This window comes from Streptomyces sp. NPDC028928 (assembly GCF_055564915.1).
In genome coordinates this window covers 256,522-304,676 of sequence record NZ_JBVHVI010000009.1, presented here as the reverse complement: position 1 = coordinate 304,676, position 48,155 = coordinate 256,522, and the positions used below count along the sequence as shown (strand labels likewise).

The 48,155-nt window shown below is 71.6% G+C and carries 48 protein-coding genes; 18 read left to right on the top strand and 30 right to left on the bottom strand.

The genetic code is table 11. The features are described 5' to 3' along the window. Positions 1–40 precede the first annotated feature (40 nt). The 3 genes from ACZ4U1_RS23275 to ACZ4U1_RS23265 form a co-directional block, all read right to left on the bottom strand. Positions 41–208 carry a hypothetical protein gene (locus ACZ4U1_RS23275; RefSeq protein WP_467905612.1) on the bottom strand — a complete coding sequence of 56 codons (168 nt, stop codon included), beginning with the start codon at positions 206–208 and terminating at the stop codon, positions 41–43. Between the two features lie 8 nt (positions 209–216). Then, entirely contained in the window at positions 217–1,881 is a 1,665-nt protein-coding gene (locus ACZ4U1_RS23270; RefSeq protein ID WP_467905610.1) for a hypothetical protein, read from the bottom strand. A 72-nt stretch (positions 1,882–1,953) separates the two neighbouring features. Beyond that, complete coding sequence (locus ACZ4U1_RS23265) at positions 1,954–2,655, bottom strand: PH domain-containing protein (protein WP_467905608.1); 702 nt, start codon at positions 2,653–2,655, stop codon at positions 1,954–1,956. A 136-nt stretch (positions 2,656–2,791) separates the two neighbouring features. On the opposite strand from ACZ4U1_RS23265, the gene deoC reads away from it, so the two are divergent. From deoC to ACZ4U1_RS23250, 3 genes are read left to right on the top strand one after another with little or no spacing between them, the layout of a single operon-like run. Beyond that, positions 2,792–3,751 carry a deoxyribose-phosphate aldolase gene (gene deoC / locus ACZ4U1_RS23260; RefSeq protein ID WP_467905724.1) on the top strand — a complete coding sequence of 320 codons (960 nt, stop codon included), beginning with the start codon at positions 2,792–2,794 and terminating at the stop codon, positions 3,749–3,751. A 5-nt stretch (positions 3,752–3,756) separates the two neighbouring features. Further along, the gene (locus ACZ4U1_RS23255; RefSeq protein WP_467905606.1) at positions 3,757–5,193 is read left to right on the top strand and encodes an aldehyde dehydrogenase family protein; all 1,437 of its coding nucleotides are present in this window, start codon (positions 3,757–3,759) and stop codon (positions 5,191–5,193) included. Next, positions 5,186–6,070, top strand: a complete 885-nt coding sequence (locus ACZ4U1_RS23250; RefSeq protein ID WP_467905604.1) for an aldehyde dehydrogenase family protein — start codon at positions 5,186–5,188, stop codon at positions 6,068–6,070. Before ACZ4U1_RS23255 ends, ACZ4U1_RS23250 begins: the two co-directional genes overlap by 8 nt. An 88-nt stretch (positions 6,071–6,158) precedes the next feature. Here the strand turns inward: ACZ4U1_RS23250 and ACZ4U1_RS23245 are convergent, their stop codons facing one another. Continuing rightward, a complete protein-coding gene (locus tag ACZ4U1_RS23245) occupies positions 6,159–6,560 on the bottom strand; it encodes a hypothetical protein (protein WP_467905602.1) in 402 nt (133 codons plus the stop codon). A gap of 160 nt (positions 6,561–6,720) precedes the next feature. Here ACZ4U1_RS23245 and ACZ4U1_RS23240 point away from each other — a divergent pair, with 160 nt between their 5' ends. Beyond that, positions 6,721–7,320, top strand: coding sequence for a uridine kinase family protein (locus ACZ4U1_RS23240; protein WP_467905723.1), 600 nt, complete (start codon positions 6,721–6,723; stop codon positions 7,318–7,320). A 188-nt stretch (positions 7,321–7,508) separates the two neighbouring features. On the opposite strand, the gene ACZ4U1_RS23235 is transcribed toward ACZ4U1_RS23240, so the two are convergent. Next, positions 7,509–8,243, bottom strand: a complete 735-nt coding sequence (locus ACZ4U1_RS23235; protein WP_467905601.1) for a SigE family RNA polymerase sigma factor — start codon at positions 8,241–8,243, stop codon at positions 7,509–7,511. Between the two features lie 251 nt (positions 8,244–8,494). Here ACZ4U1_RS23235 and afsQ1 point away from each other — a divergent pair, with 251 nt between their 5' ends. The 5 genes from afsQ1 (at position 8,495) to ACZ4U1_RS23210 (ending at position 12,317) form a co-directional block, all read left to right on the top strand. After that, the gene (gene afsQ1 / locus ACZ4U1_RS23230) at positions 8,495–9,172 is read left to right on the top strand and encodes a two-component system response regulator AfsQ1 (protein WP_031024517.1); all 678 of its coding nucleotides are present in this window, start codon (positions 8,495–8,497) and stop codon (positions 9,170–9,172) included. Beyond that, positions 9,169–10,764, top strand: a complete 1,596-nt coding sequence (locus ACZ4U1_RS23225) for an ATP-binding protein (protein ID WP_467905599.1) — start codon at positions 9,169–9,171, stop codon at positions 10,762–10,764. The genes afsQ1 and ACZ4U1_RS23225 overlap by 4 nt, the downstream gene beginning before the upstream one ends. Continuing rightward, a complete protein-coding gene (locus ACZ4U1_RS23220; protein ID WP_467905597.1) occupies positions 10,761–11,360 on the top strand; it encodes a hypothetical protein in 600 nt (199 codons plus the stop codon). The genes ACZ4U1_RS23225 and ACZ4U1_RS23220 overlap by 4 nt, the downstream gene beginning before the upstream one ends. Positions 11,361–11,440: 80 nt before the next feature. Continuing rightward, positions 11,441–12,004, top strand: coding sequence for a VanZ family protein (locus tag ACZ4U1_RS23215; protein ID WP_467905596.1), 564 nt, complete (start codon positions 11,441–11,443; stop codon positions 12,002–12,004). 112 nt (positions 12,005–12,116) lie between these two features. After that, complete coding sequence (locus tag ACZ4U1_RS23210) at positions 12,117–12,317, top strand: PspC domain-containing protein (RefSeq protein ID WP_356151172.1); 201 nt, start codon at positions 12,117–12,119, stop codon at positions 12,315–12,317. 74 nt (positions 12,318–12,391) lie between these two features. Here ACZ4U1_RS23210 and ACZ4U1_RS23205 read toward each other — a convergent pair whose 3' ends face one another. Continuing rightward, complete coding sequence (locus ACZ4U1_RS23205) at positions 12,392–12,775, bottom strand: ATP-binding protein (protein ID WP_467905594.1); 384 nt, start codon at positions 12,773–12,775, stop codon at positions 12,392–12,394. Between the two features lie 150 nt (positions 12,776–12,925). Then, positions 12,926–14,089, bottom strand: coding sequence for an adenosine deaminase (locus ACZ4U1_RS23200; RefSeq protein WP_467905593.1), 1,164 nt, complete (start codon positions 14,087–14,089; stop codon positions 12,926–12,928). Between the two features lie 134 nt (positions 14,090–14,223). On the opposite strand from ACZ4U1_RS23200, the gene ACZ4U1_RS23195 reads away from it, so the two are divergent. Beyond that, complete coding sequence (locus tag ACZ4U1_RS23195; RefSeq protein WP_467905591.1) at positions 14,224–14,985, top strand: alpha/beta hydrolase; 762 nt, start codon at positions 14,224–14,226, stop codon at positions 14,983–14,985. 84 nt (positions 14,986–15,069) lie between these two features. Here the strand turns inward: ACZ4U1_RS23195 and ACZ4U1_RS23190 are convergent, their stop codons facing one another. After that, complete coding sequence (locus ACZ4U1_RS23190; RefSeq protein ID WP_467905589.1) at positions 15,070–16,032, bottom strand: LysR family transcriptional regulator; 963 nt, start codon at positions 16,030–16,032, stop codon at positions 15,070–15,072. Between the two features lie 63 nt (positions 16,033–16,095). Here ACZ4U1_RS23190 and ACZ4U1_RS23185 point away from each other — a divergent pair, with 63 nt between their 5' ends. After that, on the top strand, positions 16,096–17,385 hold the full coding sequence (locus ACZ4U1_RS23185; protein ID WP_467905588.1) for an MFS transporter: 1,290 nt from the start codon (positions 16,096–16,098) through the stop codon (positions 17,383–17,385). A gap of 150 nt (positions 17,386–17,535) precedes the next feature. Next, on the top strand, positions 17,536–18,549 hold the full coding sequence (locus tag ACZ4U1_RS23180; protein ID WP_467905587.1) for a sigma-70 family RNA polymerase sigma factor: 1,014 nt from the start codon (positions 17,536–17,538) through the stop codon (positions 18,547–18,549). Here the strand turns inward: ACZ4U1_RS23180 and ACZ4U1_RS23175 are convergent. After that, a complete protein-coding gene (locus ACZ4U1_RS23175) occupies positions 18,433–18,819 on the bottom strand; it encodes an STAS domain-containing protein (protein WP_467905586.1) in 387 nt (128 codons plus the stop codon). The genes ACZ4U1_RS23180 and ACZ4U1_RS23175 overlap by 117 nt on opposite strands. 68 nt (positions 18,820–18,887) lie before the next feature. On the opposite strand from ACZ4U1_RS23175, the gene ACZ4U1_RS23170 reads away from it, so the two are divergent. Continuing rightward, on the top strand, positions 18,888–19,808 hold the full coding sequence (locus tag ACZ4U1_RS23170) for an AEC family transporter (RefSeq protein ID WP_467905584.1): 921 nt from the start codon (positions 18,888–18,890) through the stop codon (positions 19,806–19,808). Positions 19,809–19,814: 6 nt separating this feature from the next. On the opposite strand, the gene ACZ4U1_RS23165 is transcribed toward ACZ4U1_RS23170, so the two are convergent. The 16 genes from ACZ4U1_RS23165 to ACZ4U1_RS23090 form a co-directional block, all read right to left on the bottom strand. Next, entirely contained in the window at positions 19,815–20,399 is a 585-nt protein-coding gene (locus ACZ4U1_RS23165; RefSeq protein WP_467905582.1) for a Uma2 family endonuclease, read from the bottom strand. A gap of 95 nt (positions 20,400–20,494) precedes the next feature. Continuing rightward, complete coding sequence (locus ACZ4U1_RS23160; protein ID WP_467905722.1) at positions 20,495–21,772, bottom strand: thymidine phosphorylase; 1,278 nt, start codon at positions 21,770–21,772, stop codon at positions 20,495–20,497. A gap of 80 nt (positions 21,773–21,852) precedes the next feature. Next, a complete protein-coding gene (locus ACZ4U1_RS23155; RefSeq protein ID WP_467905581.1) occupies positions 21,853–22,257 on the bottom strand; it encodes a cytidine deaminase in 405 nt (134 codons plus the stop codon). Then, entirely contained in the window at positions 22,254–23,540 is a 1,287-nt protein-coding gene (locus tag ACZ4U1_RS23150; protein ID WP_467905579.1) for an ABC transporter permease, read from the bottom strand. Before ACZ4U1_RS23150 ends, ACZ4U1_RS23155 begins: the two co-directional genes overlap by 4 nt. Then, a complete protein-coding gene (locus ACZ4U1_RS23145; RefSeq protein WP_467905578.1) occupies positions 23,540–24,667 on the bottom strand; it encodes an ABC transporter permease in 1,128 nt (375 codons plus the stop codon). Before ACZ4U1_RS23145 ends, ACZ4U1_RS23150 begins: the two co-directional genes overlap by 1 nt. Beyond that, the gene (locus ACZ4U1_RS23140; protein ID WP_467905721.1) at positions 24,664–26,190 is read right to left on the bottom strand and encodes an ABC transporter ATP-binding protein; all 1,527 of its coding nucleotides are present in this window, start codon (positions 26,188–26,190) and stop codon (positions 24,664–24,666) included. Before ACZ4U1_RS23140 ends, ACZ4U1_RS23145 begins: the two co-directional genes overlap by 4 nt. A gap of 201 nt (positions 26,191–26,391) precedes the next feature. Then, the gene (locus ACZ4U1_RS23135; protein WP_467905576.1) at positions 26,392–27,447 is read right to left on the bottom strand and encodes a BMP family lipoprotein; all 1,056 of its coding nucleotides are present in this window, start codon (positions 27,445–27,447) and stop codon (positions 26,392–26,394) included. 277 nt (positions 27,448–27,724) lie between these two features. Further along, the gene (locus ACZ4U1_RS23130; RefSeq protein ID WP_467905574.1) at positions 27,725–28,969 is read right to left on the bottom strand and encodes an amidohydrolase; all 1,245 of its coding nucleotides are present in this window, start codon (positions 28,967–28,969) and stop codon (positions 27,725–27,727) included. Between the two features lie 301 nt (positions 28,970–29,270). Further along, on the bottom strand, positions 29,271–29,540 hold the full coding sequence (locus tag ACZ4U1_RS23125; RefSeq protein ID WP_467905572.1) for a hypothetical protein: 270 nt from the start codon (positions 29,538–29,540) through the stop codon (positions 29,271–29,273). A 44-nt stretch (positions 29,541–29,584) separates the two neighbouring features. After that, the gene (locus ACZ4U1_RS23120; RefSeq protein ID WP_467905571.1) at positions 29,585–30,115 is read right to left on the bottom strand and encodes a hypothetical protein; all 531 of its coding nucleotides are present in this window, start codon (positions 30,113–30,115) and stop codon (positions 29,585–29,587) included. A gap of 15 nt (positions 30,116–30,130) precedes the next feature. Then, the gene (locus ACZ4U1_RS23115) at positions 30,131–31,951 is read right to left on the bottom strand and encodes an alpha/beta hydrolase (RefSeq protein ID WP_467905570.1); all 1,821 of its coding nucleotides are present in this window, start codon (positions 31,949–31,951) and stop codon (positions 30,131–30,133) included. Positions 31,952–31,960: 9 nt separating this feature from the next. Beyond that, a complete protein-coding gene (locus ACZ4U1_RS23110) occupies positions 31,961–32,392 on the bottom strand; it encodes a hypothetical protein (RefSeq protein ID WP_467905568.1) in 432 nt (143 codons plus the stop codon). Positions 32,393–32,531: 139 nt separating this feature from the next. Beyond that, positions 32,532–33,911, bottom strand: a complete 1,380-nt coding sequence (locus tag ACZ4U1_RS23105) for a hypothetical protein (RefSeq protein ID WP_467905567.1) — start codon at positions 33,909–33,911, stop codon at positions 32,532–32,534. 35 nt (positions 33,912–33,946) lie between these two features. Continuing rightward, positions 33,947–34,885: an N-acetylneuraminate synthase family protein gene (locus tag ACZ4U1_RS23100; RefSeq protein WP_467905565.1), complete on the bottom strand. Its 939-nt coding sequence runs from the start codon at positions 34,883–34,885 to the stop codon at positions 33,947–33,949. A gap of 12 nt (positions 34,886–34,897) precedes the next feature. Beyond that, a complete protein-coding gene (locus ACZ4U1_RS23095) occupies positions 34,898–36,121 on the bottom strand; it encodes a cytidylyltransferase domain-containing protein (RefSeq protein ID WP_467905563.1) in 1,224 nt (407 codons plus the stop codon). Positions 36,122–36,144: 23 nt separating this feature from the next. Continuing rightward, the gene (locus tag ACZ4U1_RS23090; protein ID WP_467905562.1) at positions 36,145–37,464 is read right to left on the bottom strand and encodes a DUF6716 putative glycosyltransferase; all 1,320 of its coding nucleotides are present in this window, start codon (positions 37,462–37,464) and stop codon (positions 36,145–36,147) included. 198 nt (positions 37,465–37,662) lie between these two features. Here ACZ4U1_RS23090 and ACZ4U1_RS23085 point away from each other — a divergent pair, with 198 nt between their 5' ends. Both ACZ4U1_RS23085 and ACZ4U1_RS23080 read left to right on the top strand, forming a co-directional pair. Then, positions 37,663–38,640, top strand: coding sequence for a glycosyltransferase family 2 protein (locus ACZ4U1_RS23085; RefSeq protein WP_467905560.1), 978 nt, complete (start codon positions 37,663–37,665; stop codon positions 38,638–38,640). After that, positions 38,637–39,971: a polysialyltransferase family glycosyltransferase gene (locus ACZ4U1_RS23080; RefSeq protein WP_467905559.1), complete on the top strand. Its 1,335-nt coding sequence runs from the start codon at positions 38,637–38,639 to the stop codon at positions 39,969–39,971. The genes ACZ4U1_RS23085 and ACZ4U1_RS23080 overlap by 4 nt, the downstream gene beginning before the upstream one ends. A gap of 44 nt (positions 39,972–40,015) precedes the next feature. On the opposite strand, the gene ACZ4U1_RS23075 is transcribed toward ACZ4U1_RS23080, so the two are convergent. Both ACZ4U1_RS23075 and ACZ4U1_RS23070 read right to left on the bottom strand, forming a co-directional pair. Continuing rightward, positions 40,016–40,222, bottom strand: a complete 207-nt coding sequence (locus ACZ4U1_RS23075) for a hypothetical protein (protein ID WP_467905558.1) — start codon at positions 40,220–40,222, stop codon at positions 40,016–40,018. Between the two features lie 14 nt (positions 40,223–40,236). Further along, complete coding sequence (locus ACZ4U1_RS23070; protein ID WP_467905557.1) at positions 40,237–41,298, bottom strand: hypothetical protein; 1,062 nt, start codon at positions 41,296–41,298, stop codon at positions 40,237–40,239. A gap of 264 nt (positions 41,299–41,562) precedes the next feature. On the opposite strand from ACZ4U1_RS23070, the gene ACZ4U1_RS23065 reads away from it, so the two are divergent. After that, entirely contained in the window at positions 41,563–42,705 is a 1,143-nt protein-coding gene (locus ACZ4U1_RS23065; protein ID WP_467905555.1) for an acyltransferase family protein, read from the top strand. Here the strand turns inward: ACZ4U1_RS23065 and ACZ4U1_RS23060 are convergent. Continuing rightward, positions 42,698–43,348 carry a TetR/AcrR family transcriptional regulator C-terminal domain-containing protein gene (locus ACZ4U1_RS23060; RefSeq protein ID WP_467905554.1) on the bottom strand — a complete coding sequence of 217 codons (651 nt, stop codon included), beginning with the start codon at positions 43,346–43,348 and terminating at the stop codon, positions 42,698–42,700. The two genes, ACZ4U1_RS23065 and ACZ4U1_RS23060, sit on opposite strands and share 8 nt — an antisense overlap. Positions 43,349–43,420: 72 nt before the next feature. Between ACZ4U1_RS23060 and ACZ4U1_RS23055 the strand changes: the two genes are divergently transcribed. Next, positions 43,421–44,803: an FAD-dependent oxidoreductase gene (locus tag ACZ4U1_RS23055; RefSeq protein ID WP_467905719.1), complete on the top strand. Its 1,383-nt coding sequence runs from the start codon at positions 43,421–43,423 to the stop codon at positions 44,801–44,803. Here the strand turns inward: ACZ4U1_RS23055 and leuE are convergent. Further along, the gene (leuE, locus tag ACZ4U1_RS23050) at positions 44,800–45,450 is read right to left on the bottom strand and encodes a leucine efflux protein LeuE (RefSeq protein ID WP_467905552.1); all 651 of its coding nucleotides are present in this window, start codon (positions 45,448–45,450) and stop codon (positions 44,800–44,802) included. The genes ACZ4U1_RS23055 and leuE overlap by 4 nt on opposite strands. 41 nt (positions 45,451–45,491) lie before the next feature. Beyond that, positions 45,492–47,072, bottom strand: coding sequence for an acyl-CoA mutase large subunit family protein (locus ACZ4U1_RS23045; RefSeq protein WP_467905550.1), 1,581 nt, complete (start codon positions 47,070–47,072; stop codon positions 45,492–45,494). Positions 47,073–47,151: 79 nt separating this feature from the next. On the opposite strand from ACZ4U1_RS23045, the gene ACZ4U1_RS23040 reads away from it, so the two are divergent. Continuing rightward, positions 47,152–47,979 carry a L,D-transpeptidase family protein gene (locus ACZ4U1_RS23040; RefSeq protein WP_467905549.1) on the top strand — a complete coding sequence of 276 codons (828 nt, stop codon included), beginning with the start codon at positions 47,152–47,154 and terminating at the stop codon, positions 47,977–47,979. Positions 47,980–48,155: the final 176 nt, after the last annotated feature.

Sequence of the window (48,155 nt, the reverse complement as noted above, 5' to 3'; positions counted from 1 at the left end):
CCCCCGGCGGCCCGCTCGTACGCATACGGCACACCCGGCCTCAGGACACGAACAGCAGGACCCCCGCCCAACCGGCCGCCAGCACCAGCCCCAGGGCCCACAGCGACCGGCCCCGCTGCCGGCCGTCGGCCGACACGGACGGCCGCAGGCAGGGATCGCGCCACAGAGCGACGATCCCCCCGGCGGCCCGCTCGTACGCATACGGCACACCCGGCCTCAGGACACGAACAGCAGGACCCCCGCCCAACCGGCCGCCAGCACCAGCCCCAGGGGCCACAGCGACCGGCCCCGCTGCCGGCCGTCGGCCGACACGGACGGGCGCAGGGAGGGGTCACGCCACAGGGCGGTGATCTCGGCGGCGGTCCGCTCGTACGGGTGCACGAGCCCGAACCTGCGCTCCAGCCACGGCCAGCGGGGCGCGTGCGCCGACCAGCTGGTGAAGGAGGCCCGCCGGCTGTCCAGCTTCAGCTCGGTGCCGGTGCACGCGACGGTCCTGATGTCGTCCCAGCGCAGCTGCCGGGGGCCGCGCAGCCCGTTGAGCCACAGCCCCTCCCGGTCCGCGGTGATCCGCCAGGCGAGCCACTGGGGCAGCCACAGCGCCCCGGCGAATCCGGCGAGGGCGCAGAGCGTGTGACGCCAGCCGCCGGTCTCGCCCCAGAGGACGACGCCGGCCCACACCACCAGCAGCAGCGCACGGAGCCGGTCCAGCAGCCCCGCCCGCCACTGCCGTACGCCCGCCGGGGCCGTGCCGCCCGTCTCCGTCTCCCGGGTGACGGCCTCCCCTGCGGCTCGCCGCAGCTCGGCGTACGACGCCTCCCGGGCCGCCCGGCGCTTCTCTCCGGCCGGCAGCCGCCGTACCGACACCTCGGACAGCGGCCGCACGGGTCCCGACGACCGTTCCGCCACCGGCGGCGCGTCCGCCGCCTCGGCGGCCGTGACCAGCAGGATCTCGGCGCCGTCGCAGGGCACGCCGTACAGCAGGGCCTCCCGCAGCGGCCCCGGCCCCTCCCGGTCCATCCGCGCCAGGAACTCGTCCAGCTCCTCCTCGGCGTCCTCCCCGGCGGCGTCCTCGGCCTCCGTGACGGCGACCCGGAACAGGGGGCGCAGCGCGGCCGTGTCGTCGGCGGCGAACACCTCCGTGTCGCCGTCGGCGCCCTCCCGCACGAGCACCCGCAGTACGGGCGCCGGCGCCGCGCGCAGGGCGGTGGCCCGGCGGCGGCTCAGCAGCCCGGAGAGCAGCGTGGTCAGGCCCTGGCCCGCGACCAGCCAGGCGAACGCCGGCAGCGCCGCCTCGGACGGGTCGGACGGGTGACCCGGGGTGACGGCGACGGCACCGAGCCCGAGCGCGAGCAGGACGCCTCCGCACACGATGAGGAACCGGCCGCGGGGCAGGGGCCGGCCGGCGTCCGGCAGCGGCGCGGTCATGCCGCCGGCCGCGTCCAGGGCCCGTTCCCGTTGCCGGCGCCGGGCCAGCAGCCGCGGTACGGCCGCCGCCCACACCGAGGCCAGGACGGTCACGGCGGCCGTGGTCTCCGGCCAGGTCATGCCGGGCCGCAGGAGCAGGAGCAGCACCGCGAGCACGGGCGCGGACACCGGGACGATCTCCGGGCGCGCGGACAGCCACAGCGCGTGCAGCGCGAGCAGCGCGGCGGTCCACGGGTGCCATCCGGCGGGCAGCACCAGCAGCCCGGTGGCCGCCACGGCGGCGGACAGCGCGGTCAGCAGGTGCCGGTTCCGGGAGGGCAGGGGCACCCAGCGGGGCGGCAGCGCGTCGAGCCAGCGGCGGGCGTGCTCACCGCTCCAGGAGGGGCAGCCGTCGGGCAGGGCTGCGGCGGGCAGCGGCAGCGGCGGCCGCGGCAGTGGCCCGGGGGTCGTACTCATCACATTCCAGACACTCGACAGCGGCGAACGACGGCACCGCACGCCGGCCGTCCGCCGCAGGGGCCGCGCCCCTCAGCCCACAGCCAGCAGAATCGCCAGCAGCACGGCCCCCGCGACCGCCGGCGCCACCACCTCGTAGGCCCACCGCACGGTGACCTCGCCCTGTGCCGACTCGGCCTCCCCGCGGTGTTCCAGGAGTTCCCGCAGGTCGTCGACGATCTGGTCGGTCTCCGCGCGGGTCGGCCCGGTGTCGGGGCCGCGCAGGCTGAAGCTACCGAGGCCGAGGACGCCGGGTCCGAGGGCTCCGCCCCGGGTGCCCGGTGTCACGCCCCGGGCCGCGTCCGCCGCCGCCCGCTGCTGCCGGCGGGCCGCCTTCTTGCGGGCGCGCAGCGAGACGGGGACGGCCCACATCTGGTACTTGGTGCCGGACTTGGCGACGACCTCGTTGGAGTAGCCGGAGCGCAGGGAGGCGACCTCGCCCCAGGGCAGGGTGATCACCCGCAGCGGGTTGCGGACGCGCAGCCGGTCCTCGTTCGCGAAGACCGCCGGGCGGAGCGTGAAGGCGATGACCACCGGCACGATCAGGATCAGCCCGGCCAGCGCCAGCCACGGGGTCCGGCCGTGTCCCTTGACCAGTGCGTCGAAGCCCAGCCAGAGGACGACCAGGAGCAGCAGCACGCCGCCCGCGAGGCCCAGGGGCGAGCGGTAGATCCGGTCCTTGGCGGCGGACGCCGGAGGCGGTGACGCGGGTGACGGGTGATCCGGGGTGGTCATGGCCCCGATTCTGCACGACACCGCCGACGGCGCGGCCCCGCGCCCGGGAACCGGCGCTCATCCGTGATCTCCCACCCCGTTGTGAGCAGCGGGGGTGTACAGCCGCTACGCGCGTAGATATGCTCGTCTGGTGACCATGCCCACTACCGCACCCACAGCTCACGCTCTCGGGGACGTCACCGCGTCCGACAGCACGCTGCGCCGCTTCCTCCACGGGCTGCCCGGCGTCGACGCGGTCGGCCTGGAGGCGCGCGCCGCGTCTCTCGGCACCCGTTCCATCAAGACCACCGCGAAGGCGTACGCCATCGACCTCGCCATCTCGATGGTCGACCTGACGACGCTGGAAGGCGCGGACACCCCGGGCAAGGTCCGGGCGCTCGGCGCCAAGGCGGTCCATCCCGACCCCACGGACCGTACGACCCCCACGACGGCCGCGGTCTGCGTCTACCCCGACATGGTGGCCGTCGCCAAGGAGGCCGTCGCCGGTTCCGGCGTGAAGGTCGCCTCGGTGGCCACCGCCTTCCCGGCCGGCCGTGCCGCCCTCGATGTGAAGCTGGCCGACGTCCGTGACGCCGTCGCCGCCGGCGCCGACGAGATCGACATGGTCATCGACCGGGGCGCGTTCCTCGCCGGCAAGTACCTGAAGGTGTACGACGAGATCGTCGCCGTGAAGCAGGCCTGCGGGGACAGCGCCCGTCTGAAGGTCATCTTCGAGACCGGCGAGCTGTCGACGTACGACAACATCCGCCGTGCCTCCTGGCTCGGCATGCTGGCCGGCGCCGACTTCATCAAGACCTCGACGGGCAAGGTGGCGGTGAACGCCACGCCCGCCAACACCCTGCTGATGCTGGAGGCGGTCCGCGACTTCCGCGCGCAGACCGGTGTCCAGGTCGGTGTGAAGCCGGCCGGCGGCATCCGCACCAGCAAGGACGCCATCAAGTTCCTGGTCCTGGTCAACGAGACCGCGGGCGAGGACTGGCTGGACAACCACTGGTTCCGCTTCGGCGCCTCCTCGCTCCTGAACGACCTGCTGATGCAGCGTCAGAAGCTGGCCACCGGCCGCTACTCCGGCCCCGACTACGTGACGGTGGACTGATCCCCATGGCATCCGCATTCGAGTACGCACCCGCGCCCGAGTCCCGCTCGGTCGTCGACATCGCCCCCTCGTACGGCCTGTTCATCGACGGCGAGTTCACCGAGGCCGCCGACGGCAAGGTCTTCAAGACGGTCTCCCCGTCGACGGAGGAGGTCCTCTCCGAGGTCGCCCAGGCCGGCACCGAGGACGTCGACCGCGCGGTGAAGGCCGCCCGCAAGGCCTTCGAGAAGTGGTCGGCGCTGCCCGGCTCCGAGCGCGCCAAGTACCTGTTCCGCATCGCGCGGATCATCCAGGAGCGCAGCCGCGAGCTGGCGGTTTTGGAGACGCTGGACAACGGCAAGCCCATCAAGGAGACCCGCGACGCGGACCTCCCGCTGGTGGCCGCGCACTTCTTCTACTACGCGGGCTGGGCCGACAAGCTCGACCACGCCGGCTTCGGCGCGAACCCGCAGCCCCTCGGCGTCGCCGGCCAGGTCATCCCCTGGAACTTCCCGCTGCTGATGCTGGCCTGGAAGATCGCCCCGGCGCTGGCGACCGGCAACACGGTCGTGCTGAAGCCGGCGGAGACCACCCCGCTGAGCGCCCTGTTCTTCGCGGACATCTGCCGCCAGGCCGGCCTGCCCAAGGGTGTCGTCAACATCCTCCCGGGCTACGGCGAGGCGGGCGCCGCGCTGGTCGCGCACCCGGACGTCAACAAGGTCGCCTTCACCGGCTCCACGGCCGTCGGCAAGGAGATCGCCCGCACGGTCGCCGGTACGCGGAAGAAGCTCACCCTCGAACTGGGCGGCAAGGGCGCCAACATCGTCTTCGACGACGCCCCCATCGACCAGGCCGTCGAGGGCATCGTCACCGGCATCTTCTTCAACCAGGGCCAGGTCTGCTGCGCGGGCTCCCGTCTCCTGGTCCAGGAGTCGGTCCAGGACGAGCTGCTGGACTCCCTCAAGCGCCGCCTGTCCACGCTCCGCCTCGGCGACCCGCTGGACAAGAACACCGACATCGGCGCGATCAACTCCGCCGAGCAGCTCGCCCGGATCACCGCGCTGGCCGAGCAGGGCGAGGCGGAGGGCGCCGAGCGCTGGTCCCCGGCCTGCGAGCTGCCGGCCTCCGGCTACTGGTTCGCGCCGACGCTCTTCACGAACGTCACCCAGGCCCACACCATCGCCCGCGACGAGATCTTCGGCCCGGTGCTGTCGGTCCTCACCTTCCGCACGCCGGACGAGGCGGTCGCCAAGGCGAACAACACCCAGTACGGCCTCTCGGCCGGCATCTGGACCGAGAAGGGCTCCCGGATCCTGGCCGTGGCGAACAAGCTGCGCGCGGGTGTCGTCTGGTCCAACACGTTCAACAAGTTCGACCCGACCTCGCCGTTCGGCGGCTACAAGGAGTCGGGCTTCGGCCGCGAGGGCGGCCGCCACGGCCTGGAGGCATACCTCGATGTCTGACCGTCTGAGCGTCTTCAAGACCTACAAGCTGTACGTCGGCGGGAAGTTCCCGCGTTCCGAGAGCGGCCGGGTGTACGAGGTGAGCGACTCCAAGGGCAACTGGCTGGCGAACGCACCCCTCTCCTCCCGCAAGGACGCCCGTGACGCGGTGGTCGCCGCGCGCAAGGCGTTCGGCGGCTGGTCCGGCGCGACCGCCTACAACCGGGGCCAGGTCCTCTACCGCGTCGCGGAGATGCTGGAGGGCCGCAAGGAGCAGTTCGTCCGGGAGGTCGCCGACGCGGAGGGCCTGTCGAAGTCCAAGGCGGCGGCCGTCGTGGACGCGACGATCGACCGCTGGGTCTGGTACGCGGGCTGGACCGACAAGATCGCCCAGGTGATCGGCGGCGCCAACCCGGTCGCGGGCCCGTACTTCAACCTCTCCTCCCCGGAGCCGACCGGCGTGGTCGCCGTCCTGGCCCCGCAGGAGTCGTCCTTCCTCGGCCTGGTCTCGGTCGTGGCCCCGGTGATCGCCACCGGCAACACCGCGGTCGTGATCGCCTCCGAGAAGGCCCCGCTGCCGGCCCTGTCGCTGGGCGAGGTGCTGGCCACCTCCGACGTCCCGGGCGGCGTGGTCAACGTCCTGTCCGGCCGTACGGCGGAACTCGCGGCGCCGCTCGCCGCGCACCAGGACGTCAACGCGATCGACCTCGCGGGCGCGGACGAGGTGCTGGCGAAGGAGCTGGAGATCGCGGCGGCCGACAATCTGAAGCGCGTCCTGCGTCCACAGGCTGTGGATTACTTCGAGACGCCCGGGACCGAGCGGATGACGGCGTTCCTGGAGACGAAGACGGTGTGGCATCCGACGGGGTCGCTCGGCGCGTCGGGGTCTTCTTACTGACGGGATCCGGGCGGGGAGCTGCTGTCGTCTGCCGGGTGCGGGTTCGCCTCGGCTGAGCGCGCAGTTCCCCGCGCCCCTTCGGGCGCTTTCAGTGACCCAGCGCTCCCAAGGCCTGCCCCAGCACCGGGACGCTACCCAGGGACGGGGCCTGGGCCAGGGGGCGGGTCAGGGTCTGGGAGCCGACCGGCTGGAAGTCGGCCAGCTGGGTGCCCACCCCGTTGTCCAGCGGGTCGACGCCCGTGCCGGCCAGCGGGTTGGGCTTGAGGCCGGCGACCGGGCCGGTGACGTAGCCGACGATGCCCGTCGCGGCGCGCATGCCGGCCTGCGGGTCGATGTTGCCCATGTCGACGGGGCGGTAGTTGACGCCCACGCCGGGGATCGAGTCGGCGGACGCCGTGCCCGCGCCCGCGCCCAGGGCCGCTCCGGCGGTCACGAGGGCGATCAGGGCGCGCTGCGCGGTCGGGTGCTCGGAAGAGGTGTGTCGGGCCATCGCTGGTGCCACCTTCTGGTGCGCAGGGTAATGCGGTCGACACGTAGGGTAGTTGAGGTGAGACTCACGCTCAAAAGCCGACCCGCGGGGTCGGCAGGGCGCCCCCCATGCGTCAAACTGGTGTTCCGTGAGCATTCATCCCCCGCCCCCCGCCCGTGTCGTGCTGCTGTGCGGCCCCTCGGGCTCGGGCAAGTCACTTGTCGCCGCCCGTTCCGGGCTCCCCGTGCTGCGCCTGGACGACTTCTACAAGGAGGGTGACGACCCGACTCTGCCCCTGGTGGAGGGGAGTTCGGACATCGACTGGGACCACCCGGAGTCGTGGGACGCGGACGTCGCGGTCGAGGCCATCCTCCGGCTGTGCGCGACGGGGTCGACCCCGGTGCCGGTGTACGACCTCGCGCTGAGCGCCCGCACCGGCGAGGAGACGTTGCACATCGGGCGTACCCCGCTGTTCATCGCGGAGGGCATCTTCGCCGCGGAGATCGTCGAGCGCTGCCGGGAGCTGGGTGTGCTCGCGGACGCGCTGTGCCTGTCGCGCGGCCCGGTCACCACCTTCCGGCGGCGCTTCGTGCGCGATCTGAGGGAGGGCCGTAAGTCGGTGCCGTTCCTGCTGCGCCGCGGCTGGCGGCTGATGCGGGCGGAGCGGTCGATCGTCGCCCGCCAGGTGTCCCTCGGCGCGCACCCGTGCGACCGGGACGAGGCGCTGGGCCGGCTGGCGGCAGCGGCGGACCGGCAGGTGCGCCAGGAGGCGGCGGCGTAGCGTCCGTAGGCAGGGAAGCGGGGAACACGAAAGCGGGACTGGCAGGGCCCCCCGGCCTACCAGTCCCGTTCCTGTTGCTCCCCCGTTTTCCCCCGTACCGCTCCCCCGTTTTCCCCCGAAGGCCCGCCCCCCAGCGGTCCCCCGTGGTCCCCCCCTGATCCCCCGTTTTCCCCCGTCCCCCCGGACCTTCAGGCGACCAGTTCGCCGAAGGCGTCCTCCTGGTCACGGCCGAAGCTGAGGACCTCGTCCTCGCGCAGCCGGCGCAGCGAGCGCCAGATGCTGGACTTCACCGTGCCGACACTGATGCCGAGGATCTCCGCGATCTCCGGGTCCGTGCGGCCCTCGTAGTAGCGCAGGACCAGCATGGTGCGCTGGAGTTCGGGCAGCCGGGCCAGCGCCTGCCACAGGACCGCGCGCAGCTCGGTGCCGCGCATCGCGTCCGTCTCGCCGGGCGTCTCCGGCAGTTCCTCGGTCGGGTACTCGTTGAGCTTGCGGCGCCGCCAGGCGCTGATGTGCAGGTTGGTCATGGTGCGGCGGAGGTATCCGCCGACCGCCGCCTTGTCGCTGATCCGCTCCCAGGCCTTGTACGTCGAGAACAGCGCGCTCTGCAGCAGGTCCTCGGCCTCGAAACGGTCGCCGGTCAGGTGGTAGGCGGTGGCGTACAGGGAGGCGCGGCGCTCCTGGACGTAGGCGGTGAACTCCGCCTCCGTCAGCGAGCGGCGCTCCCCCGAGTCCTCCCTGTACGCGGCTCCCCCGTGAGCATCCCCCCGGCCGTCGACCACCGTCATATAGGCGGTGTGCTGACGCCCGGTGCCGCGAGCGCACCCCCGCCCGCTCACGGCACCGGACTTCTCGGATCCCCGGTGCACGTCGTGCAGACGCGTGACCACTGCGCTGGTGCTGATGCTGTGCAGCGTGTTCATCTCGCGCTCCCCGTCGTGGACTTCCGGTGAATCGGTCTTGCCGGGCCGGTTCCGGCTGCCCGTCCGGCCCGTGACCAAAAGACTGCCGGGATCACTTCATGGCCGTGTCCGCCGACTGTCACAGACCTGTCACAGGGGTCCCGCCCAGGCCGGTCACACACGGCGCACAGGTGACGGCGCCAGGGCAACCCCGCCGACAGGAGATGGCCGGGAGGTCGTACGGCACCCCCTCCATGGGCCAGAATGAGCCCGTGCCTTCCCTGTTGCTGATCGAGGACGACGACGCCATCCGTACGGCCCTGGAGCTCTCCCTGACGCGCCAGGGACACCGGGTGGCCACCGCTGCCAGCGGCGAGGACGGTCTGAAGCTGCTGCGCGAGCAGCGGCCGGACCTGATCGTGCTGGATGTGATGCTGCCCGGCATCGACGGGTTCGAGGTGTGCCGGCGCATCCGGCGCACCGACCAGCTGCCGATCATCCTGCTGACCGCGCGCAGCGACGACATCGATGTGGTGGTCGGGCTGGAGTCCGGCGCCGACGACTACGTCGTCAAGCCCGTCCAGGGGCGGGTGCTGGACGCCCGGATCCGGGCCGTGCTGCGGCGCGGTGAGCGCGAGTCCAGCGACTCGGCGACCTTCGGCAGCCTCGTCATCGACCGCTCGGCGATGACCGTGACGAAGAACGGCGAGGACCTCCAGCTGACCCCGACCGAGCTGCGGCTGCTGCTGGAGCTGAGCCGGCGGCCCGGTCAGGCGCTGTCCCGGCAGCAGCTGCTGCGGCTGGTGTGGGAGCACGACTACCTCGGTGACTCGCGCCTGGTCGACGCGTGTGTGCAGCGGCTGCGCGCCAAGGTCGAGGACGTCCCCTCGTCCCCGACGCTGATCCGTACCGTCCGTGGTGTCGGCTACCGCCTGGACGCGCCTCAGTGACCGACGAGCAAGGGGGGCTGCGCGGCTGGGCCGCGGGGCGCAAGGGAAGTCTGTCACGGCTCAGGTTCACCAGCCTGAGGCTGCGTCTGGTACTGGTCTTCGGTCTGGTCGCGCTCACCGCCGCGGTGTCGGCGTCGGGCATCGCCTACTGGCTCAACCGGGAGGCGGTGCTCACCCGCGCCCAGGACGCGGTGCTGCGCGACTTCCGGCAGGAGATGCAGAACCGCGCGGGCGCGCTGCCGGAGCATCCGACGCAGGACCAGTTGCAGCGCGCGGCAGGCCAGATGGCCGCCAGCAGCCAGCGCTTCAGCGTGCTGCTGGTCGCCGAGGACGCCGACGGCAAGACGGTGTACGGCAACTCGGGCGGCATCAACGGCTTCGCGCTGGAGGACGTGCCCGAGTCGCTGCGCACCGCCGTGACCAAGCGGCAGAAGGTGACCGACTCCAACAAGGAGCCGTACCACCTGTACTGGCAGCGGGTCGTGGACCACGGCACGCCGTACCTGGTCGCCGGTACGCGCGTCATCGGCGGCGGTCCGACCGGCTACATGGCGAAGTCGCTGGAGCCGGAGGCCAAGGACCTCAACTCGCTGGCCTGGTCGCTGGGCATCGCCACCGGGCTCGCGCTGATCGGTGCCGCGCTGCTCGCGCAGGCCGCCGCCACGACCGTGCTGAAGCCGGTGCACCGGCTCGGCGTGGCCGCCCGGAGCCTCGGCGAGGGCAAGCTGGACACCCGGCTGCGGGTCTCCGGCACCGATGAACTCGCCGATCTGTCCCGGACGTTCAACAACGCGGCCGAGGCACTGGAGCAGCGGGTCGCGGAGATGGCCGCGCGGGACGAGGCGTCCCGCCGCTTCGTGGCCGACATGAGCCATGAGCTGCGTACCCCGCTCACCGCCATCACCGCCGTCACGGAGGTGCTGGAGGAGGAGCTGGAGGCGGAGACCGGGAGCATGGACCCGATGATCGAGCCGGCCGTACGGCTGGTGGTCAGCGAGACCCGGCGGCTGAACGACCTGGTCGAGAACCTGATGGAGGTCACCCGCTTCGACGCGGGCACCGCCCGGCTGGTCCTGGACGACGTCGACGTCGCCGACCAGATCACCGCCTGCATCGACGCCCGGGCCTGGCTGGACGCGGTCGAGCTGGACGCCGAGCGCGGCATCCACGCCCAGCTGGACCCGCGCCGCCTGGACGTCATCCTCGCCAACCTGATCGGCAACGCGCTCAAGCACGGCGGCTCGCCGGTGCGGGTGTCGGTCCGGGAGGCGGACGATTCGGTCGAGATCCAGGTCCGCGACCACGGGCCCGGCATCCCCGAGGACGTCCTGCCGCACGTCTTCGACCGCTTCTACAAGGCGAGCGCCTCCCGCCCGCGCTCCGAGGGCAGCGGCCTCGGCCTGTCCATCGCCCTGGAGAACGCCCACATCCACGGCGGTGAGATCACCGCGGCCAACTCCCCGGAGGGCGGCGCGGTGTTCACCCTGCGGCTGCCACGCGACGCCTCGCGGCTGACCGAGGAGGGCGACGAAGGACCCAAGGACACCAGCACCGACAGAGACAGAGACAGCTCAGGAGAGGAGGGGTCATGACCGTACGACGGCTGCTGGCGCTGCCCCTCCTGGGCGCGCTGCTCACCGGCTGCGGCATCCGGGCCACGGAGGTACCGACCGACTTCGGGCCGGCGCCGTCCCGGGTGCCGTGCACGCTGGCCGGGCCCGACCTGTCCACGGAGGCCGGCCGGGGGGTGCCGGTCCAGGTCTTCCTGCTGTGCGGGGCGTCCCTGGTGGCCGTCGACCGGGCCGTGCGGGTCCCGGAGGGCACCCCGGACGCCAAGCGCCGGGTGATAGTGGCGCAGGGGCTGCTGGACCAGCTCGCGAAGTCGCCGTCCCCCGCGGAGCGCTCCGCGGGGTACACGACGTATGTGCCGGGCGGCCTCGGGGTGAGCGGGCCCCGCCCGAAGGACCCCGAGGACACCCTCCGCCTCAGCACGGCACCCTCGCGGCTCACCTCCTACGCCCTGGCCCAGCTGGTGTGCACGCTGTCCGACTCGGCGGCCACGGAGGACGACGGCTCGGTCATCCTGGGCGGCCCCGACGGCCCCCTCCGCCGCTACGAGTGCACGGACGACCTCCGCGACCACCCGGGCAGCACGCAGCCGCCTTCCGGCGAGGTGGCGGGCGCCTAGCGGAGGCGCGCCGCGCGCTGCGGCCGGCCGAATGTTTCCATGGCGGAACCAATCATGCCGACCCCCGCGTCTAGGGGTTCGTGCAGCGTCAAGGCTCCATCGGCGGCAGCGCCGCGATCCGCGTCCGTGTGACAGGGGGTGTCCTCCTCGTCGCACACCTCGCCCTCGTCGCCTGGCTGATGCTGCGTCCCCTGGACGTCCCCTGGGTGATGCCCCCGAACCTGCGACCACTGGCCGGCATCAGGGCCGACCTGGCGCTCGGCTGGCCCGGGGCCGCCAGACCCCTCGGCGAGGGTCTCGCGCTGCTCGCGCCGCTGGGCGTGCTGCTGCCGATGGCCCACGGCAGGCTCACCGTCTCACCGCTCGCGTCCCTGCTCCGTACGGCCGCGGCCGGCGCGCTGATCTCCCTGGGCATCGCCCTGTTGCAGACGGGTGTGCCGGGCCGCGTCGTGGACGTCGACTCGCTGCTGCTGAACACGGCGGGCGTCGTCCTGGCCCACCTGGCCGTCGTACCGGCGGGCCGGGCCTGGCTGCGGCGGCGGGACGCGCGGGAACCCGGCGCGGCCGGGACGGCGGTCACCGTCCAGGAGGAGCTGTCTCAGGGCCGTACCCCGACGATTCCCAGGGTCGGGATCGCCCCTTAGAGTGACGCTTCGTCCCGTTCGTCTCCGTACCGTTGAAGGCAGTCGAGGTCCCGCACAGGGGCCCGCCACCGGCTCGCATCGTCAGCGGGCCGACGACCACGGAGGAGCCGACATGACCGCCCTTGCCCGCCCCACCCACGGCCGCGTGATCGGCGGAGTCTGCGCCGCACTGGCCCGGCGCTTCGGCACCTCGGCCACGACCATGCGGGTGATCTTCCTGGTGTCCTGCCTGCTGCCGGGCCCGCAGTTCCTGCTCTACATAGCGCTGTGGCTGTTGCTGCCGTCCGAGGACAAGGCCCGTACGGCCTGGTGAGTCCGGGCGCGGGTACGCCACGGGGGCGCGTCCGGACATGCCGGAGCGCCCCGCGCGTCGTACGGAAGCCGGGCTCAGCCGACCGGGACCCCGTTGATCGGCACGCCGTGCGTGGGCAGGCCCTTCAGCGGCAGTCCGCCGAGCAGGCCGGCGACCGGCTTGGTCGGGCCCTCGGCGACGACGCTCTCGGCGACGGGCTGCGCGGCGCGCGCCCCCGTCTTGGCGGCCGGCAGCGCCGCGGCGACACCGCGCTTGGCGACGGGCTTCAGCGTCTTCACCGCGCCGCTGTCCGGCAGCGCCTCGATGACCTGCTCGGGCGGCAGCGTCCTGGTGACGGTGTCCAGCGTCTGGCCGGCGTCCGGGCTGGCCGGGGCCGCGGTCGCCGCGCCCGCGCCGGCGGCGGCGAAAGCGGCGCCGAGGGCGGCGACACCGAGGGTCTTGGCAGCAGACTGCTTCATGGTGAATGCGTCCTTGCATGCGGAGACGGGAGATCACAAACGATCTGAGCGGTCCACGACCGTAAACATCCCGGGCCGCCCGCCGCAAACACCGAAATGCGGACGCCTTGTGAAAGTACGTCCGCATTCCGAGCCGGTAAACACCGATGACTACGCCTCCGAACCGACAGAACCGCTGGTAGACGCGGTCTGCCGGAACAGCCATTCGGATTTCAGCTCGGCATATCCGGGCTTGATGACGTCATTGATCATCGCGAGTCGTTCATCGAAAGGAATGAACGCTGATTTCATCGCATTGACGGAGAACCACTGAAGGTCGTCCAGCGTGTAACCGAACGCCTTGACCAGGTGCTCGAATTCCCGGCTCATGGTGGTGTGCGACATCAGCCGGTTGTCGGTGTTCACGGTGGCCCGGAAGTGCAGCCGGCGCAGCAGCCCGATGGGGTGCTCGGCGTAGGAGGGCGCGGCTCCGGTCTGCAGGTTGGAGCTGGGGCACAGCTCCAGCGGGATCCGCTTGTCGCGGACGTAGGAGGCGAGCCGGCCGAGCTTGACCGAGCCGTCCTCGCGGACCTCGATGTCGTCGATGATCCGCACCCCGTGGCCGAGCCGGTCGGCGCCGCACCACTGCAGCGCCTGCCAGATCGACGGCAGCCCGAAGGCCTCGCCGGCGTGGATGGTGAAGTGGTTGTTCTCCCGCTTGAGGTACTCGAAGGCGTCCAGGTGCCGGGTGGGCGGGTAGCCGGCCTCGGCGCCCGCGATGTCGAAGCCGACCACGCCCGCGTCCCGGTAGCGGTTGGCGAGTTCGGCGATCTCCAGGGAGCGGGCCGCGTGCCGCATGGCGGTCAGCAGGGCGCCGACCCGGATCCGGTGCCCGTTCTCCCGGGCCAGCCGCTCGCCCTGCCGGAACCCCTCGTTGACGGCCTCGACCACCTCTTCCAGGGTCAGGCCCGCGTCGAGGTGCTGTTCGGGCGCGTACCGCACCTCGGCGTAGACGACGCCGTCCTCGGCGAGGTCCTCGGCGCACTCCCGGGCGACCCGGACCAGCGACTCCCTGGTCTGCATCACGCCGACGGTGTGCCGGAAGGTCTCCAGATACCGCTCCAGCGAGCCGGAGTCGGCGGCCTCCTGGAACCAGATCCCGAGCTTGTCCGGGTCGGTCTCGGGCAACTCGGAGTAGCCGGTCTCGCGGGCGAGGTCGACAACGGTGCCCGGGCGGAGCCCGCCGTCGAGATGATCGTGCAGCAGTACCTTGGGCGCCCGGCGGATCTGGTCCTCTGTGGGGGCGTTCCCGGTCGGTGCGGTCTGGCTCGTCATTTCCGCACTCTAACGCCTACGCGCGTAGAGGGCCCGGTGCGCGCGGCAGCTGTTTCCCGGCGCTTTTCCGTCGATACGCAACGGTGACCCCACGGACGGGTTTGGTACACCGCGCCTTCTGACACTGTTCTGTCATGGGACAGCAAGCGACGCCGGTCCGAACGGCCAGGCTGGGAAGGGCAGTCGGCCGGGAGCCGACGTCGGTGAGCGGAGCGGTGCTGCTGCTCCCCGGCGGGGAGGAGGTCTCCGTCCGCCGGCCGTCCCCCGTCCGGGCGATGACCCTCATCCGCTCCCTGGGCCGCGCGCTCGCCCGCGCGGGCCGGACCGAGGGGCTGGTCGTCCATCCCGTCCACTACCGCTACCGCGGCTGGAACGGCAGCGAGGCCCATCTGGCGGCGGACGCCGAGTGGGCCGCCGACGAGGTCGTACGACGGTACGGGGACGTGCCCGTGTGCCTGGCCGGCGTCGACATGGGCGGACGCGCGGCGCTCCGGACCGGCGGTCACGAGGCCGTCAACTCCGTGGTGGCACTGGCTCCCTGGCTGCCGGAGGAGGACGTCGCCGCGCCGGCCGAGCCGGTGAAACAGCTGGTCGGGCGCCGAGTGCTGATCGCGCACGGCACGAACGACGAACGGACCGATCCCGAGCTGTCGTTCCGGTTCGCGGCGCGGGCGAAGAAGGTGAACCGGGAGGTGTGCCGGTTCGAAGTGCACTCCGACGGACACGGGTTGCACGGGCACCGGGACGAGGTGCTGTGTCTGGCGGTGGATTTCGTGATGGGCGCGTTGTTCGGACACCGCGTGTCCCGCCCTGTCGAGGACGCGTTGGCCGCGCCGCCGCCGATCGGGCTCCGGATGCCGTTGGCCGCGGGGTTCGGGAAGTCGTTGAAGCGGTAGGGGGCGGCGGGTGCCGCGGTGTTCGGGGCGCGGGTGCGTCGTGGCGTGTCGCCCAGTTCCATCGCGTCCCTGGGTCGGCTGCCCCTAGGCGGGAAGCAGGTTGCCCCTTCTCGAGAGCAGGAACTTCTTGAAGGCGGCCACCGGCGGGGTGTCCGGGCGGTCCGCCAGCCAGGCCACGCCGATCTCGCGGGCCGCTCTCGGGGCCGTGACCGTCAGTTCCACCACTCCCGGGCGGGGGACGGTCGGCGGGGGCAGGAGGGCCACGCCCAGGCCCGCCGCCACCAGGCCCCGCAGGGTTTCCGCCTCCTCGCCCTCGAAGGCGACCCTCGGGCGGAAGCCCGCCTGGCGGCACAGGTCGTCGGTGATGCGGCGGAGGCCGTAGCCGGGTTCGAGGGTGACGAAGGTTTCCTCGGCGGCCTCGGCCAGGCGGATGCGGCGGCGGGCCGCCAGGCGGTGGTCGGCGGGGACGACCAGGCGGAGCTTCTGCTCGTCCAGGCGGCGGGCGACCAGGTCGGGGGCGTCGGGGACCGGTGAGGTGAGGCAGAGGTCCAGTTCGCCGGCGCGCAGCCGCTCCAGCATCGCCTCGCCGTAGTTCTGGACCAGGCTGAAGCGGACGCGCGGGTGGTCGGCGCGGAAGGCGTGCAGCAGTCCGGGTACGGTCTCGGCGCCCATGGTGTGCAGGAAGCCGAAGGCGACCTTGCCGGTGGCCGGGTCGGCGTCCGCGCGGACCTCCTCGACGGCTCGCTCGACCTCGGCGAGGGCCCGTTCGACGGAGGCGAGGAAGGTGCGGCCGGCGGTGGTCAGCGAGACCGTGCGGCCGTGCCGGGCGAACAGGTCGACGCCCAGGTCCTGCTCCAGGCGGACCATCGCCCGGGACAGCGTGGACTGGGGGACGTTCATCTCGTGCGCGGCCCGGGTGACGTGCTCGGTGCGGGCCACGCCGGCGAAGTAGGCGAGGCGGGGCGCGAGCAACCTCGACATCTCAGCCGTGTCTTCTGTGTCACCGGACGGTGACAGTCGAGCCTGTGAGCTTTGCTGATGCGCCATGGGAACGATTATCGCCATTCCATGCATTGGACGCATGAGAGAGGTCGTACGTACGGTCGAGGCATGTCTCCCGCCAGTACCGGGGCGTCCACCAGCGTGGGCGCCGTCCCGTCCGTGTCCTCCTCCGACGTCGACTCCGACTCCCGTATGACCCCGGGCGGTCCCGGCTACCGCCGGATGAGCCTCGCCCTCTTCCTCGCCGGCGTCGCGACCTTCGCCCTCCTGTACTCCACGCAGGCGCTGCTGCCGTTGATCTCCGGGGAGTTCGGGGTCGCGGCGAGCGAGGCGAGCTGGACCGTGGCGGCCGCGACCGGCGGACTGGCCCTGTTCGTCCTGCCCATGAGCGCCCTGTCGGAGCGCTTCGGGCGCCGTACGGTGATGACGGCCTCGCTGGCCGTCGCCGTCACCGTCGGCATGCTGGTGCCCTTCGCCCCCTCGCTCGGCGCGCTGGTGGTGCTGCGCGGGGTGCAGGGCGCGGCGCTGGCCGGGTTGCCGGCCTCGGCGACCGCGTACCTGGCCGAGGAGGTGCGGCCGAAGGCACTGGTCACGGCGATCGGGCTGTTCGTGGCCGGCAACAGCGTCGGCGGTATGAGCGGCCGGGTCATCACCGGCTGGGTCGCGCAGGAGTGGGGCTGGCGGATCTCGGTCGGTGTGATCGGCGCGCTGGCGGTCGCGTGCGCGGTGGCGTTCCGGCTGCTGCTTCCGGCCCCGAAGCACTTCACGGCGGGCTCGCTGCGCCCGCGGGTGCTGCTCGGCACGGTCCGCGGTCACCTCTCCGACCCGCTGCTGCGCCGCCTGTACGCGATCGGCGCGCTGTTCATGACGGTGTTCGGCGGGGTCTACACGGTGATCGGCTACCGGTTGACGGCGGCGCCGTTCGGGCTGCCGCAGGGCATCGTGGGCTCGATCTTCCTGGTCTACCTGGTGGGTACGGTGTCCGCGTCCACGGCGGGCCGGCTGGTGGGCCGGTTCGGCCGCCGGGGCGCGCTGTACCTGGCGGGCGGTACGACGGCGGCGGGTCTGCTGCTGTCCCTGACCGCCTCCCTCGTCCTGGTCCTGCTGGGCCTGGTGCTGATCACGGCGGGCTTCTTCGCCGGGCACGCGGTGGCGTCGTCGGCGGTCAGCAAGACGGCCACGCACGGCCGCGCCCAGGCGTCGGCGCTGTACCAGTCCGCGTACTACATCGGCTCCAGCGTCGGCAGCACGGTCGGCGCGCTGGCCTTCCACGCGGACGGCTGGAGCGGCACGGTCGGCGTCGGTCTCCTCGCGGTCCTCGGTGTCGTCACGATCACCGTCCTGGGCTCGCGGGCGGCCCGGGTGGCGGCCCGGCGGGAGCCGGTGGGCGCGCACTGAGCCGGCACACGCCGCTCGTCTGCCGAAAGCAACCACTCTGAGCTGGGCTTTCTCCGACTCCGGGGGCCATTGTCAGTGGGCTGCGGTAGCTTCCCAAGTGCTGGGGCGCGAAGGGGCGCTACAGGGAACGGCCACAGGGGTGGGTGGACGATGGGCAACAGCACGGCGACGGCGGATCTCGACGTCGCACTGGAGAAGCACCGGACCGAGCTGACCGGGTACTGCTACCGGATGCTCGGCTCCTCCTTCGAGGCCGAGGACGCGGTGCAGGACACCCTGGTGCGGGCCTGGCGGAGCTACGACAAGTTCGAGGGCCGTTCCAGCCTGCGCTCGTGGCTGTACCGGATCGCGACGAACGTGTGCCTGGACATGCTGGCGGCGGGCAACAAGCGGGCGCGGCCGATGGACCTGACGGACTCGACGCCCCTCGCCCGGGCGGCGCTCTCCCCGCGCCCGGACAACACCTGGCTGGAGCCGATGCCGGACGCGCGCGTGCTGCCGACCGTGGAGGACCCGGCGGAGGCCGCGGTCGCCAAGGAGTCGGTCCGGCTCGCCTTCATGGCGGCCCTGCAGCAGCTGCCGCCCAAGCAGCGGGCGGTGCTGATCCTGCGGGAGGTGCTCGCGTGGAAGGCGAGCGAGGTGGCCGAGCTGCTGGGCACCTCGGTCGCCTCGGTGAACAGCGCGTTGCAGCGGGCCCGGGCCACGCTCGCGGAGCGGGGGGACGCGGGCGCCGATGGCGCGGTGTCCGACCCGCTGGACGAGGAGCAGCAGAAGCTCCTGGAGCGGTACGTCAAGGCCTTCGAGGGCTATGACATGACGGCGCTGACGGCGCTGCTGCACGAGGACGCCATCATGACGATGCCGCCGTTCGACCTGTGGCTGCGCGGCACCGCCGACATCACCGGTTTCATGACCACCCTCGGCGCGTCCTGTGCCGGTTCCCGCCTGCTGCCGGTCCAGGCCAACGGCCTGCCGGGCTTCGCGCACTACAAGCCGGACCCGGAGAACGGCGGGTTCACCCCGTGGGCGGTGCAGGTGCTGGAGATCTCAGAGGGCCGGATCACCGGATTCCACTGCTTCCTCGACACCCAGCGCTGGTTCCCGCTCTTCGGTCTGCCCCTCCACCTGGAAGCGGAGCCCGACGAGGTCGAGAAGGGCGTGTAGCGCGGGATCGGCGTCCCGCAGCCGGATCCGCCCGCCGGCCCGGCGGGCGGCCAGCTCCAGCCGGGCGAGCAGATCGACGGCCGCGAGCCCCGGCGGCCCGAGACCGCCCACATCACACACGACCACCCGGGCCCCACCGCCCTCCAGCAACGCCCGGACCTCGGCACAGAGCCCGGGCACCGCGTCACGGCGAACGGGCCCGGGCAGCACCAGCACGGCGGGGGTCTCGGCATCCACGTCCGGTAGACCGAGGGGGCGGGCGGAACTCATCGGAGTACGTCCGGGCGTCTCGGGGATCACATTGACCGGTTCACCGCCCGCCCCGCAGGGTTGGCCCTGTGGCGGGGGTGCTGAGCGGGTTCGCGGTGATCGCGGTCGTCATCGGGGTGGGCTATGTGCTCGGGCGGCGCGGGACGCTCGGCGCACAGGGCGGCGAGGTGCTGACGCGCCTCGCCTTCAGCCTGGCCGGTCCCGCGCTCCTCTTCACGACCCTCGCGCGTGCCGACCTCTCGGTCCTCTTCTCCGCCCGCCTGCTGGTGACGGCCCTCAGTACGGCCGCGGCCGCCGGGGTGTTCGTCGCGGCGGGTGTCGTACGGCGCTGGGGGGTGGGCCGTACGACGATCGGTGCGCTGTGCTCCGGTTACGTCAACTCGGGCAACCTCGGCATCCCGATCGCCGCGTATGTGCTGGGCGACGCGTCCCTGGTCGCGCCGGTGCTGCTCTTCCAGGTCGTGCTGGTGACGCCGGTCGCCCTCACGGTGCTGGACCTGTCCGGCACGGGCGCGAAGGGGACGGTGTGGCGGCGCCTGCTGACACCGTTGCGGAATCCGATAGCCGTCGGATCCGTGTCCGGGGTGGTGGTGTCGGCGGTGGGCTGGCAGCTGCCCGGCCCGCTCCTGAACCCCCTCACCGTGCTCGGCGACATGTCCGTCCCGGCGGCCCTGCTGGCCTTCGGCATGTCCCTGCACGGCAACCCGGCACCCGGCCGGGGGCGGGACAGCCGCCTGGTCCTGCTGTCCGTCGTGCTGAAGTCGCTGGTCCAGCCGCTGGTGGCGTGGGCGCTGGCGCGCGCCGTCTTCGGCCTGCACGACGCCGCCCTGCTGGGCGTGGTGGTGACCGCGGCCCTCCCCGGCGCCCAGAACCTCTTCACCTACGCCAGCCGCTACCGCGTGGCCGAGTCCCTGGCCCGCGAGTCGGTGCTCTTGTCGACGGTGGTGTCGGTGCCGGTGCTGGTGGGGGTGGCGGCGGTGTTGGGGTGACGCCGGTCAGTCGACGGGGAACTCGCCGGTGTCGATGGTGAGGTCGAGCGGTTCCGGCAGCTCGATGGGATCGCCGAACTTGACCGCTTTGAGGACCCGGTAGACGTCGCCCTTGGGCTCCCCGTAGAGGGTCGCGGTGGGGCCTCCGGGAGCCCAGCGGTCGACAAGGAAGTAAAGCGGGATCCCCGCGGTGGCGTACGCGGCGGCCTTGCTGACACGGTCGTGGCGCGCGTTGGACCTGGAGGTCACCTCGACGACGAGTTCGGCGAGGGCCGCGGGGATGTAGGAGTCCGTCTCCGGAGGCTCCTGCACCGGGGTCACCAGCAGGTCCGGGATGAACATGCCCAGCCGTGACGGCACGGCGATCGACTGGGTCTGGAAGATCTCCCAGTCCTCAGGGATCACGGAGTAGAGGCGACGCTGGATGCGGGCCGCGATCACGTTGTGGCGGAACGCGGGAGTGGGTGACACGGTGATGATCCCCTCGATGATCTCCACCTTGCTGCCCTCGGGCCATTCCATCTCCTCCCAGTACCGGACGAGGTCGTCCCAGTTCTGGTCGGGGTCCTGGCTGACGGTGAGTGCGCTCACGGCGGTCTCCTATCGGTGCGTCACCGATCCCAGCATGCCGAACGGGACCGGCGGCGGTCCACCGGTCCCGTTCACTCGAAAGGGAAATCCCCTGGTCAGGCGATACGTTCCAGCACCACCGGCGTGGCCTGGAAGGCCGTGCCCGGGGCCGCGATGTCGTACGAGCCCTCCACCGCCTGGAGCGCGTACTCGAAGCGCTCGGGGGTGTCCGTGTGCAGGGTCAGCAGGGGCTGGCCCTCGGTCACCGTGTCGCCCGGCTTGGCGTGCATCTCGATGCCCGCGCCCGCCTGCACCGGGTCCTCCTTGCGAGCGCGGCCGGCGCCCAGACGCCAGGCGCCGACCCCGATGTCGTACGCGTCGAGGCGGGTCAGGACACCGGACGACGGGGCCTTGACGACGTGCTGTTCCTTCGCCGTGGGCAGCTCGGCGTCCGGGTCGCCGCCCTGCGCCGCGATCATCCGGCGCCAGACGTCCATCGCCGAGCCGTCGGCCAGGGCCTTGGCGGGGTCGGCGTCCTTGATGCCCGCCGCGTCGAGCATCTCGCGGGCCAGGGCGATCGTCAGCTCGACCACGTCCGCCGGGCCGCCGCCCGCCAGGACCTCCACCGACTCGCGGACCTCCAGGGCGTTGCCCGCGGTGAGGCCCAGCGGGGTGGACATGTCGGTCAGCAGCGCGACCGTCTTCACGCCGTGGTCGGTGCCCAGGCCCACCATCGTGGAGGCCAGCTCGCGGGCGTCCTCGATCGTCTTCATGAAGGCGCCCGAGCCGACCTTCACGTCCAGCACCAGGGAGCCGGTGCCCTCCGCGATCTTCTTGGACATGATGGACGAGGCGATCAGCGGGATCGCCTCGACCGTGCCGGTGACGTCACGCAGGGCGTACAGCTTCTTGTCCGCGGGGGCCAGGCCGTCGCCCGCCGCGCAGATCACCGCGCCGGTGGTGTCCAGGACGTGCAGCATCTCCTCGTTGGAGAGCAGCGCGCGCCAGCCGGGGATCGACTCCAGCTTGTCGAGGGTGCCGCCGGTGTGGCCGAGGCCCCGGCCGGAGAGCTGCGGGACGGCCGCGCCGCAGGCCGCCACGAGGGGTGCCAGCGGGAGGGTGATCTTGTCGCCGACGCCGCCCGTGGAGTGCTTGTCGGCGGTCGGGCGGGACAGCGAGGAGAAGTCCATGCGCTCGCCGGAGGCGATCATGGCCGCGGTCCAGCGGGCGATCTCGCGGCGGTTCATGCCGTTCAGCAGGATCGCCATGGCGAGCGAGGACATCTGCTCGTCGGCGACCTCGCCGCGGGTGTACGCGTCGATGACCCAGTCGATCTGCTCGTCGGTCAGCTCGCCGCGGTCCCGCTTGGTGCGGATCACGGAGATGGCGTCCATGGCCATGGCGGGTGTGGTTCCTTCCGGGAGGTGCGAAGTGTGCGGCCCCCCTGCGAGCGGGGCAGGGGGGCCGTACGGCATTACTGGGTGAGATGGCCCGGGCCGAAGGCCTGGGGGAGCATCTCGGAGAGCGGGAGGACCCCCTCGGGGGTGTCCAGGAGCAGGTCCGGGCCGCCGAACTCGTAGAGCAGCTGGCGGCAGCGGCCGCACGGGACCAGCAGGCCGCCGGTGCCGTCCACGCAGGTGAAGTGCGTCAGACGGCCCCCGCCGGTGCGCTGGAGGTCGGAGACCAGGCCGCACTCGGCGCACAGGCCGAGGCCGTAGGAGGCGTTCTCCACGTTGCAGCCGGTGACCGTGCGGCCGTCGTCGACCAGGGCCGCGACCCCGACCGGGAAGCCGGAGTACGGGGCGTAGGCGTGGGACATCGCCTCCCGCGCCACCTCCCGCAGCGCCTCCCAGTCGAAGTCGGCGGCTTCCTGGGTCACTTGCCCTGGCCCTTCCGGTAGCGCATGCCGTCCGCCTTCGGCATCCGCAGGCGCTGCGCCGAGAGGGACAGCACGAGCAGGGTGACGACGTACGGGGTGGCGCCCACGAAGTCGCTCGGGACCTCGTCGGTGAGCAGGTACCAGACCAGGACCAGCGCGGCCATGACGGCGCTGACCACACCCTGCACGAGGGCCTTCTTGTACAGCTTCCAGCCGGCCAGCAGCGCGAGCAGGACGACCAGCAGCAGGAGCAGGGCGTGGACGGTGACGCCGCCGTTGCGGAGCTGGAGCGCGTCGGAGTAGCCGAACAGGCCCGCGCCCATCGCCAGGCCGCCGGGGCGCCAGTTGCCGAAGATCATCGCGGCGAGACCGATGTAGCCGCGGCCTCCGGTCTGGCCCTCCAGGTAGGTGTGCGAGGTGACCAGCGCCAGGAAGGCGCCGCCGAGGCCGGCGAGGCCGCCGGAGATGGCCACGGCCGCGTACTTGTACTGGTAGACGTTGACGCCGAGGGACTCCGCGGCGACCGGGTTCTCACCGCAGGAGCGCAGCCGCAGCCCGAACGGGGTGCGCCACAGCAGCCACCAGCTGCCGACGAACAGCAGCACGGCGAGGATCGTGACCACGGACAGGTTGGTGATCAGACCGCCGATGATGCCGGCGAGGTCGGAGACCAGGAACCAGTGGTGCTTCTCGATGGAGGCGAGGCCGTCCGAGAGGCCGGGGATGGTGACGTCCGGCAGCGAGTCCGCGGGCGGGGACTGCTTGGGGTTGCCGCCCGCCTCCGCGGCCTTGCCCTCGGCGAAGAACAGCTTGGCCAGGTACTGGGTGGCGCCGAGCGCGAGCAGGTTGACGGCGACACCGGAGACGATGTGGTCGACGCCGAAGGTGACGGTGGCGACGGCGTGCACCAGGCCGCCGAGGACACCGAAGCCGATGCCGCACAGCAGGCCCAGCCAGGGGCTGGACTGCCAGCCGACCCAGCCGGCGCCGAAGGTGCCGAGGATCATCATGCCCTCGAGGCCGATGTTGACCACGCCGGCCCGCTCGGACCACAGGCCGGCGAGTCCGGCGAGGCCGATCGGTACGGCGAGGCCGAGGGCGGCGGCGACCTGTCCGGCGGAGTCGAGCTGGTTGGCGCCGGTGATCATGCGGACGGCGGCCAGGAGCAGCAGCGCACCCGCGACGATCATGAGGGTCAGCCCGAGGGAGCGGCCGGAGCGCTGGGGGGCGCCCGACGCCTTGGGAGCCGCGGGCGGCGGCGCGTCGGTCATCGTGGCAGTCATCACGCCACCTCCTGCTTCTTCGTCGCGGCGGCGGCCTGCGCGGCGAGTTCGGCGCCGACCTTCTGCTGCTGGCGCTTCATGCCGTAGCGGCGTACGACCTCGTAGGCGATGACGACGCACAGCACGATGACGCCCTGGATGACGCCGAGGATTTCCTTGTCGTAGCCCTGGAATTCCAGGTGGTTGGTGGTGCGCTCCAGGAAGCCCCAGAGCAGGGCGCCGAGCGCGATGCCGATCGGGTGGTTGCGGCCGAGCAGCGCGATGGCGATGCCCGTGAAGCCGATACCGGCCGGGAAGTCGTTGCTGAACTGGTGGCTGTCGTTCAGCAGGGTCGGCATGCCGATCAGACCGGCCACCGCACCCGAGATGATCATGCTGGTGGCGACCATCTTCTTCACGGAGACACCGCTGGCGCCGGCCGCGCTCTCGGACTGGCCGACGGTGCGCAGGTCGAAGCCGAACCGGGTGCGGCCGAGCACGAACCAGTACGCGACGCCGACGACCGCGGCGATGACGATGAAGCCCCACAGCTCACCGGCGGGGCCGGTGTCGAAGCTGAAGAAGTACGAGGACGACGGCAGCGGCTTGGTGGAGACGAGGGTGCCGGCCTGGTCCAGCTGGCCGAGCTTTCCGGGCTGGAGCAGGTAGGCGATGATCGCGGTGGCGATCGAGTTCAGCATGATGGTCGCGATGACCTCGCTGACACCCCGGGTCACCTTGAGGATGCCGGCGATGGCCGCCCACAGGGCGCCGGTCGCCATGGCGCAGATCATGATCAGCGGGATGGCGATCCAGCCGGGCACGGTGAGCGCCCCGCCGAGGACGGCGGCGATGAACGCGGCGAGCCGGTACTGGCCGTCGACACCGATGTTGAACAGGTTCATGCGGAAGCCGATGGCCACCGCGACACCCGCGAGGTAGTAGGTCGTCGCCTTGTTCAGGATGTAGACCTGGCTGTCGCTGGCGAAGCCGTAGGTCACCATGTCGCTGAAGGCGTCGCCGGGGTTCTTGCCGGTTGCGAGGATCACCAGGGTGGTGACGACGAGCGCGGCGACGACCGCGAGCAGCGGCGCGGCGATGCCGAGGAGCATCCGCTCCTTGTCGATGCGTTGGGTCAGCTTGTTCATCGCTCGTCGTCCTCTGTGTGCTCCAGGTGGCCGGTGGCCGCACCCGTCATGGCGGAGCCCAGCTCTTCGGGGGTGATCGTGGCGGGGTCGGCGTCGGCGACCAGACGGCCGCGGTACATCACCCGCAGGGTGTCGGAGAGGCCGATCAGCTCGTCCAGGTCGGCGGAGATCAGCAGTACGGCCAGGCCCTCGCGGCGGGCCTCGCGGATGTAGTCCCAGATGGCCGCCTGCGCGCCGACGTCCACACCGCGGGTGGGGTGGGCGGCGATGAGCAGCTTGGGGTTGTGGCTCATCTCGCGGCCGACGATCAGCTTCTGCTGGTTGCCGCCGGACAGCGAGGCCGCGGTGACGTCGATACCGGGGGTGCGGACGTCGTAGGCCTCGACGATCCGCTGGGTGTCGGCGCGGGCCGCCTTGAGGTCGAGCAGTCCGCCGCGCGAGTTGGGCTTCTCGGTGACGTGGCCGAGGATGCGGTTCTCCCACAGCGGTGCTTCCAGGAGCAGGCCGTGGCGGTGGCGGTCCTCGGGGATGTAGCCGATGCCGGACTCGCGGCGGTGGCGGGTTGGGGCGTGGGAGATGTCGGTGCCGTCGAGGGTGACGACGCCGGCGTCCGGGTGACGCATGCCCATGATCGCCTCGACCAGTTCGGACTGGCCGTTGCCCTCCACGCCGGCGATGCCGAGGACCTCGCCCTTGTGGATGGTGAAGGAGATCTCGTCCAGGATGATCCGCTCGACGCCGTCGAGGTCGGTCTGCGTCAGGTGCAGGCCGTCCACCTTCAGCATCGGCACGTCCGTGACCGTGGACTCCTGGGTCTCCGGGGTGGGCAGTTCGCTGCCGACCATCAGCTCGGCGAGCTGCTTGGGGGTGGTGCCGCGCGGGTCGACGGTGCCGACGGTGGTGCCGCGCCGGATGACGGTGATCTCGTCGGCGACGGAGAGCACCTCGCCCAGCTTGTGCGAGATGAAGATGACGGTGAGGCCCTCGGCCTTGAGTTCGCGCAGGTTGTCGAAGAGGGCGTCGACCTCCTGCGGCACGAGGACGGCGGTGGGCTCGTCCAGGATGAGGGTCTTGGCGCCGCGGTAGAGGACCTTGAGGATCTCCACGCGCTGGCGGTCGGCGACACCGAGTTCCTCGACCAGGGCGTCGGGGCGGACGCCGAGGCCGTAGGCGTCGGAGATCTCCTTGATCTTGGCGCGGGCCTTGCCCCCGATGCCGTACAGCTTCTCCGCGCCGAGGACGACGTTCTCCAGCACGGTGAGGTTGTCGGCGAGCATGAAGTGCTGGTGCACCATGCCGATGCCGCGGGCGATGGCGTCGCCGGGGTTGTGGAAGACGACCTGTTCGCCGCCGACGGTGATGGTGCCCTCGTCCGGCTGCTGCATGCCGTAGAGGATCTTCATCAGGGTGGACTTGCCGGCGCCGTTCTCACCGCACAGGGCGTGGACGGTGCCCGAACGGACCGTGATGTCGATGTCGCGGTTGGCGACGACGCCGGGGAAACGCTTGGTGATGCCGCGCAGTTCGACGGCAGCGGGAGGGCTGGACGCGTTGATGGCGCACTCTCCTCGGGGAAAGGGGCTGCGGGGAGGGGGCAAGGGCGTCGGCGACGCTAGCGCGGCAACTCCACGCTACACGCGTAGAGTTGACACATTGTTATGGCTCGGCGGGGGGCTCCGACAGGCGCCCCCGCGCCGAGCCTGGGTCCGACGGGACCCGTCAGGTCACGGGGTGGTCTTGACCTTGATCGAGCCGTCGACGATCTTCTTCTTCGCGGCGTCCAGCTTGGCCTGGATGTCGTCGATGAAGCCGCCGCTGGTGGACAGCGAGACACCGTTCTTGGCGAGCGAGTAGGTGTTGGTGCCGGTCAGCGGCTTGGCGTCGTGGACCGACTTCACGAAGTCGTACACACCGACGTCGACGTTCTTGACCATGGAGGTCAGGATCGAGTTCTTGTACTTGGCCAGACCCGGGATGTTGTACTGGTCCGAGTCGACGCCGATGGCCCAGGCGCCCTTCTTGCCGTTGACGGCCTCGATCGCGCCGTTGCCGGAGGAGCCGGCCGCCGTGTAGACGACGTCCGCGCCGTTGTCGAGCATGCCCTGCGCGGCCTCCTTGCCCTTGTCGGGGCTGGCGAAGCCGGAGGTGTCCGAGCCGTGCGACAGGTACTGCGTGTCGACCTTGATCTTCTTGTTGGTGTCCTTGACACCCTGGACGAAGCCCGCCTCGAACTTCTTGATCAGCGGGACGTCGACACCGCCGATGAAGCCGACGTGGTTCGACTTGGTCTTCAGGGCGGCGGCGACACCGGCCAGGTAGGAGCCCTGCTCCTCGGTGAAGGTGATGCTGTCGACGTTCTTGCCGTTCACCACCGAGTCGACGATGCCGAAGCTGGTCTTCGGGTACTTCGCGGCGACCTTGGTCATGGAGGCGGCGTAGGCGTAGCCGACACCGATGATCGGGTTGTAGCCCGCCTCGGCCAGGTCCGACAGGCGCTGCTCACGGTCGGCCTCGGTGTCCGAGGTCTTCGCGGTCAGCTCCTTGATCTCGCCGCCGAACTCCTTCTTGGCCCTGTCGGCACCGCGCGCGGCGGAGTCGTTGAAGGAGCGGTCACCACGGCCGCCGACGTCGAAGGCGAGACCGACCTTGACGCCCTTGCCGCCGCCCGTGGAGGTCGAGCCGCTGTCGTTGTCGGAGGAGGTGCTGCCACAGGCAGTGGCAGTCAGTGCGAGAGCTGCGGACGCGATACACGCAGCGGAAAGCTTGGCTACCCGGCGCACGGGAAGGCTCCTTCACCTGACCTGAGCGCCATGTAGGCGCTTGATGTGAGCACCATGTCAGTGCTCCGGCCGAGACGCCCCCATCGGCGTCGGCTTCGCGGCATCGTAACGCGCGTAGATGTCGCAAAAAACCCTCTCGCGAAGCCGTTATCGATTCGAGGCAAACACTGCCTGAACTCGGACTCTGACGCTTCTCACACCGCTGTTGCGGACAGTGCACGAATGGCTTGCATCCGTGTTGCGCCGGACAGGGGAACGGCCCCGAGGGGCCGTCCGCTCAGCTCTGTGCCCCGTTGCGCTCCAGGAACGCGGCGGCCGTGAACAGCTCCACGCCGACCGTGATCGCGTGCTCGTCGGCGTCGAAATCCCCCTGGTGGAGATCGCGCACCGTGCGCTCGCCGGGCCGGCGCACCCCGAGCCGGGCCAGCGCACCCGGCACCTGCTCCAGGTACCAGGAGAAGTCCTCGCCGCCGAGGCTCTGCTCGGTGCTCTCGACGGACTTCATTCCGCGCCGGGCGACCATGGCCCGGCGCAGCAGCTCGGTGGACTCCCGGTCGTTGACGACCGGCGGCACCCCGCGCATGTAGGTGATCTCGGACTTGGCCCGGTGCAGGGTGGCGACCTCGTCGATGGCCGCGTGCACGATGTCGGGGGCCTGCCGCCAGGCGTCCAGGTCCAGGCAGCGCACGGTCCCGGACAGCTCGGCGTGCTGCGGGATCACGTTCGGGGCGTGGCCCGACTCGATCCGGCCCCAGGTGACGGCGAGACCGGCGCGGGTGTCGACCCGGCGGGCGACCACCGCGGGGACGTCGATCGCGACCCGGGCGGCGGCGGTGACCAGGTCGGTGGTGAGGTGCGGGCGGGCGGTGTGCCCGCCGGGGCCGTCGAGCGCGATCTCCACACGGTCGCAGGCGCTGGTGATCGGCCCGTGCCGCAGCCCGATCTTCCCGGCCTCCACCCTGGGGTCGCAGTGCACGGCGAGCATCCGGCCGACCCCGGTCAGCACGCCGTCCTCGATGGCGTCCAGGGCGCCGCCGGGCAGCACCTCCTCGGCGGGCTGGAAGAGCAGCCGCACCGGGCGGGGCAGCAGGCCCTTGGCGTGCAGGTCGGCGAGGACGAGCCCGGTGCCGAGCACGACGGTGGTGTGCACGTCGTGACCGCAGGCGTGCGCCCGGTCGGGCACGGTCGACCGGTACGGGCAGTCGGTCTTGGCGTCCGGGATGGGCAGGGCGTCGATGTCGGCGCGCAGCGCGAGCAGCGGTACGGAGAGGTGCTCGGGGTGCTCGCCCTCCGCGAGCCCGATGTCACAGACGAGTCCGGTTCCGGTGCTGAGCACGCGGGGCCTGAGCCCGGCCTGCTCCAGCCGCTCCTTGATCGCGGCGGTGGTACGGAACTCCTGGTTGCCCAGCTCCGGATGCATGTGCAGGTCGCGACGGAAGGCGACGAGTTCGGCGTGCAGGGACTCGCTCAGCACGCCGGGGAGCACATCCCCCGGGAGGCCGGCCTCGGACTCTAGGGACATCAATTGCTTCACCCTCTGAAGGGTAGGACGCCCGGGTGGTCAACTACCCCTCGATCAACAAAAGTTCAGCCCGTTAGGGGAAGAAAATCTGACCGGCGGACGCATGGCGGCGAACTCTGGTGGGTAAAACCTCTCTTTTCCTCCTCCACGCATACCATGCCTCGCCGGGATCACGCGCGCGATGTCCAGGAACCGGACCACCACGGGCCCGGTTCCGGCAGGTCCTGTCCGCCCCGGGGCTAGAAGTGCTCGACCTCCTGGCCGTCCGGGACCTGGTAGCAGCCGGAGATGACGTCCACGCTCAGCATCGGCGGTTGTCCTTCGCCATCTGGATGACGTGCACACTGGCCAGCTCGAGGTCACCGGGGGACGCCGGGGTGAAGCTCCACGGGTGGAGGACCCGGAAGTACGTGTCCGGGTCCTTACCGGAACACTCCGTCACCGTGGCGCGCCTCGACGTACTCGTGCCGACGGAGGGGCTGCCGGAGTCGTCGTCGGTCGAGCCGCATCCGGGGAGGGTGGTGAGCGCAAGGGCCACGGCGACGGCGAGGACGCCCGGCTTGATCTTCACGTCAGAGATGTCTCTCCTGCTTCACACGGTCCCAGGAACCAGCGCTAGAAGTACTCGACCTTCTGACCCTCGGGCACCTTGTAGCAACCGGAGACGACGGTCAGGCTGAGCTTGGGCCGCTCCCTCTTCGGCATCTTCGCGATGCGCACGCCGGCCTTCTTCTCGTCGTTGTCGGCGACCAGGACGATGTTCTTGTTCTTGCTGGTGTCCGGGCCGTACTCCACGATCTTCCAGCCGTGCTTCGGCAGTCTGTCCTTGAGATGCTGCATGGCGTCGTCGAGATCACCCGGCGACGCGGGGTAGAAGCTCCACGGGTGAAAGACCTTGAAGTACGTGTCCCGGTCTTTGCCCTCGCACTCTTCCACGCCCGCGCGGCTGTCGGACGCCTCACCCTTGACGCCGATCAGGTCGTAGATACCGCTGGATATCTTCTCCAACGCGTCGGCGGCGTCGCTGGAGGTGCTGGTGCCGGCGTACGTAACGTCGTCGGACTCTTCGTCAGTCATGCTGCATCCGGTCAGAGTGGTGAGCGCAAGGGGCATGGCGACCGCAAGGACGCCCAGCTTGATCTTCACGTCAGGGAGTCTCTCCTACTTCACACGGTCCCAGGAGCCGGGCGGCCCGAAGGGACCGTACGAGGGCTTCAGCTCCACGTCGTCGCTCCTCCCGACAACGACCAACGCCTGGTTCAACAGGCTCTGGGAGCCGGGCTTCCAGTACCCGCCGTGCCCATGGGTGTTCGTCGTCATCTGATTGGCGCCGAAGTCCGGGTCGCTCGGGATGATGGTGCCGTCCCCGCCGAGGAAGGAGCGGCCGAGCTCCGGAACCGGGTCCGAGCCGCCCTCCTCGTTCCACACATGTCCCTTGGGGACGTCCATCTCGTCGGCGCCGGACACCAGGACGCCGGGGCTGCCCGCGAAGACGACGTCGTCGGCGTTGAGGGTCCCCTTCTGGGCCGCGGCACCGATGACGGTCGATCCGTACGAATGGCCGATCACGGTCCGGTGGGCTGGCGTATCACCCGAGTGTGACGTCTCCAGCCCGTCAAGGAACTTGTTGAACGCCGGCGCTCCGCCGTATGCGTAGCTGTCGTGCCGCGCGTCCTTGACGACCTCGTCCGGCGCGTCGTAGCCCAGCCAGGTGATCGTGGAGACGGTCTTGCCATCGGCCTCGTTGTCGGCCCGGTGCCAGAGATCGACCATCCGGTTGATGTTGCCCTCGATACTGTTCAGGTCCGAGGTCGTACCGGGTACGTAGACGGCCTGGTGGTCCGCGGTGTCCGGGTTTCCGTTGGCCACGATCGCGCGGCCGTCGTCATCGGCGCTGAATCCCAGGAGGTAGGCCTCGGGAAGCCCATGCTCGCCGGTCTTGTCGAAGCGCTCCTGGATCTTGTTCATGCCGTGGAGCGACTTGGTGAGGTGGTCGTACCGGTCGCCGTACTTCCTGTTCCACTCCATCCATTCGTCGGTGTGCACCTTGGACGCCCAGCCGTTGCTGGCGATGTAGGTCCACTCGTTGGCCGGCGGTTTCGGGATGGAGTTGAGTTCCAGCTGGTAGCGGGCCCGGGTTTCGTCCAGGACGATGCGGTTGGCCTCGTCGCGGACCGTGGAGGGGAGGCCGTCGAGCTTGCCGACGCTGTCGGGGCGGAGGGAGACCCAGGCCGCGCGCTCCTCGTCGGTGAGCCCCTTCCACCAGGCCGCGTTGTCCTTCGGGCTGCCGTCCTTGGGCGGCTGCGGCAGGGAGTCCAGGTACTTCTTGCCCGCCTCGCTCACCCCGTCCTGGTCGGACTTGGCGTCGGACCAGTCCCGGTCGGACACCACCAGGTCGTCGTCGGCCTTCAGCGCGCGCAGCTTCGGCGCCCACTTGGCGTCCGCGTCCGCGGCCTCCTTCAGGGCGTCGCCGATGCGGTTGGCGAACCCGATGGCCTTGCCGAAGTTCGGGTTCGGGTGCTGGTGGATGGCCTGCTGCTCGATCGCGTTCGCCGTCGCATCCGTCGAGCTGGTCGAGGCGGACACCGTGCCGCCCTCGGGCACCTTGCCGTCGACCTCCTTGCCGCCGGCCGGGAACGACACCGAGCCGTCGGCGCCGACCGTGCACCCGGCCGCCTTGGCGTCCTCCAGGGCCGCCTCCAGCTTCCGCTTGGCCGCCGCCATGTCGTACGCGAAGCCGTTCAGCGCCGTACTGGCCAGCGCGCACTCGGTCTGGATGTAGTGGAAGTTCTTGCCCAGCTCCTTCAGTTCGCGCAGGGCCGCGTCGGCCGCCTCGCCCTTGAGCTGGTTGCGGATACCGGCGGAGATCTGGTTCTCCACCGTGTCCTTGGCGGTGCTCGCCATGTCGCTCGTGGCCCGGTACCCGTCGGCCGCCTCCTCGTACTCGGAGGGTTTCAGGGCCTTCAGCGTCGCGATGTCCATGAACGCCCGTCACCGGCCCTTCGCCTGGCCGCCGACGGCCTCGGTGTCGTGGTACTTCCCCTTGATCTTGTCCAGCTCCGCCTTCACATCGCCGTCGGACATCGCGAGGTCGTGCCCGGACCGCTCCATGAGGCCGCCCAGCTCCCCGCACCGGCCCTTGACGTCACCGACGTACTTCTTCCAGGACTCGTACAGCTCCTGCTGCGCCGCCGCGGACTGCACACCCGAGGTGTCCCCCAGCCCCGCCTGCCCGCTGTCCAGCTTGCCCAGGGCCTTGCCGATGTCGTCCTGGAGGCCCTTGGTGTCCTCGCCGGCCTTCGTCCAGGCCTTCTTGTCCGATTTCAGGCCGCCCGGATCCGACGGGACGTGGTTCAGCTGCATCCGGGTGGAGCCGCGGGCCGAGGCGTCCGCCTTTAACTGCTCCCACTCGTCCCACGCCATGCGTGATGTCCTCCCCGTTCCCCGTTTCCGGCGGTCTTCCGCCGTCTCGTGCAGGTTCCGTGCGCCAGGTGAAAAAACCGTACTGGGGTGTGATCGCACGGCGCCTGAGTATCCGTACTCATGCCTGCGGCGGTGACGGCTACACCGGGCTCACCGCCGCCAGCCGGTGGACGTCGCGGGCCGTGCCGGTCACTCCGGACAGGAAGCCCTGGGCGCGCGGGGAGGCGGTGTCGGTGAGCCAGGCCGGGTCGATGTCGCAGACCGCCACGCGGACGCCCGTGCCGACGAGGGCCAGCGGGAGGGTGTGGACGACCGTGGAGGGGAAGCTGAGGATCGTCCGGCCGATGGGGCCGCGGCGGGCGATCAGTTCCAGGGGGAGGTCCGGGCGGACTATCTCCAGGCCCGTCTCCGTGGCGAGGCGGTGGAGTTTGTCGGTGCTCTCGCGGCGGTGCGCGAAGTAGCGGGTGGCGCCGTGGGCCTTGGCCAGGCTGCGGACGGCCTCCACGTAGCGGTCGCCGTCCACGACCCCGGTCTCCACCAGGGAGGTGCCGACCAGGTCGGCGCTCTGGGTGATGCGCGGCGGGCCGAAACGGGCGCGGGTCCAGGCGAAGTCGTTGGCGGTGACCGTCACTCCGTCCGGGGTCTCGGTCACGGGCATGGAGGAGAAGACCTCCACCCTGCGTCCCGCCGCCGGGGTGAGGCGGCGGCGGGCGGAGGAGGAGACCGGGGCGAAGAGGAGATCGCGGGCGCCGGGGCGGCCGCCCTTGCGGTGCCAGCGGACCAGGCGTTCGCCGCGGGCCAGCTGGGCGACGAACTCCATCGTCGCCGTGCCGTCGTCGACGACCACGAGGTCGCGGGCGCGGGTGATGGTCAGCAGGAGCTGTACGTAGCGGGAGAACGGGTCCCCCATCACGATGCGGTCGGCCCGGCGGAGGGAACCCGCCAGGCCGCCGATGGTGTGGAAGGGCGCGGTCGTGCCGCCCCGCGCCTCCTCCCAGCGCACCCGGTACCCCTCGTCCCGGGCCAGGTCGGCCATGCGGCGCAGCTGGCCCCGGGTCATGGGGTCGGTCGGGGACAGGACGACGAGGGTCAGCTCCCCACCGGCCGCCGGTGTGCCGGCCGACGCCGAGCCGTCCGACGCCGAGCCGTGCAACGCCGAGCCGTCCGACGCCGAGCCGTCCGACGCCGTGCCGCCCGGGGTCCGCCGGGCCTGCGCGGGAAGGGAGACGGAGGCGGAGGCGGTGACCGAGCCCCCGTCCTCCCCCTCACCCGGCGGGACGGCCGGTGCTCCCCCGTGCCCGCGCCGCTCCGGCGACACGCCCCCGTCGGACCCGGCCGCGCCGGACCCGGCCGGGCCGGACACGGCAGGACCAGGCACGCCCGGCCCCCGCCCCGGCTCGGCGGGGCCGCGCAACCCGTGCAGGTGGGCCCACTCCAGTACGTTCAGCAGCTGTACCGGGCTCTCCACGAAGGCGAGCGTGCGGGCAGGGTGGCCGGTCCGACCGGCGCGGGGGCTCATCGGCGTACGACCGTCCCGTCGTAAGTGACCTGGATTCACACCGAGACCGGCTCGCCCGCCGCCGCGGCGATCTCCGCCTCGGCGACGACGCCCGCGACCCGGCGCAGCTTCTTCATCGGGCCCAGCTCGGAGTCGTAGACCTTCTTGACGCCGTCGCCGAGGGAGGCCTCGATGGTGCGGATGTCGCGGACCAGGCGCTGAAGGCCCTGCGGCTCCACGGAGGCGGCCTGGTCGGAGCCCCACATGGCGCGGTCCAGGGTGATGTGGCGCTCCACGAACACAGCACCCAGCGCGACCGCCGCCAAGGTCGTCTGCAGGCCGGTCTCGTGGCCGGAGTAGCCGATCGGGACGTTCGGGTACTCCTTCTCCAGCGTGTTGATCACGCGGAGGTTCAGCTCCTCGGCCTTGGCCGGGTACGTCGACGTCGCGTGGCACATCAGGATGTTGTCGGAGCCGAGGACCTCGACCGCGTGGCGGATCTGCTTCGGCGTCGACATGCCGGTGGACAGGATGACCGAGCGGCCCGTGGCGCGCAGGGCGCGCAGCAGCTCGTCGTCGGTCAGGGAGGCGGAGGCCACCTTGTGGGCGGGCACGTCGAACTTCTCCAGGAAGGCGACGGCCTCGGTGTCCCACGGGGAGGCGAACCAGTCGATCCCCTTCTCCTTGCAGTACGCGTCGATCTGGCGGTACTCGTCCTCGCCGAACTCCACCCGGTGGCGGTAGTCGATGTAGGTCATCCGGCCCCAGGGCGTGTCGCGCTCGATGTCCCACTGGTCGCGCGGGGTGCAGATCTCGGGGGTGCGCTTCTGGAACTTGACGGCGTCGCAGCCGGCCTCGGCGGCGACGTCGATCAGCTTGAAGGCGTTCTCCAGCTCACCGTTGTGGTTGATGCCGATCTCGCCGCAGATGTAGACGGGCTTGCCGGGGCCGACCTCGCGCGAACCGAAGGTGCGCAGACGGGAGTTGGTGCTCATCAGGGGGTGTCCTTACTTGGGGAGGGAATCGAGAGAGGGGCCGAGGATCCAGCTGGCGATCTCTCGGATCGCGCCGTCACCGCCGGGGACGGTGGTGACCGCGCGTGCGGCGCCGCGTACGACGTCGTGAGCGCTCGCGACCGCCACGGGCCAGCCGACGAGGGCGAAGCACGGGAGGTCGTTGACGTCGTTGCCGACGTAGAGCACGCGCTCCGGCGCGATGCCCTGCTCCTCGCACCACTGCTTCAGCGCGAGGTCCTTGCGGTCGATGCCGTGCAGCACGGGAAGCTTCAGCTTCCGGGCGCGGGCGGCGACCACAGGGTTCTGTTCCGTGGACAGGATCAGCAGCTTCAGCCCGCTCCTGCGGAGGGCCGCGATGCCGAGCCCGTCGCCGCGGTGCACGGCGACGAACTCCCGTCCGTCGGAGTCGATCAGCACCCGGTCGTCGGTCTGGGTGCCGTCGAAGTCCAGTACTACGGCGTCGATGTCGTCGTAGGAGGGGAGCGAGCCGGGGCGGTCCGCGTCGAACAGCGGAGCCAGGGCGCGGGCCCGCGCCAGGTCGTGCGGGTCGTCGATCTCCAGCACCCGGGCCGGGTCGGTGCGGACCAGCTCGGTGCGGCCGAAGAAGCGGTGCAGGTGCTCGCGGAAGCCGGCCGCGTCCATCGCGTAGGCGGCGCCGGTCTCCAGGAAGTCCTGGGGGCGGTCCTGGCGGCGCGGGCGGTAGGACTTGTCGTGGTTGACGCCCGCCCCGCCCCCGCCCTCGGCTTCCCGCCAGACGAAGCCGTGGAAGGGGGCCACCGTGACGGCGGTGTCGGCGCCGTTCTCGGCGACCGCGGCGGCCACCGCGTCGATGTCCTCACGGACCAGGAAGGGGCTGGTGCACTGCACGAGCAGGACGACGTCGACGGGGGCGCCGTGCAGCGTCTCGTGGGTGTCCATGGCGTGCAGCACCGCGGCCTCGGAGGTGGCGGTGTCCCCGGCGATGGCGGCGGGCCGCAGCACGACCTCGGCGCCGGCCTCCCGGGCGGCGGCGGCGATGGCCTGGTCGTCGGTGGACACGACGACGTCGGTCACCAGCCGGGTCGCCCGGCACTCGCGGACCGCGCGCGCCACCAGCGGGACACCGCCCACGGGGGCGAGGTTCTTCGCGGGGACGCCCTTGGAGCCGCCGCGCGCGGGGATCACCGCGAGCACCCGGCGGAGCGAAGTGCCTGGGCCCGCTTCCGAGTGGGACATGGGGTCTACTCCTTGGAGTGAGGTCACAGCTCGCCCATCCGCCGGATCACGGGGGCGACGCGCTGGACGCCGTGCCGGTAGGCGCCGCGCGCGGCCCGGCGCACGATCTGCCGGACGGGGCCGGGCGCCTTGTCGGCGGCGGGCGCGCCGGGCAGCGGGACGCCGTCGGGGCCGAGGTGGTGGCGGGCGAGGATGCCGGGCAGATAGCCGGGCGCGGTCTCGGGGGTGTAGTAGGGCGTCAGGGGCGGCAGGCCGCCGGGCCGGTCCAGCAGCTTGGCGATGCGTTCGCGGGCCGCGTCGAACGCGGTGGCGTACGAACCGTCGGCGGCCACGCCCTGCCGGGCCACCCATTCCTCGTCCGGCACCGGCCGGTGCCCGGCGTCGAGCTGGTCCCAGGAGGCGAGGCAGCCGGAGCCGGTGAAGTGGTGGTTGCCGAGCGCCTCACGGACCCCGAGGTCGGTGAGGACGGCCGTCGGGATACGGCGGTGCAGGGCTTCCAGCGCGGCCGTGGAGCTGACCGTGACCAGCAGGTCGGTGCGGTCCAGTACCTCGCCCATGTGCCCGTACACCAGCCGGAAGTTGGCCGGCAGGTCGGTGCCCTGGGCCAGCTTCTGGTACGGCAGCTCCTCGATGTGGGTGGTGTGCTCGCCGGGCTTGGAGCGCAGCTTGAGCAGCACCTCCCGCTCGGGGTGCTTCCGGGCGTGCTCGATGAGGCGGTTCAGCAGGTAGGTGCGGTCCCGGCGGTTGTCCGGCACCGACGGCTGGGCCGCGAACACCACGGTGCAGGGCTCGTGTTCGCCGGTGTAGGGCGCTCCGCCCAGGAAGGGCAGGGCGACCTCGGTGACCGAGGAGGCGTCCGCGCCGACCCCCTCGTACACGGCCCGGAACCGGTCCGCGTCGTGGCGGGAGTTGGCGAGGACGAGGTCAGCGCCGTGCCGCAGCAGCAGCCCGTCGGCGAGCTTCTCGTAGACGACGCCGACGTAGCCGGTGACGACCACGGGACGCCTTCCGGAGCCCCAGGCGGCGCGCAGCCCGTGCAGCATCGCCTGGACACCGCCGCCGACCAGGGCGAGGACGAGCACGTCGTACTGGTTCTCGGCGGCTCCGCTCATCGCGCGGAGGAACTCGACGCCGGTGACCTCGCGCAGGGAGTCGGCCCGGACGCCTACTTCCTCGAGCTGGCGGGGGGTCGGGGTGGCGCGTCCACGCAGGAGGTAGCCGTCGAGCCGGACCTCGGCAGCCGCGGGAGTGAGTCGCCGCGCGGTGAGCGCGCCCCACTTCCACCGGGTGTCGGAGTCCGCGAGGACGGCGACCCGCAGGGACTTCGTTGCACTTGCTGGCACGCCGGAGACGCTAGGAAGCGATTCCGAGGTTCCGCCCAACCAGAATCCAACAAACGGTTAACAGCACACCGCCGAATGGCGAATCGGGCCGTGAACGCGGCGGAAAACAGCCTGGTTCACAGCTTCGCCACGTGTCGTTCACCCGGTATCAAGCAGGCCGTCAAGACGAATGACGGGCCGCGCCCTAACGTCCCTGACGTGGTCAAGCTCTCCGTCATCGTGCCGTTCTACAACGTGCAGCAATACGCGCCCGACACGCTCAGGAGCCTGAAGTCGAACGCGCGTGAAGACTTCGAATTCATTCTCGTCGACGACTGTTCCCGCGACGGGACGCCAGAGATTCTCGCGCGTGCGGAGCGCGAGTTGCCGGGTGCGGTGTTCGTCCGGCACGAGCAGAACGGAGGGCTGGCGACCGCGCGCAACACCGGTATCGACCGGGCGCGCGGCGAGTACCTGACTTTTCTGGACGGCGACGACTGGCTCGCCCCCGGCTACTTCCCGAAGCTGCTCGCCGCCGCCGAGGAGCTGGGCTGCGACTTCCTGCGCACCGACCATGTGCAGTGCACGGCCCGTTCGCGCAGTGTGCACCGGGTGCCGGTGGGCCGGCGGAACACGGTGCTGGACCCGCGCGAGGCGATCCTGCCCGCCGACCGGTCCACCTCGGTGGACTACGCCTACGCGTGGGCCGGCGTCTACCACCGCCGGCTGCTGGACAAGGGGGTGCTGCACTTCACCGACGGGCTGCGCACGGCCGAGGACCGGCCGTGGATCTGGAAGCTGCACCGGGAGGCGGAGTCCTTCGCCGCGGTGAGCCTGCTCGGTGTGTTCTACCGGCGCGGGGTCGCCTCGTCGCTCACCCAGATCGGCGATGTGCGGCAGCTGGATTTCATCCGGGCGTTCGACCAGGTCATCGCGGAAACCGCGGCGGACCGGGACGCCGGCGTCCTGCTGCCGAAGGCCGTCCGCACCTATTGCGCGATCATTTCCCACCATCTGGGATCCATCGAAAGGTTCGAGCCGGCGGTGGCGAAGAAACTGAAATCCCTGAGTGCCGCGGCCCTGCGGCGCATGCCGCAGGACGTGCTGGACGAGGCGCTGGACTCCATGGACCTCCAGCGCGCCACCCGGCTGCGCCGGCTGCGCCGCCGCCCCGCCGCCGCGGGGGTCGCCGCGTGACCACCCAGATCTTCCAGGCGTCGACGCTGTACGGCACGGCCACGCTCGCCGCCGCCCTGGACTCCGGCTGCTTCCGCCCCGCCGACCGGCGGATCCTGCTGGTCTGCAACAACGCGGCCACGCCCGAGACCACGCCCGCGCTGGACGGGATGCCCGGGTTCGAGCGGCTGCGCGACCGGTTCGACGACGTGGTGTCGTACAACGAGGCGATCTTCCCGTTCCACCCCGGCGGCTGGGCGCCCCGCGGCGACGACCTGCCGCTGTGGGAGCGGTACTTGCGCCACGAGTGGGGGCTCGGCACCGACGACGTCGAGCTGGCCGTCGAGTCGATCCAGGTGAACCCGTCGCTGGCGCTCGCGCAGATCTTCACCGGCGCTCCGGTCACCGTCTACGCCGACGGGCTGATGAGCTACGGCCCCACCCGCAACAAGATCGACCCGCTGGTCGGCACCCGCGTGGACCGGGTCCTCCACCTGGACCTGGTGCCGGGTCTGAAGCCGCTGCTGCTCAGCGAGTTCGGGGTGGCCGGCGAGATCGTGCCGACGCCCGCCTTCACCAAGGTCCTCGCCGAACTCGCCCCGCTCGGCGACGAGCTTCCGGCCGTCGAGGAGCCCGCGCTGCTGCTCGGCCAGTACCTGTCCGCGCTGGACATCCTCACCGCCGAGCAGGAGGAGAACCTGCACGTGCGGATGCTGAAGGGCGCGGCCGCCCTCGGTCACACGAAGGTGGTGTTCAAGCCGCACCCGTCCGCGCCGGCCCGCTTCACCCGCTCGCTGGAGCAGGAGGCGGAGAAGCTGAAGGTCGAGCTGACCGTGCTGGACACGCCGGTGCTCGCGGAGGTGCTGTACCAGCGGATGCGTCCCGCGCTGGTCGTCGGCTGCTTCTCCACCGCCCTGCTCACCGCGTCCACGCTGTACGGCCTGCCCGTCGCCCGGGTGGGCACCGAGCTGCTGCTGGAGCGGCTGACGCCGTACGAGAACAGCAACCGGATCCCGGTCACCCTCGTGGACGCGCTGCTGCCGGAGCTGACCGACCGGGCGGCCGTCGCCGAGCAGCGGCAGGGCACGGACGTGGAGACGCTGGGCGCGCTGGTGCGCGCGGTGGGCTTCGCGATGCAGCCGAAGATCCTGCCGAGGCTGCGCGCGGAGGCCGAGGCCTGGCTGGCGGGGAACCTGGACGACCGCACCCGGCGCTACTTCAAGCGCAAGCGGCTGACCTCGCTGGCGCTGCCCGGCGGGGTGCCGGCCCAGCTGGGGTTCATCCCGCGCAACGCGACGGTCCGCCGGGTGGCGCGCAAGGCGCGCAACCTGCGCAGGGCGGTACGGCGCTGACCACTGGGACGGGGGCGGGCCCGAAGGGGGCCCGCCCCCGGCTCCTACCGGCCGAGGATCCCCCGGATCCTGGCCGCGTTCTTCTCCGTGACCTTCCACAGCAGCTGCTGCCGGTCGTGCACGTCGGCGACGGTCCGGCTGTGGTGGTCGAGGATGTGCAGGGCCCGCTCGGTGAGGACCGCGCCCAGGTTCCGCTCGTGCACCGACACACCCCACTCGGGGCGTTCGATGTCGCTCAGGAAGTACGCCATCTTCGGGTGGGAGATCAGGCTGATGATGGGCGTGCCGACAGATGCCGTGCTCGCGGCGCAGGTCGAAGGCGATCCGCTCGTCGTCCAGCGCACGACGAGGTCGTAGCGTCGATCTCGGAGCCCATCGCGCTCTCGCCGACGCGCCCGGAGTTGGCGACCAGACAGATGCTCTTGCCGGCGATCTGGTTGCGGAACTCGCCGAGGCTGATCCAGCGGACCCCGCCGATCGTGGGGTCGGCGACGGGTCCGCGCATCCGGACGCGGCGCTGCTCGGCGTAGAGGGCGACGACCTCGCCGAGGTCGGTGCCGGGGATGCCGGTCCGCAGGTCCAGGTACTGGCTGAGGAGTTCCTGCCGGTCGGCGACCGGCGCCTGATCGCCGGCGAGCGCGAGCAGCGCGCCGACCAGGCGGGGTTCGGCCGCCGCCCAGTCGCCGAGGGCGTGCAGGGCGAGCCCCTCGGCCCAGACGTCGGTGGCGGGCCCGGCGGCGAAGTCGGCGGCGCGCGGGCACCGGCGGCTCAGCAGGTCGAGCAGTTCACGTTCGCGCTCCGCGGCCCGGCGCAGTCCGGTGACGCGGGCGGCGACGCCGAAGCCGTCCTCGGCGGTCAGTTCCAGGTAGCGCTCGTAGGCCGCGACGGCCTCGTGTTCCTCCCCGAGGGCCTCCAGGACGCGGGCGCGCAGCCGCCAGCCGGCCCGGGAGTTCTTCCGCTGGGCGAGGACGGTGTCGCCGATGCGCAGGGCGAGGTGCAGTTCGTCGTCGTAGCCGCATTCCAGGGCCTTGTTGCCGACGGCGAGCAGGGCGTCCAGCAGTTCGCCGGGGATCCCGCCGGAGGGGGTGGCGGTGCCCTTCACGGCCCGCTTGAGCAGGGCGGTCGGGCCGCCGGCCGGGGCGGGCGCGGGGGCGGTGGCGCCGGTGGTGCTGACCGCCACGAGCAACTTGCGGAGCTGCTCGGCCAGTTCGGTGCGGCGGCGGTCCAGGCTGCCGACGAGTTTGCCGCTGTGCACGGCACAGGCGCGCAGGCAGTCGTCCAGCTCCCCGCCACGCACCGGTGTCCGCCGGGCTTGCACCCTTGTCATAGCTCTCCTGTTTTTTGCCAGGCATATCCAGGCTTGCAGCCGAATTGCCATGCGTTTTACGAAGCGTGGGGGTGGATGGAGAAACTAGGAAGGTAAAACGACGTACAGGTTAACGAACGTGGGCCGGCGGACGAATCGTCAGCTTGTCAACCAAGTCATTTCTGTGATTCGCCCAGGTGCCGCTGAAAACGGCCGCTCGGAGCCGGAGACTTTCACACAGAACAACGAGATGATCAACGCGACTGCGGGTAGGCGCCGACCACCATGTCTGCTTCCTCCCCCACTCTTGCCGCCGTTCCCGCTCCCCCCACCCGGTCAGCGGCCCCCGAGCGCCGGGGCCGCCTGCTCGCCCTGGACGGTCTGCGGCTCGTGGCCGCGCTGATGGTCTGCCTCTACCACTACGCCGGACGCGGCGGCCCGGTCTCCGCCTCCTGGCACCAGTCCCCGGCCAAGGTCTTCCCGACCCTGTCCCAGGCGGCCGTCTACGGCTGTCTTGGCGTGCAGTTCTTCTTCGTCATCAGCGGTTTCGTGATCTGCATGAGCAGTTGGGGCCGCACCCTCGGCGACTTCTTCCGCTCCCGGGTGGCCCGCCTCTACCCCGCCTACTGGGTCGCCCTGGTCCTGGTCACCGCGGCGGCCGTCGCCCTGCCCGCGGTCGTCCACCCGGTCCGCCCGGACGAGTTCCTGGTGAACCTGACGATGCTGCAGCAGCCGATGGGCGCGCCCCGGGTCCTGGGCGTGTGCTGGACGCTCTGGGCCGAGGTCCGCTTCTACGCCCTGTTCGCCCTGTGCGTCGTCCTACGGGGTGTCACCTACCGCCGGGTCGTGCTCTTCTGCTGCGTGTGGACCCTGGCGGCGGTGGTGTGCCGCACCTCCGGCAACGCCCTCACCGACCAGCTGGTCATGCCCGAGTACGCGCCCTTCTTCGTCGGCGGCCTGGCCCTGTACCTGATCCACCGCTTCGGCGGCGACCTGCTGCTGTGGGGCATCGTCACGGTGTCCTGGCTGCTCGGGCAGAGCACCGCCACACAGAGCCTGTGGCACGCCGGCGCCCAGGGCGACTTCCACCGCAGCCCGTACGTCATCATCGCCGTCGTGACCCTGGCCTTCGCCGCCGTGGCCGCGGTGGCGGTGGGCTGGACCCGCTGGGCCTCCTGGCCCTGGCTGGTCACGGCCGGCGCGCTGACGTACCCGTTCTACCTGGTCCACGAGCACCTGGGCTGGTTCGTCATCCGGGTCCTGCACCGGGGGCTCGGCCTGCCGCCGTGGCCCACGCTCGCCGTGACCGTGGCGGCCATGCTGCTGTCGGCCTGGCTGGTCCACCGGTACGTGGAGAAACCGTTCGGCCCCCGTCTGAAGAGGGCCCTGAAGACGGCCCGTACGCCGGGACCACCCGCCCTCAGCTGATCCCGTACCGCGCCCCGATGCCCGCGACCACGACCGCGAGTCCCTCCTCGAACTGCCGGTCGTAGTCGTCGAAGAGCAGCTTCCCGACCTCGGCCGCGAGCGGGAAGCCGGCCAGGCGGCGGGCGCGTTCCTCCACCTCGAACCCCTCCCGGGGCTCGCCGCCGAGGGGGCGCACGCCCTGCTCCTCGGTGACGAAGCCGAGGGTGTACATGTTCGCCGTCCGGCCCGCGTCGACGGCCTGGGCGAGCGTGAACCCCGCCGCCGTCAGCAGCCGCAGGTTCGCCTCCAGGGCGGGTGCGTGGTCCGTGCCCGTGAAACGCGAGCCGCTGAAGACCTTGGCGCCGTCCCGGTAGCCGAGCAGGGCGGCCCGCAGTCCGCGGTTGGTCTTCAGCAGCCGCTCCTGCCAGGTGTCGGCGGGGTCGAGCGCCGCACCGGCGAGCATCCGCCGGTACATCTCCGTCGCCATCTCGTCCAGCAGCGCCTGCTTGTCCTTGAAGTGCCAGTACAGGGCGGGCGCCTTGACGTCCAGCTCCCTGGCGATGGCGCGCAGGGTCAGCCCCTCCAGGCCGACCTCGTTCAGCAGCCGCAGCGCCGTGTCGGCGACCCGCTTGCGGTCCAGGGGCGCCCTACGTTCCGTGCTCACGCCGACAGCTTGACACCTTAACGCTGTTAAGGACATGCTCGTGAGCGACGGTACTTAACGGCGTTAAGGAGAATTGTCGTGGATGTTCTGATCGTGGGCGCGGGTCCGACCGGTCTCACCCTCGGCGTCGACCTGGCCCGACGCGGCGTGGACGCCCTGGTGGTGGAGCGCGCCGACGGCCTCTTCCCCGGATCGCGCGGCAAGGGCCTCCAGCCGCGCACCCTGGAGGTCTTCGACGACCTCGGCGTGGTGGACGCGATCCTGGCGGCGAGCGGGACCTATCCCCACCGGATGGTCTGGAAGGACGGCGTACGGCAGGGCGAGCAGTCGATGTTCGAGAAGGTGGAGGCGGACGAGGGCACGCCGTACCCCGATCCGCGGATGATCCCGCAGTGGCGGACCCAGGAGGTGCTGTACGCGCGGCTGGCGGAACTGGGCGGGCGGGTCGCCTTCGGGCGGGAGGTGACGGCCCTGTCGCCGGACGCGGACGGCGTGACCGTGGGATTCGCCGACGGTACGACGGTCCGCGCGCGGTACGTGGTCGCCGCCGACGGCGGACGCTCGACGGTCCGGCGCGCCCTGGGTGTCCGCCTGGCGGGCGAGACGGTGGACCCGGCGCCGTTCGTGGTGGCGGACCTGCGGCTGACGGGTCTGGACCGGGACTACTGGCACGCCTTCCCGGGAGAGGACGGCGGCGCCGTCGGGCTGTGCCCGCTGGCCGGCACGGAGGACTTCCAGCTCCAGGCACGCCTCGGCGAGGGCGAGGAACCGGACCTGTCCCCCGACGGCATCCGCAAGCTGGTCGCGCACTACACGCACCTGCGCCCCGAGGACGTGACCGAAGTGCGCTGGGCGTCCGACTTCCGCCCGCGTGCCGCCCTGGCGGACCGGTTCCGGGCGGGCCGGGTGTTCCTCGCCGGCGACGCGGCGCACGTGCACTCGCCGGCCGGCGCGCAGGGCCTGAACACCAGCGTGCAGGACGCCTACAACCTGGGCTGGAAGCTGGGCGCGGTACTGCGGGCCGGAGCACCGGAAGCCCTGCTGGACACCTACGAGGAGGAGCGGCGCGCGAACGCGGCGGCCATGCTGGAGCTGTCGACGGGGGTGCACCGGGGGGAGGTGCGGCGGGGCAGGGCGACGGTGCAGCTCGGCCTCGGGTACGCGGAGTCCTCCCTGAGCGTGGAGACGCGTACGGTCACCGGCCCGGTGCGGGCGGGCGACCGTGCCCCCGACGGCACGGTGGCCGGCACACGCCTCTTCGACGCGTTCCGGGGGCCGCACTGGACGCTGCTGGGCGCGGTGCTGCCGGGCCTGCGCTCACTCCCCACGGCTCCGGAGTCGTACGGCGAGGGCGTCTTCCTGATCCGCCCGGACGGCTATGTGGGCTGGGCGGGAAGGACGGCAGAGGGCCTGCGGGAGTACGCGGAACGCACGGGCGCTTTCACGAAGCCCTAGGCCGAGGCGAGCGACAGCTTGACCGCGAACCCCAGGAACAGCGCCCCCGCCGCCGACGTGGCCGTGGCCGACAGCCGCTTGCGCCGGCGGAAGGCCGCGGCCAGCCGCGTGCCGCCGAATATCAGGGCGCTGAGATACAGACAGCTGGCGAGCTGGGCCAAGGCGCCGAGGACGACGAAGGAGAGGGCCGGGTAGGCGTAGCCCGGGTCCACGAACTGCACGAAGAAGGCGACGAAGAACAGAATCGCCTTGGGGTTGAAGAGGCTGACGACGAAGGCACGGCGGAAGGGCCGCTCGTCGGTGCCCTCGGTGGGCGCGGCGTCCTCGGCGGCCCGCTCCCGCCGGGTCCGCCACATCTGCCAGGCGCTCCGCAGCATCCCGATCGCCAGCCAGCTCAGGTATCCGGCACCGGCGTACTTCACGATCCCGAACAGCAGCGCGTTCCCCTGGAGCAGCGAGGCGACACCGGCGGCGGACAGCGTCATCAGCACGGTGTCCCCGCACCACACACCGGCGGCGGCGGTGTAACCGGCGCGCACGCCACGGCGGGCGGCCACGGAGAGGACGTAGAGGGAGTTGGGGCCGGGCAGCAGGATGATCAGGATCAGGCCCGCGAGGTAGGTGGGGAGATCGATGACGCCGAACATGGGAGGAGTGTCGCACGGGGGTACGACACCCGGTCACCGGCTCAGAACACCTCCGACGGCTCGTACGCACCCCACACCCCCCGAAGGGCACCGCACACCTCCCCCACCGTCGCCCGCGCCCGCAGCGCCTCCTTCATCGGGTACAGCACGTTGTCCTCGCCCTCCGCCGCCTTCTTCAGCGCGTCCAGGGCTGCGGTCACCGCCCCCTGGTCCCGCGCGGCCCGCAGCTCGGCCAGGCGTTCCGCCTGTCGGGCCTCGATCGCCGGGTCCACGCGGAGCGGTTCGTACGGCTCCTCCTCGTCCAGCCGGAAGCGGTTGACGCCCACCACCACCCGCTGCCCGGCGTCCGTCTCCTGCGCGATCCGGTACGCGTTCCGCTCGATCTCCGCCTTCTGGAAGCCCCGCTCGATCGCCGCGACCGCCCCGCCCAGGTCCTCCACCCTCCGCATGAGGTCGACCGCGGCCTCCTCCACCTCGTCCGTCATCCGCTCGACCGCGTAGGAACCGGCGAAGGGGTCCACGGTCGCCGTGACGTCCGTCTCGTGCACGAGTACCTGCTGCGTCCGCAGCGCCAGCCGCGCGCTCTTGTCCGTGGGGAGCGCGATGGCCTCGTCGAAGGAGTTGGTGTGCAGGGACTGGGTGCCGCCGAGGACCGCGGCCAGGGCCTGGACGGCGACCCGGACCAGGTTCACCTCCGGCTGCTGGGCCGTCAGTTGCACGCCCGCCGTCTGGGTGTGGAAGCGGAGCATCAGCGACTTGGGGTTGCGGGCACCGAACTCCTCCCTCATCACCCGCGCCCAGATCCTGCGGGCGGCGCGGAACTTGGCGACCTCCTCCAGCAGGGTCGTACGGGCCACGAAGAAGAAGGACAGGCGGGGCGCGAAGTCGTCCACGGACATCCCCGCCGCCACCGCCGTACGGACGTACTCGATGCCGTCGGCGAGGGTGAAGGCGATCTCCTGGACAGGGGACGCGCCCGCCTCCGCCATGTGGTACCCGGAGATCGAGATCGTGTTCCACTTCGGGATCTCGGCGGTGCAGTACCGGAAGATGTCCGCGGTCAGCCGCAGGGAGGGCTTGGGCGGGAAGATGTACGTGCCCCGGGCGATGTACTCCTTCAGCACGTCGTTCTGGATCGTGCCGGTCAGGCGGTCCGCCGGGACCCCCTGTTCCTCCGCCACCAGCTGGTACAGGAGGAGCAGCAGCGCCGCGGGCGCGTTGATCGTCATGGACGTGGAAACCTGGTCCAGCGGGATGCCGCCGAACAGCACCCGCATGTCCTCGACCGAGTCGATCGCCACGCCCACCTTGCCGACCTCGCCGTGCGCGAGGGGCGCGTCGGAGTCGTGGCCCATCTGCGTGGGCAGGTCGAAGGCGACGGACAGGCCGGTGGTGCCGTGGGCGATGAGCTGCCGGTAGCGGGCGTTGGACTCCGCCGCCGTGCCGAAGCCCGCGTACTGGCGCATGGTCCACGGGCGGCCGGTGTACATGCTCGGGTACACCCCGCGCGTGAACGGGTACGCGCCCGGTTCGCCGAGCTTCCGGTCCGGGTCCCAGCCGGTGAGGTCGGCCGGCCCGTAGACCGGCTCGATGGGCAGGCCCGACTCCGACTCACGTGCCATGAGTGCCTCCGCGGTAGGGGCGTCACTCCTCACCATGCCCCGTAGTTCGGCGCCGGTCACGCGGGGAAGCATCCTGGGCATGAGGATCCCGCGGAGATCTGCCGTCCTGCTCGCCTCTGCCGCCGCGCTCGCCGCGCTCTGCGGGTGCACCGTGCAGCCGGCGGGCGCCGACGGCAAGCGCGGACTGCCGGCCCAGGTGCAGGTGCCGGCCAGTCGTGCCCCGCAGCCGGCCCGGACGACTCCCGCCACCCCGCCGGCGCCCGCGGCGCCCGCGCCGCGGGTGCTGTGGTCGCGTGGGGACAGCGGGCCCGGCGTGCGGGAACTCCAGGCGCGGCTGCGTCAGCTGGCCTGGCTGGCCGTCGGCCCGACGGGGTCGTACGGCGAGCTGACGGAGCGGGCGGTCAAGGGCTTCCAGGGCAAGCGCGGGCTGCCGCGGACCGGCGCGACCGACGCCGTCACCTGGCAGCGGCTGGTGGCGATGACGCGTGCGCCGGGCAGGTGGGAGCTGTATCAGATGGGCGGTCAGCCGGCCGACGCCCCGGATCCGCGCTGTCTGACCGGGCGGGTGCTGTGCATCAGCAAGACCAGCCGGACGCTGCGCTGGATGGTCGACGGGCGGACCCTGTCCACGATGGCGGTGCGCTTCGGCGCGCAGTACACCCCGACCCGCGAAGGTGTGTTCCGCGTCTACTGGAAGTCACGGCACCATGTGTCGACCCTCTATGACTCGCCGATGCCGTACGCGATGTTCTTCAGCGGTGGCCAGGCGGTGCACTACTCGTACGACTTCGCGGCGCGCGGTTACGCGGGCGGTTCGCACGGCTGCGTGAACGTGCGGGACGAGACGGCGATCGCTCGGCTGTTCGCTCAGGTGAGGGTCGGCGACAAGGTCGTCGTCCACTGGTGAGGCCGCGGTGGGACCGCGGGGAGGTCTTGCGGGGCGGGGGGGGGGGGGGGGGGGGGGGGGGGGGGGGGGGGGCGGGGGGGTGGGGGGGGGGGGGGGGGGGGGGGGGGGGGGGGGGGCGAGGGGAAGGGGGCGGGGCAGCCGGGCGCAATCCCACTCCACACCTGCCCACGGATTTC

What these genes read in the sequence shown, in the direction of transcription:
- ACZ4U1_RS23235 (WP_467905601.1), bottom strand. Translation starts at nt 8,243, where the DNA reads ATGAACACGCTGCACAGCATCAGCACCAGCGCAGTGGTCACGCGTCTG.
- ACZ4U1_RS23190 (WP_467905589.1), bottom strand. Translation starts at nt 16,032, where the DNA reads ATGGCGCATCAGCAAAGCTCACAGGCTCGACTGTCACCGTCCGGTGAC.
- ACZ4U1_RS23040 (WP_467905549.1), top strand. Translation starts at nt 47,152, where the DNA reads ATGAGGATCCCGCGGAGATCTGCCGTCCTGCTCGCCTCTGCCGCCGCG.
- ACZ4U1_RS23250 (WP_467905604.1), top strand. Translation starts at nt 5,186, where the DNA reads ATGTCTGACCGTCTGAGCGTCTTCAAGACCTACAAGCTGTACGTCGGC.
- ACZ4U1_RS23180 (WP_467905587.1), top strand. Translation starts at nt 17,536, where the DNA reads ATGGGCAACAGCACGGCGACGGCGGATCTCGACGTCGCACTGGAGAAG.
- ACZ4U1_RS23065 (WP_467905555.1), top strand. Translation starts at nt 41,563, where the DNA reads ATGTCTGCTTCCTCCCCCACTCTTGCCGCCGTTCCCGCTCCCCCCACC.
- ACZ4U1_RS23130 (WP_467905574.1), bottom strand. Translation starts at nt 28,969, where the DNA reads ATGTCCCTAGAGTCCGAGGCCGGCCTCCCGGGGGATGTGCTCCCCGGC.
- ACZ4U1_RS23110 (WP_467905568.1), bottom strand. Translation starts at nt 32,392, where the DNA reads ATGGCGTGGGACGAGTGGGAGCAGTTAAAGGCGGACGCCTCGGCCCGC.
- ACZ4U1_RS23255 (WP_467905606.1), top strand. Translation starts at nt 3,757, where the DNA reads ATGGCATCCGCATTCGAGTACGCACCCGCGCCCGAGTCCCGCTCGGTC.
- ACZ4U1_RS23265 (WP_467905608.1), bottom strand. Translation starts at nt 2,655, where the DNA reads ATGACCACCCCGGATCACCCGTCACCCGCGTCACCGCCTCCGGCGTCC.
- ACZ4U1_RS23045 (WP_467905550.1), bottom strand. Translation starts at nt 47,072, where the DNA reads ATGGCACGTGAGTCGGAGTCGGGCCTGCCCATCGAGCCGGTCTACGGG.
- ACZ4U1_RS23245 (WP_467905602.1), bottom strand. Translation starts at nt 6,560, where the DNA reads ATGGCCCGACACACCTCTTCCGAGCACCCGACCGCGCAGCGCGCCCTG.
- ACZ4U1_RS23220 (WP_467905597.1), top strand. Translation starts at nt 10,761, where the DNA reads ATGACCGTACGACGGCTGCTGGCGCTGCCCCTCCTGGGCGCGCTGCTC.
- ACZ4U1_RS23145 (WP_467905578.1), bottom strand. Translation starts at nt 24,667, where the DNA reads ATGAACAAGCTGACCCAACGCATCGACAAGGAGCGGATGCTCCTCGGC.
- ACZ4U1_RS23105 (WP_467905567.1), bottom strand. Translation starts at nt 33,911, where the DNA reads ATGAGCCCCCGCGCCGGTCGGACCGGCCACCCTGCCCGCACGCTCGCC.
- ACZ4U1_RS23200 (WP_467905593.1), bottom strand. Translation starts at nt 14,089, where the DNA reads ATGACGAGCCAGACCGCACCGACCGGGAACGCCCCCACAGAGGACCAG.
- ACZ4U1_RS23100 (WP_467905565.1), bottom strand. Translation starts at nt 34,885, where the DNA reads ATGAGCACCAACTCCCGTCTGCGCACCTTCGGTTCGCGCGAGGTCGGC.
- ACZ4U1_RS23095 (WP_467905563.1), bottom strand. Translation starts at nt 36,121, where the DNA reads ATGTCCCACTCGGAAGCGGGCCCAGGCACTTCGCTCCGCCGGGTGCTC.
- leuE (WP_467905552.1), bottom strand. Translation starts at nt 45,450, where the DNA reads ATGTTCGGCGTCATCGATCTCCCCACCTACCTCGCGGGCCTGATCCTG.
- ACZ4U1_RS23175 (WP_467905586.1), bottom strand. Translation starts at nt 18,819, where the DNA reads ATGAGTTCCGCCCGCCCCCTCGGTCTACCGGACGTGGATGCCGAGACC.
- ACZ4U1_RS23075 (WP_467905558.1), bottom strand. Translation starts at nt 40,222, where the DNA reads ATGGCGTACTTCCTGAGCGACATCGAACGCCCCGAGTGGGGTGTGTCG.
- ACZ4U1_RS23115 (WP_467905570.1), bottom strand. Translation starts at nt 31,951, where the DNA reads ATGGACATCGCGACGCTGAAGGCCCTGAAACCCTCCGAGTACGAGGAG.
- ACZ4U1_RS23150 (WP_467905579.1), bottom strand. Translation starts at nt 23,540, where the DNA reads ATGACTGCCACGATGACCGACGCGCCGCCGCCCGCGGCTCCCAAGGCG.
- ACZ4U1_RS23205 (WP_467905594.1), bottom strand. Translation starts at nt 12,775, where the DNA reads ATGAAGCAGTCTGCTGCCAAGACCCTCGGTGTCGCCGCCCTCGGCGCC.
- ACZ4U1_RS23270 (WP_467905610.1), bottom strand. Translation starts at nt 1,881, where the DNA reads ATGAGTACGACCCCCGGGCCACTGCCGCGGCCGCCGCTGCCGCTGCCC.
- deoC (WP_467905724.1), top strand. Translation starts at nt 2,792, where the DNA reads ATGCCCACTACCGCACCCACAGCTCACGCTCTCGGGGACGTCACCGCG.
- ACZ4U1_RS23185 (WP_467905588.1), top strand. Translation starts at nt 16,096, where the DNA reads ATGTCTCCCGCCAGTACCGGGGCGTCCACCAGCGTGGGCGCCGTCCCG.
- ACZ4U1_RS23160 (WP_467905722.1), bottom strand. Translation starts at nt 21,772, where the DNA reads ATGGACGCCATCTCCGTGATCCGCACCAAGCGGGACCGCGGCGAGCTG.
- ACZ4U1_RS23070 (WP_467905557.1), bottom strand. Translation starts at nt 41,298, where the DNA reads ATGACAAGGGTGCAAGCCCGGCGGACACCGGTGCGTGGCGGGGAGCTG.
- ACZ4U1_RS23210 (WP_356151172.1), top strand. Translation starts at nt 12,117, where the DNA reads ATGACCGCCCTTGCCCGCCCCACCCACGGCCGCGTGATCGGCGGAGTC.
- ACZ4U1_RS23195 (WP_467905591.1), top strand. Translation starts at nt 14,224, where the DNA reads ATGGGACAGCAAGCGACGCCGGTCCGAACGGCCAGGCTGGGAAGGGCA.